The following is a 57,671-nucleotide window of genomic DNA, read 5'->3' as shown; positions in this document are numbered from 1 at the left end:
TTTTCAGCTCAAGCTCACCCTGAGCGCCTCCTCTGACAGGCACAAACTCATCTGTTCGGTCCGAAACATCAGCTAAACGTTGTGCTAAAACATGAGGAACTTGTTCATCTGTACCTAAATAAATTCCTTGTGTGAGGGTGATGTGTGCTGCCTCAAAACTACCTGCGCCAGCGCAAAGAATCATACGGGTAGGCGCATCTTCGCTAACCAAAGTCGCGATTGCAGGACTGACGGCACTTGGCGCAAGGGCTTTGAGTGCGTCTTCGGGTAATAAACCTTCAAGCATACGAGTTGCAGCTGTTGGTGCTAGACAGTTCACCCGCACATTAGATTTTTCACCTTCTAGGGCAAGCGTCTGCATTAACCCAACCAAGGCCATTTTTGCAGCGCTGTAGTTGGACTGCCCAAAATTGCCGTACAAACCTGAGGATGAAGTGGTCATGACAATACGACCATATTTTTGCTCACGCATGATATCCCATACAGCTTTAGTGCAATTTACCGCCCCCATGAGATGCACATCAATTACTGTACGGAAGTCATCTAGTGACATCTTACTAAAGGTTTTATCTCGAAGAATTCCAGCGTTATTAATTAAAATATCCACACGACCCCAGCGGGCAATTGTTTCATCTACCATCTGTTGAACTTGTTCAATATCAGTGACTGAAGCGCCATTTGCCATCGCCTCGCCACCCGCTGCAATAATTTCATCCACGACTTTTTGGGCCGCCATGGTTGAGCCGCCCTTTCCGTTTACATCACTACCCAGATCATTCACGACCACTTTTGCACCCAAACGAGCCAGTAACAGCGCATGTTCTCGCCCTAGACCAGCGCCTGCACCTGTAACAATAGCCACTCGATTGTTTAAATTAATTGTCATGATTTTTTCCTAAATAAATGAATAAGATGTATTTAATAAATGTTTTAATAAGCTGTCACGCCGCCATCAATTGCAATGGCTTGACCTGTGAGATATGAGTTTTCTTTGGCACACATCATCAACATCATTGCCACCACTTCGCTTGGATGGCCAAGACGCTTCATTGGCGAGGCCTGCGCTAAAAAGTCTTGTTTCTCTTTGAGTTCACTGTCGACCACCATCGGGGTGGTTGTATAAAATGGACAAATTGCATTAACTCGAATGCCTTTATTTGCATATTCAATCGCTGCTGTTTTGGTTAATCCCACCACAGCATGCTTTGCCGCAGCATAGGCAGCCAATTTGGGAGCCGCGCCTAAACCTGCAACAGAAGCAACATTCAGAATAATGCCACCACCTTGTTGCAACATCTGACGAATTTGATGCTTCATTCCAAAGAACACACCTTTGGCATTGACGGCAAAACTCAAATCCAGATCTGCTTCATCGGTATCAATAAAGCTTTTCATCGGCGGACTCATACCTGCATTATTGATCCCGACATCGATTCTACCAAACTGAGTAACTGCACTTTGCACCAAAGCCTGTACATCTGCTTCACAGCTGACATCACACACTTGCGCAACCACCTCCACTCCTGCTTGGCGTAGCGGTTCAACTACAGTATTTAACCCTTCAATATTCAAGTCACCCAACACTAATTTTGCACCATACTTTGCCAGTTGCTCTGCCAGCAATGCACCAAATCCACTCGCCGCACCTGTGATTAAGACCACTTGACCTGAATAATGTTCGTACATTGCTATTCCTCCCTAAATAGTTAAACCGCCATCCACCACAATACATTCACCATTGGTGTAACTTGCAGCATCGGACACAAGATACAGTACGGTACCCGCCATTTCACGTGGTTCTGCGTGACGGCGTAATGGAATTGAACTCATCCAGCTTGTATAAATATCTTCATTTTCAAATAGGGCCGATGCAAATTTGGTCTTGGTAAGACCCGGCAATAAAGCATTCACTCGAATACCCAATGGTCCGCATTCTTTTGCAAATGCTTTGGTCATATTCACCACCGCAGCTTTGGTAATAGAATAAATACCTTGTTGGTCTCCGGGTTGTAGGGCATTCACAGATGCGGTATTCACAATTGCACCGCCGCCCTGTTCTTTCATTAATTTGCCCGCCTCGACAGACATAAAGAAATATCCACGAATGTTGACTTCAACCGTTTTGTTATAGGCCGCAATATCGGTATCCAAAATATGCCCAAAATAAGGATTGGCAGCTGCATTGTTGACTAAAATATCTAAACGACCATGTTCTTTACGAATATATTCAAAAATTTCTGCAATATCTTCTAGTTTACCCACATGACAAGCAGCAGCTTCCGCTTTACCATTTGCTGCAATAATTTCATTAGCAACGCGTTGGCAATCTTCAACCTTGCGACTAGATACAATTACATGGGCACCTTGTTCAGCTAAAAGTTTGGCAATTTCCTCACCAATACCACGACTTGCACCTGTAACTAAGGCTATTTTCCCAGTCAAATCGAATAAATTTGTAGCCATATCATTTCCTTATGTTCATGGTTTTTGTAAAGTCAGTTGTAAACAACGCTCATATAAATTTTCGACAAAAATCCCAAAATTTTTAAATTCAGGATTTTGAGTTTCTTTATGGTAATAACGATAATAAATTTGCTGAAGAATAGCGGCTAAACGAAATAAGCCAAATACCCCGTAAAACGTCCAATTGTGGGTATGTAAACCTGTTTTTTGCAGATAATAGTCCACGACTTCCTGACGTAAAAACATACCTTGTAAATAGGTTGGCTGACGACGCATAGATTTCAATGTTGCGTTATCGTCATCTTGTACCCAATAAGCCAAAGCACATCCTAAATCCATAAGTGGATCGCCCAGAGTCGTCATTTCCCAATCTAAAACCCCAATAATAGAAGTGGGTTGTTGTCGATCTAAAATGAGGTTATCAAATCGCCAATCGTTATGAATGACACACGTTTTACTGTCTTGCGGGACATGCGCATGTAGCCATTGTCTTATCTCACTGAAATTTGGTACATCAGGCGTTAATGCTTTTTCATAACGCTTATCCCACCCTTCAACTTGGCGACGACAATAACCCTCGCCTTTACCTAGCATTTCTAAATCAGTGCCTTGATAAGGGAGTTGATGTAAGGCGATTAAAGAATCCAGCATATTTGTACAGAGAACTTTGAGCTGATCTCTACTTAAACTTAGGTCTTGGGGCAGATCAGCACGAAGAATTATGCCTTCGATACGTTCCATCACATAAAAATCACAACCAATGACGGTGTGATCTGTACACAGTGCCACCATTTCGGGAACCATAGGATAAAGTGGCTTAAGTGCTTTTTGCACCCGATATTCACGCACCATATCATGAGCAGATTTTGCTTTTGTGCCTGATGGTGGGCGCCGTAAAATCAAATCGTGATTATCGCATTCAATCCGATAAGTCCAATTAGAGGCCCCACCCGAATATTGAGTTATTTTTGGTGTACCTTTTAAAAAAATACCTTGTTGAAACAGCCAGTCTTGTATAGCAGTTATGTTGAGTTCTTCACCCTGACGTACCTGACCACCAACATCAATCACAGACATGGTTATTTCCCCTCTGCTCGATGGTGGCTATATCCCCGCTTTTTTAACTCGATTTTACTAATGACGCGTTTATGAACTTCATCTGGACCATCCGCTAAACGTAAAGTTCGCGCAAGAGCAAAAAAACGAACCAACGGCGTATCATTTGATATTCCCATTCCACCGTGAATTTGAATTGCCATGTCCATGACTTGTTGCATTACATTAGGGGCAACTACTTTAATGGCCGAAATTTCAGTCATAGCTGCAACATTTCCAACGGTATCCATTTTCCAAGCTGCATACAAAGTCAATAATCGAGCTTGATCAATCGCAATTCGGGCATCTGCAATACGCTCTTTATTGCCGCCTAATTCTAAAATTGGTTGACCAAATGCCGTACGGCTCATACCACGATCAATTGCCAACTCTAGGGCACGTTCCGATGCTCCCACACAGCGCATACAATGGTGTATTCGCCCTGGCCCTAAACGCCCTTGTGCAATTGCAAATCCTTGTCCAGCTTCGCTAATGAAATTACTCACAGGTACACGTACATTATTAAAACTAATTTCACCGTGACCATGCGGTGCCTCAGTTTCATTAAAAACTGGAAGCATTCTTTCAATCTTGATTCCAGCCGTATCGATAGGTACTAACACCATCGAATGCTGTTGGTGTTGACCTTTATTTTCATCGGGTGTGCGTGCCATCACAATCAATATTTTAGCGTTCGGATCACCTAAACCTGATGACCACCATTTTCGACCATTGAGAACGATTTCATCACCCTCAATAACTGCGGTAGTTTGGATATTGGTGGCATCACTCGATGCAACTTCAGGTTCGGTCATACAAAAAACTGAACGAATTTCGCCTTTTAATAATGGTTCTAACCATTGTTTTTTCTGCGCTTCATTCCCATAACGCCATAAAACTTCCATGTTGCCAGTATCAGGAGCATTACAGTTAAAAACGGTAGGGGCTAAAAAACTACGACCTGTTTGTTCTGCGATATGAGCATATTCTTGAATATTCAGACCCGCGCCTAATGTGTCATCAGGTAAGAACATATTCCACAAACCAGCTTCCTTTGCCTTATTTTTTAATGTTTCCAAAGCAGTCGGCCATTTCCATGTAGTCCAATCCTCATGGTCGCAAGTCCGTCGAACCTCAGCCCAAAACTCATCTTCAATAGGCTCAATTTCAGTTGCCATGAATTGCTTAACTTTTTCTAAATATTGTTTACCACGAGCGCTAAGTTCAAAATTCACGGTTTTAATCACTCTATTTGTTGTGCTATTTCCTGAACATACCTAACTTGCTACAATGAATAAAATGAATTGTTTGAATAACAAACCATGAATGAAATGAATAATAATGTCGCCTCTCTCGCTCGTATTGATCTCAATCTATTTCGGGTGTTTGTCACAATTTATAAAGAAAAAAATCTAACACGTGCGAGTGAACAACTTTTTTTAAGTCAACCTGCTGTTAGCCATGCTTTGGCTCGTTTACGCGATCATTTTAATGACCCACTTTTTATTCGAGATGGGCATGGTGTTGTTCCATCACCTTTAGCCAAACGTTTATGGCCTAAAATTGAACAGTCATTGCAACTGATGCATCAAGCAATTCAAAGCACTTATGACTTTGTGCCAGCACGAGATTTAAAGCATCTCACCATCGCTATGAATGATGAGTATGAAGGGATTTTTTTACCCTCTATTATTCAACACTTAACTCAGTTTAATCCTAATTTGCAGTTAAATAGTGTACGCATTGATCGTAAAAACTTAAGACATGAGCTTTCTACGGGTAAAATCGATTTTGCGATTGATGTTCAACATTCTGTTGAAGAGAGCATTGGTTATGAATGCTGTACTAAAGATCAGTTTGTGGTAATAAGCCGCAAGCAGCATCCTTTATTATCATCTACTGATCTAACCAAAGAAATTTATTTAGATGCTAAGCACATTACTGTGTCCTCTCGTCCCACAGGTCGTGTCTTCGAAGATTTTTTCTTATCTAAACAAGGGATCAAAAGAACAATTAGTTTCCGCTGCCAACAATATGAAACTGCAATTCGATTAATTACACAAACGGACCATTTACTCACGATTCCTCAATGCCAAATTGCTTATTTTAAAGATAATTATCCTAAAATTAAGGTGCATCCACTCCCCATTGATATAGCTGGATACCAAATGAATTTATATTGGGATCAGCAAAAGTCCCATGAACACCAAATAGTATGGTGCAAGGCGCAACTATTGCAGATTATGAATAATTTATAGAATAGTTTCACAACTGATTCAAAAGCATAATTCCCTTATTAAATTAAGCTATCTTGGATAATTTTTAATTCTTAGTAATATTGAAAATCATGTAAAATAAACTTATAGACAACTTTCAAATGAAAGTGGAATTATGGATATAAAATATTATGGAAGATTTAGATTCATTTTTCAGCTCCCGAATTAAGTTTAAAAACCTAAAGATTCTATCCTTATTAGGCCAGCATAAATCACTGACTAAAGTGGCTCAACTTATGCATATGACCACTTCAGCCGTATCTAAATCTTTAGCAGAAATTGAAACTAATTATGGTGCACAATTATTTAGAAGAGAGGTCGGACAACTAGTTCCATTGCCAGAATGCCTTATTCTCATTGATTCCTATCTAAAAATTGAAGCTCAGTTACGTGAAGGCCATGATAAAATTGCTCTACTAAGAGGAATTAAAGCCAGTAAAATTTCTATTGGTGTTCATGCTCCATCCTTAGAAAATGCTCTCGCTAATGCAATTATTCGATTTAAAAAAATTTCTCCTGAAACCGAAATATGTATTAAGGCAGGCGATAAAACTTCACTCCTAGCAAGTTTACGCGCGGGTGAACTAGATTTAGTCATTTGCCGTGCTGAAATAGATGATCTAAATAATGACTTACGGGCAATTTTACTACATGAGCATCAATTGCTATTTATCGCTAGTACAAGCATGGATATTCCAGATACACATAAAGATTTAAAAAGTCTTTTACAATATCCGTGGTGTCTCACATCTTCAACTTGCCCAGTACGTCAATGCTTTGATGCTAATTTAGTAGCCAATGGATTAAAACAACCAAATAATATAATTGAAGTTGATAACCCAATTAACTTAATAGGTATTATTATGCAAAACTATGACTGTATTTCAGTTGCATCTAGTAATTTGGCGAAAACATTACAAAAACAGAATAAAGTAAAAATAATTAACCGTGAATTAAGTTTTAATATAAAACCACAAACAATTATATGGAATAGTAAAATTCCTTTAAATATTAATGTTAGAAAATTACGTGATTTTATATGTTATGAAGCACATTAAAAACCTATATTAAAAAACACCCATACTATTTATGGGTGTTTAGTAGGTACTTAAATTAAATAAATCTTCATTTATACTGTACTGGCCTTGTTTTCATGGATAGAAATAGTCAGATTATCAATATCTACAGGACCATCCGTTAGCATAATTGAATCTGTTTCCCCAATTAAAACTGTATCGGAATGTCTAAATCCTCCTACTCCTTCAATATAAAGTCCAGGCTCAATGGTCAAACACATTCCTTTTTCAAGTGGACGATCATATCCTTCAGCAAAGAAAGGAGCTTCATGAGCAGTTACACCCATTCCATGTCCAGTTCTGTGAAGTAGATAATCTCCCATACCCATTTTACGGAAATAATCATTTACTTTTCGATCAACTTCACTCATGAGAATGCCAGGTTTAGCCATTTCAAAAGCAATACGGCGCCCTTCTAACATTATTTCAAAAGGTTTTTTCGCTTTCTCTGGAACCTTCCCTAGGAAAAAAGTTCTTTCTATCTCTGCCCCATAACCATTCATCACCGCATTAATGATAGATACATGTGGTCCGCCCTCCTCCATTACCATATCGATATTTGTAAAGTTATGCGGATCATGAGATACGCTCGGAGGTTGAAAAATAGCTGTAACACGGGTTGCAAGTGGGTTGATTTTCTTATTATCTTTTGCAAGTTGATTCATTATAAATCCTCTTACTTTAGTCGCCATTTCGGTTAAAGACATACCTGGATAGGCCGATTTTAAAAGTAAATCATGTGCTTTGGTGGCCAGTTCACAAGAATAAACTAAACGGCCTATTTCATATTCTGATTTAATCATGCGTATATCATCAATAATATCACTGCGAACACGCTCACCAGGCGTTTCTACATATATCTGCAACGGGCAAATTGACTCAACACCAACTCGTTCATTTTCAGAAAATAATTCTTTAAATCGGTCACTCCAAGCTTGTCCTTGAGGTGCGGGAAATTCGAAATATGATATAAGTTCAATATCTCCCACTACGCGAGTTTTTACATGTGGAATTTCTAATTGAGGAACAACAAATTGAGGGATGCCTTTACTCGGTATGACTAAAACAAAAGGACGTTCATGTACTGCATTCGCAAAATTTGTTAGATAAAAAATATTATCTGGACAGAAGGCCACATAGTGATCTAATCCTTCCTCTACCATACGAGCCTGTACGCGTTTTAAACGTTGCTCAATTTCAGTTTCTGTTGGTGGATAGAAAATTGGTTCTATACTCATCTTGGCTCTCCTGTTTAGATTTACTTAATAGACTGAAATTAATTTGTTCGTTTTATTTCTAGAACATGAATTTAAGTCCAATACCATATGTAGAAGGGTCATCTCCTGGTCCTTCAAGTAAGATGTTATTCATCGTATATTTAGCCTTGCTGTTATTATCAATATACTCAGCTCGAATATAGGCATCTAAGTGTTTGTTAATATGGTAATTAGCACCCACAGCATAAATCATGGCTGATACATCTTGTTTATCAACCTGTCTATGATATAAAGCGGCTTTCAGGTTATATTTTGGCTGTTCAAAATTTATCATCGTGCCGTAAATCTGAGCAGAAACGGCATCTGGACTATTAGGTTTAAGGTAGTTAGCAGTACCAATAACACTTAGGTTTTTATTTAATCGTTTTAGTGCAAATACACGATAATCTTTTGTTTTAATCTCATCGTAAATGACGCCGTTATATTCGACAGAATAATTACTAATTAATTCATTATAAGATGCACTTATACGATTGGTGCCATCATCATAAACAGCCATAGCTGCATAATTCTTAGCATCTAGGACTTTTGATGCATCACCTACCATTTGGTTTGGTGTGTAATGAAATGTCAGTGTCGTATTCTTGAAGTTTGGTGTGGTATAGGTAATGGCGCGGCTAGATCTAAAATCGAATGTGGGTGCGCCAGTTCCTAAATCATATGCTTGATAACTGAGCGCAGATGGTGCAAGCGCGGTCGCAAATAACTCTTCATACACACCAGAAGCATTTAGCGCCTGTCGTCCATATAACAATGTGCCATATTTTTTTGAACTAATACCAATAAACTCAGCGCGAGCAAATGTTGTATCTCGAACAAAGTCCATTTTGCGTAAATCAATCCAAGATTCAGCATTACCCACAATAGCAAGATCGTCATTCAGTTTAAGATTAAGCTTTAACCCGAGTCGACTCGCATAATCCATACCACTTTGAAAATCATGTGAATTAACAACACCAGAGTGTGAATAATTTACACCGTAGTCGAAAACCCCATAGACTTTAAAAGGTGAGTTTGAATCCCCCACTTGGATATCAGCAAAAGATTTCATTGGTAAAATAAATAGACCTGATATCAACACATATTTCAACATTAATCGGTACTCCATGACCTTGATTATTTAATTCCTTTATTTAAAGTACATAAAATTTAGATATTAGAATATTGATAATTTCTCCATTGCAGTTGAGTATTTTTCTATTGATTCTATTAAAAAATTCAATTTAAAACTTATAAGATATAATTTTGACTTTTTAAGGTTTAAATAAAAAAACCACTTTTTAAAGTGGGTTTTTTATTAAGTTAAAACTTATTCATTTCTACTTCATATAATCTATTTTTAGGTTTTAGATTAAGAGCAACTTCATTTTAACATTAGCTTACAGGTTGTGACTTCATAACTATTTTTTCTTTACTTTTATAAATTAAAAGAACACCTATAGAAATCGTTGCAGCAGATAATAAATAGACAGCTGGTGCTTGCAAAATTCCTTTACTAAGCGCATAAGTCGTCACAATAGGTGATACAGCTCCAAAAAGTGTTACGCCAATGTTATAGCCCAAACCAATTCCTAAAGCCCGTTGTCTGGTAGGGAATTGATCTGTAATAAAAGGGAAATATGCACCTACAGTTAAACCTAAGCCAAGAGAACATACGATTTGAAATAAGAATAAACGAGGAGCTGAAGGTGAAATCAATAAATATTCGTAAAGTGGAATACCGATACAAGTTGTGATTATTGTTCCCGTTAATAAGATTATAATAATTCGACCAGATTTATCTGCCCATAAGCCACCAATAAAAGCTCCCAAAATAATAATGAGTGCTGACATCATAGAGCTAGCCGAACCAATAAATGGATCAATATTCATTGCTTGCTTTGCAAATGAAGGCATAAAAATAATGACAAGATAAACTATGGCAGACCCAAAACCTGATAAAGATGCAACAAGTAAGATACGTTGAATAAACTGTCCACGACTTAACTTAGTTTGAACGGTTTGTTTTTTAGGAGCATGTATTAACTCATTACTTTCTTCCATATGTCGACGAAGATACAAACCAACTGGAATAATAATCAAACCTATGAAGAAACCGATTCTCCATCCCCAATCTAAAGTCGCTTGTTGACCTAAGACACCATAAATAAGTAATGCAATCCCTGAACCTGTTGCGAGTGCAAGATACGTTGAGGCGTTAAATAGTGCACTATAATATCCTCGGCGATTCTTTGGGCAACTTTCCATTACTAATGATACGGCTGCCCCAAACTCTCCAGATGCAGCAAGACCGGCGACTAATCTACCCAGAACGACCATTGCTGTTCCAAAATAACCAGCTTGTAGATATGAAGGTGCACAAGCAATCATTAAAGTACCTATGCCCATTAACATCACCGTCAAAACCATTGCTGACTTACGCCCCTTTCTGTCAGCATAATTTCCAATCAAATAAGCACCAATCGGTCTTACCAAGAAGCCGACAGCAAAAGTTGTTATGGCAGCGAGTGTCGAAAGTATTTCATTTTCTGCTGGGAAAAAGTTATGCGCAATAGCAAGTGCAAAATATCCATATAACGTAAAATCAAGCCATTCAAGAAAGTTACCCGCAGATAGTCCAAGAAATGAACGTTTACTAATAGATTTATTCTCATTCAGCATTTTGGTCTCTCCTGACCTAACATCTATTTGTTCAATCCAAACTACACAAAATGCTTTAACTGGAATATTGATATAATTTCCATCGCGATTGAGTTTTTTTCTCAACCAAGATTTAATTTATCAAAAACATGGATATTTCTATTAAATGCCTTTCACAACAACTCTAATGCTTGTAACACACGATCTGAATTATGCCGTGTTTTTAAATTATTTAAATTGCTCACCCAACCCCCACCAAAAAATATTCCAACAACCTCTCCCTTTCATCTGGCTTGTTTGGGTCTAAAAGCTGGACCATCGCACCATCAATCACAAACAAGAACATGTGGGCATCTTGCTTTAAAGCATTTGCATTAGTCGTTAGAAGCAAATTATAGATTTCATTAATGAACCAGTTTCGATAATCAACGACTACCTGATATGCCTTGGGATGTGTTTTTGAAATTTCAAAAATAGCTTTAAAAGGCAAATGATAAAGTCCGTCTAAATCGGCATGTAAAAAGTAAATTTTGCGGAGTTTTTCAATTAAGGTTAAGTCTTTTTGAATATAAATGATTGAAAGCACTTCTTGTTTAAGACCATCTTTTTGGAAAGTCAGGCTCATTTCAATTAGCCTTTCTTTTGAGTGAAAGTAATTATAAAAAGTGGCTTTGGGAACTTTTGCTGACTCAATAATTCGGTCGACCCCGACATTATGAAAGCCATAGTTGTTAAACAGATATCGGGAAGTGTGAAGCACACTTAAAGCACGAAATGGAAGATCTGAATGTGGCATAGTTTTACCGTTATAAAATAAATTATTGTTGTATATATATGAGATATAGAAACCTTTTCCCTTTTACAGGGTGAAAAAGGCACAGCAAAGCCGTAAAGACTGTGCTTGGCACATCTCAAGTTTTATTGTCGCTAAGTTTTTGGTCGTGACGAATTAAAGTCCGATAAGCCTAATGGCGATCAAACTGTTTTAAAAGTTTAAGTTGTGTCGATATAGCTTTTGGCAAAGACTGCCAAGAAAAAATGAATGTGCAAAGCCAACTCCTTCTATTGGGAGTTCTGCCAAAGCATTATAAATTATGGTGGCAGAACGGAAGCAGGTTGACAGACTGGGTAAGACTCCAGCACACCCGAAGGTGTCCCACTCCCGTCCTACCGCTACGGGAGGGAACGGGTGTGCACACATAAAACTATCCCTCAGAAAGGAATAAGTCTGATGCGGTCTTACTACATGGTCTGTCAAAACCAGCTGGCAATGTAGGCCAGCCCGCAAATGGTAATCTTCAAAAATTAAGGTGTCAATGTGAAATTGGCTAGAAATTATTTAATTAATTATTGTTTTTCATTTAATTACATAATTAAGAAAAACCTTAAATATTGGCTTAACAATTTGCTTTTATAAGAGCATTGCAAAGCCTCTCTATAACGTTTATCGAGTTAGATATATTTTAAATAAAAAATATAATGATATGTACTATATAAGATGACTTAGAGTTAAACGCACACTGTAGGTTTGTGTAGTACTCTTACCCCCTACTTTGTTATAATTACGAGTGCCCTAAAAAAAGAGACAAAGTATAGGGATCAATGGAAATGAACTTATCTTCTGAAGACCTACCAATTGACAGTGCTGTTTTAGTTAGCCTGATTAAACATATTCTAGACAATGCCACTATGTTCCAAACAAGTAGAGAAGATCTACTCTCTGCAAGTGGCATTGATGAAGAATCATTAGTTGATCCCAATGCATGTATTCCGCTGTACTATTTAGAACGTATAGTTACCTATTGCTATCATATTAATCATGACCCACTTATTGGATTAAAGCTTTTACAGCGGCTTGATCCGGCAGCATATGGAGTTTTAGGTCACCTAGTTCCTTTAAGTGGTACGCTAGGCGATGCCATAGAAATGATGCAACGATATCAACAGTTAATAGGAAGGATTGGTAAGATATCATTAAAAAAAGAGTCTGGTCTTATTTATTGGGGATGGGCGTGTAGATCCTTAAATCCAATATTTATACGGTGTGCAACCGAATACAATCTCGGTTATTGGTCTATGCTAGTACGCTTGGTAAGAGATAATGGATATCCCAATTTACTCGCCGTCCATTTCAACCATGAAATTGCAAATAATAATTTAGATTTACTACGTATTTACGAACAAACTTTTCAATGCCCTGTATATTTTGGTCAGCCAGAATCAGCTTTAATTCTTTCCGAAAAAGCCCTTAGCATGCCATTGCGGACAATGAATGCCGTCTTATATGACACAGTCGAACAATTAGCTAGAAAGCTCATAAAACAGATGACCATAAAAACAACTCTGGCTGAACAAGTACGCTCCAGAATTCGCCTTATGCTTCATCAAGGTAAAGTATCAAGAAAAATTATAGCCTCACAACTAGGTATGAATGAAAGAACTTTAAGTCGAAATTTACAGCTAGAGAGTAATAGCTATAGTCAAATCTTGGATGAGGTTCGCTTTGAACTCGCTAAAATTCATCTTCACAATAAAGAAAATACTGTCGAATCAATAGCTAAATCTTTAGGATTTAATACAAGCAACTCATTTATAAATTGGTTTAGAGCATTGACCTCTTCCACTCCGGGGCAATATCAAAAAAATCTATCTCCCCAAAATGAATAACTATATATTTCATCTTGCGAGGTAAATATCTTCCATTATCTATAACATTTTAATAATGCCCTAAAATCACAATCTCATGTCCCATATACATTATTCTTTCTTTTTTTATTTACATTTATCATGATGGTTCATGGTTCATTGAATAATATCAGTACTTTGGAAAAAGTATAAATCAGCAAATGGAGAAAGGAATGGACATCAGGATGAGTCAACGTTCATATAGAAAACTTGTTTCAGCTTGTTTAGTAGGGCTGCTTATTTCTGGTTGTGGAAATGATAATAGTTCTTCATCAAATATTTCCTCTCCCAACAATGATAATTGGCCAACGGCCCTACTTTCAACAAGTGCAGCAGTTAAAGTTGATGAAAATCAGTTCTTATCTACGAACATCATGCGTGACTGGCATAAAGAATTAGATGCATATGGCCTACGTACACCAGGCTCTACATCTCATGAAGCTTATATACAAGACTTATATAGTCGTTTGAAAAAAGCTGGTGTGCAAGATGTCCATTTTGAAGATACGGTGATTAAAACTTGGGAACCTACTTCCTGGAGTTTAGGAATCAGTTCAGGTATTAATGAATACCAGAAAGTTACCGCATCCTATATTCCATACTCAGGTAGTACACCTAATACGGGTATCGCTTCAGAACTTGAATATTTAACACCAAATCAATTACAGAGTTTGCTAACAGGCTCTACCAACTTTACAAGTCTCGCAGCAGACTACGCTGGTAAAATAGTCTTGGTTGATTTTCCTGTACCCGCTTTAACTGCTGGATTTTATGGTAATCGAGCTTTAAGCATTTACGACCCCGAGAATAACTTAAAACTTACTGACCCTTATAAACGTACAAACAATGGTACGGGTTCTGTTATTAATCTATTAAAAGGTTTTAAATCTATTGGGGCAAAAGGAATTGTTTTTATTGCAAATGATGCTGGTAGTAAAGAACTCGCTCAAATCTATGCTCCTTATTATGCTGATGTTTACGGTTTACCTGGTTTCTATGTTGATAAAGCAATAGGAGTCAAACTTCGAAATGAGGCAGCGTCTAATCATTCAATTCAATTAACACTTACGTCCACAGAAAAAAATGTGACAACGAAAAATATCGTAGGGACTATTGCAGGGAAAAGTGATGAACTTGTTGTCCTCAATAGCCATACCGATGGTACAAATGGTGTTGAGGATAATGGCCCTAATGCTGTTATTGATATTGCACAATATCTAACGAGGCTTCCAAAAAAATCATTAGACCGCAGTATCATGATTATGCTGTCAACAGGTCACTTTTATGCGGGTAGTGGTATCCGCACTTTTCTTGATCAACATAAAAATGATGGAGTAGTAGATCGTATCAATGCAGTAATCACTATTGAACATCTTGGAATTAATGAATGGATTCCAAATGAGAATGGTATTCTTGAGACTACGGGTAAAAAAGAAATAGGAGCTTTATTTACCTCTAATCAATCCGCATTGGTCGAGTTGGCTAAACAATGGCCCGTTAATGCAAAAGCAGGAGTTACTTTTGTTATGCCACCATTAAAACCTAATGGTACGTATGCTGAAGATGCTGTCTGGCCCGGTGAAGGACATTACTTTTGGGGCGCTGGTGGTATCCCAACAATTAACTATCTCACTGGTCCTGCATATTTGCTCAATTATGGGGTTAATACGGTTGATTTTGTAGATTTCGAGCTTTTAAAAAGAGAAACCGTAGCTTTTACTCAAATGGCTATAGATCTAACACATGTTCCACGTAGTGAATTACCTCGTAGAATGCCCCCTTCAACGCAATAATTAACTTTTGAAATCTCTACTTCTAAGTAGGGATTTCAGATTAGAAAGGAAAGTGTGAGATTTTTATACCTCTTTGCTATAAACAACAATCATTGTAAGGATACAAAAAATGTTTAAAAGAGCTTTCGTTGTAAGTATTTTAATGTCTACTTTATGTCTAACAGCATGTAATAATGATAAGACAGATAGTCCTATCGTAGAAACATCACCAACAATTCCTAATAAAGATAATTTTGAAGTCAATAAATATTTACAAGTTAACACTTTAGTTGAGCATGGAGATGCCACTAGTCATGTCCGAATTTATAGCTTAGTAAAAGGCCAAGGAGAATATGTCACTATTCTTCCCTCATTAGGTCGAGGTGTTGAAGATTTTACAGAAGAATACAAATCTACAATTACATCAAAATTAGTTAAAAGTGGTTATCAAGTGATTTTAATCCAGCCTAGAGGGATTGGACATAGTACAGGTGATTTGACACCAGCAAATGCTTCAATGAGTATGTTCGCACAAGATATTATCAAAACATTTCAAAAATTAGGGATCGAAAAAGCCAGTTTTATTGGACATGCTTTCGGAAACCGTTTAGCAAGAACAATCGCAACTTTATATCCTAAATCTGTTGATAAATTAGTTTTAATGGCATCAGGTGGGGAGGAAGATTTAAATCAAGCACAAAGAAAATGCCTGTTAAATTCTTTTAATTTAAATTTACCAAGACAAGAACGATTAGATGCTATTCAATGTGCCTTTTTTGCCCTAGGAAATGATCCAAGTGTTTGGTATACAGGTTGGTACCCTAATCTTGCATTAGCACAAATTAATGCAGGTCAAATGATGAATGGAGAATTCTTTAAGAAAGCGGGTGGAAAAGAATTCTTAATCATTCAAGCTGGTGAAGATTTCATAGCTCCTCCTGAATTAAATGGTCAAAAATTAAAACAGGAATTAGGTGATCAGGTCGTATATGTTGAAATACCACATACAGGTCATGCTCTTAGCTCAGAAGAACCTGATTTAATTTCAGATTATATTATTAATTATTTTAAAGGCACTTTGAAATAATTAATTAAGTTCTTTTATACTTGTTAAAAATGCCAATGCTTGCTCAGTCGATCCCTCATTTAAAGGATTATGATGAGGCTTAAAGTATCGCAAGCAGGCACGTATTATATCGTCAACCTTAGGCACACGATCTTGTCGAGCTGCTCGGAAATAATCTTTGAAACGAAAACAATGTGGTAATTGCGCATCTTGTTTTACTAGATTTTCGACAGCAACATAAGCCAAAACAATAAATAGGGGGAACGTGAAAACCGCTGCCCCCACTCGAAGTACATTGCTATTGCTAAAATATCTAAACATTGCATCGGCTACTTCACGGTGTTCTACCTCTTCGGCCCCGTGCCATTGCAACAGACGTAGCATTTCTACATCGACTGGTGCGTGTTGTAGTCCCTCTGCATTGAGAACCCAATGTCCTAACACTCCTGTCAGATGTTCGGCAGCAGCCACCATTGCTAATCGGGTCGTTAGCCACATCGACTTTAAGCGTGGATGCTTCAATTCATAGCCTAATGGTTTTGGGCCAATCATGTCATTAAATATCCAACTCGTCATCTGGGTATAACGACTTAAATCAATCCCTAAGGCCTCTATGTGCCGAGTTCCGAGAGTGTGTCCATAACTATGAGCGCCCTCTTGTTTAATGAAAGCAATTGCAGCCTCTTTAAGTTTTTCATCTTGAATGTAAGGCAATGCATCTCTAAACGTCTGACAAAACCAACGTTCTGGTGCAGGTGTAATCGGGTTAATTGAATTTAATATTTGTGAAACTATTGGATCGTCATAAATCCAATGCGTTGGCGTTTCAGTAAAATTAAATACAGGACGCCGCGGAACAATCACATGGTTTTGTCTGATTAAACTATTCATGATAACAACTCCTTATATCAAAAGCTTTTACCACTAATCTTGAGTCAGAATGTTAAAGCCCATACGTGGACCAAAGGCAATCAATGTACGGATTAATCCCTTAATTGCTTTCGGTTTTTGCCCACTGCTAATACGGCGAAATTGCGCTGCATGCCAACCGAGTTGCAAATAAGCATCTACTGGTTTATATCCAATCGCTGGAATTTTTGCTGGTTTTAATACCGATTTTCCGGCTAACAGTTGTTTGGCTAAATCTGGTTGTATTGCAAAAGGTCGAGCCATTCCTACAAGGTCAACCACCCCATCAGCCACAATGCGATTCATAAAATCTACATCACGCAGTCCACCTGTTAACATCAGTGGTAATTTGCTTTGTTTACGAAGTGCGGTGGCATAGTCAATAAAATATGCATCACGCTGAGCAGAACGATCTGGTGCATAGCCTAACTGTGCAGGAGATTCATAATTCCCGCCTGAAATCTCTAATAGGTCGATCCCTTCTGCTTCTAAAGCTAATGCAATTTGTAGAGACTCTTCCTGACTTAAGCCGCCCTTTTGAAAATCGGCAGAGTTGAGTTTTACACTTAATATTTTGTCTTTGCCTATTGCAGCTCGTACAGCTCGAACCGTTTCAATCAACATACGGCGTCGATTTTCAGGACTTCCTCCCCACCCATCGTTTCGAACATTTGAGAGTGGTGACAAAAATTGCGAGAGTAAATAACCATGTGCGGCATGAACCTGTACGCCATCAAACCCTGCTTTAACAGCAAGCTCTGCGGTTGTAGCAAAGCGTTTAATTTGCTCTAAAATATCTGCTTCAGTCATCGCTCGTGGAATACGAATAATATTCATAGCAGGTAAATCAAGCCCGACTGCTGAGGGCGCGATCGGCTTTTTCAAAAGTGGCAAAACCGCAACACGACCCGGATGGTTAATCTGCATAATAATTTTGCTGCCATTGGCTTTAGCAGCCTGAGCCCATAACTTATTGGCTTGTAAAAATTGCTCATCTTGCAAAACGACATTTCGTGGCTCAACAAAAGCACGATGGTCAATCATCACATTGCCCGTAACTAACAACCCAGTTCCACCCCTTGCCCATGCTGCATAGAGTTGTTGTAAGTCGGTGGTGGGTGAACCGTGTCGATCAGCCAATTGTTCACTCATGGCCGACTTTGCAATACGGTTGGGTATGGTTATGCCACACGCTAATTTTAATGGTTGCTGTAACGGAGAATTTGTAGATATAGACTTTGCCATGATAATTATTCCTAAAATTGTTTGTTCTGTGAGTACTGCACAAGCATCAACTTTTGATTATTTCAGCAGCTCTTCATTGAAATATTGTTTTTTTAATAAGTTCATCATGTCCCGATTGTCATGCTGCCAAGGATGAAAGTCTGCGGAGAAAAAGTCGAGATAATGTCTGCTAATCCGTCTAACTAAACCTTGTTTTCCAAACAAATAACGAAAACCTTGATAAAGTTCTTTTAAATCTCGTTGTTTGCCAGAAGCTCGTAACAGTTCGGTTGTTCCTCTGGTGGTAATGATAAGAAAAGAAAACGTGGTTTCTATCATGACCAATCGTAAGAAATAAGGTCTATTGACCAAAGACTGATACACATCAAAAGCTACAGCTTTATGTTCTGTTTCCTCAATCGCATGCCATGCCCAGATTTTTCTGACATGGGTATTAAACAACTTTAAATCTTGAGGCGCGGTACTAATGAAATAGTCAGCTAGAATTGCTGTGAGGTGTTCCATACATACCGTGCATGCAAGCTGATGAGCTGTAGAGAATTGTTCTTGCATCAAGCGATTCATCTTTTTAAAGCGCTTATAAATTCGGTCTACGGGATAACCCTTTTTCAGCATGACCGCATTGAGCACGTCATGTTCTTTACCGTGATGTGCTTCTTGACCAATAAAAGCACGGACTTGTTTAAGCAGAACAGGATCTTCAATTTTTGCCTGATAGTTACGCACACTATGAATAAATTGACGTTCACCATCTGGAAATGCGCTCGATAATGCAGTCAATAACATCGTAAGTAAGGCATTGTTATCAAACCAGAACTCAGGAATTTCATCTGGAAAAGTAAAATCCATTGTTCTTACAGGAATATCAATTGAAGCCGAGATTTTAGAAAAATCTTGTGTTTGTTTTGACTTAAAGAACGCATTCATCTTTATTCTCCAGTTATAAAACGCGAGGATTAAATTGGCGCAATAAAAATAACGGTGTACGTAGACGAGGTATTTGAATTGGAGGAATTAACCCACCCGATAAATCAACTCGATGTAATCTTGCCTCAATGACTTTACCTAGTCCCATATCGTGTAAAGGATCATTTACAGTACCCGTAAAACGTAAGTTCATTTCTACACGACGGACTTCAAGTGGATGTTCTTTCGGAGTAAATCGAACCTCACGTGGTAGACCAAGGCCCAACCCACCTGTGATATTACGATGTGGTAGTCCTAAAATTGGAGGTGCATCATTAATGACTTCACCAAGCTTAGCTTCCATTTCAATGAGTGTTGTACCGCGGCGTGAGGCATTGCTAACAATACGTTTGCCATCATTTTCCCAACTAATCTCACCCATCTTTTTAGGATAGCCAAGCAACTCACGTCCAATAATCATGGCGCGGTCATCGTCCAAAATCATCCAAGGACAAAAGATTCCTGTTTTATTGCCAACCTTAATATGAACGAATAAACCCGCTTCATGATAAGCACCCGTATAGACATTTTCAGGGAAATAAGCACAGAACAAATCAGCTCTTGCAGGCTGAACCAGTGTCATTCCAGACGGTAACCAACGAGCCATCGCTTTTTCATCGACTTCAACAACAGCCGTCAAATACTGCGCATTGTGATAAAGCTTATTGCCAAGATTGGCTAAGCCCACTGGAACACTTAAATCATTGATGAGTTGTCTCATGATTTTAATCTCGAAAATACTTGTTTCAGAATTGGGAGCAATATGATGCGCGGGGTATAACGTCCCCCAAAAGTTTGCGCCTGCGCAATAAAACCGGGAATCACAATACGGCGATTGCAATCCATGCCTTGAATCGCTTCTTTAGCTACTCTTTCAGCCGTTACCCAAACAAAATTTCCACCGACTCCATCAATTTTGGTAATTCCAGCAACTTCATTAAAACCTGTTTTAGTAGGACCCGGGGCAAGTAAAGTACAGGTCACTCCTGTACCACCTAGTTCGCTATGTAAAGACTCTGCAAATGAGTTTGCAAATGCTTTAGTTGCCGCATATGTGGCATTTGCCGGAGTGGGTTGATGACCAGAAGTAGAGCCTACTATCAATATTGCTCCGGATTTTCGTTTGAGCATTTGGGGTAACACAGCTAAAGTCAGGTCGTGAATTGCCACACTATTGACTTCGACTTCTTCACGCTCTCGATCTGCATCTAACTCTTGAAGTCGTCCAAAAGTTGCAAAACCTGCGTTATTACAAAGAATTGAAACCTCAATACCTTCTAAATACTGACGAAACTTAGCTCTAGCTTGTCTATCTCCCAAATCACATGGATATAAATCTACAGATATTTGATATTCAGCTTTTAGTTTTTCAGCCAGTGCTTCTAATTTTTCGACACGGCGAGCGACTAAAACTAAGGAATAGCCTCGTAAAGCGAACTGTTTTGCTAACTCCTCTCCAATACCAGATGAAGCACCTGTAATCACAACGCGAGATGAGGCTCTTGGAATAGGTAGGCTCATAATTCTTGCTCAAAATGGAATAGATTGATTATTCCGAAGTTTTGACTTGAGCGTGAGATGTAGATCAGACATACTGATAATCATTTTCGGCCACAACAAAAAAAGAATATGAAGGATCCTTATGGGCTATCCAAAGCCAGCATTCCTATTTCTTATGCTCATTTATTATTAGAAATTATGGTAGACAAAGGGTTTTCTGCGCTTGAGATTTTGAAAAAAAGTAAAATTCCCTTAACACTTTTAGACCAATTAGACGCCCGAATTACCCCAATGCAATGGTCTAAATTGGCTTGGGAAAGCTTGCTATTGTCCAAAGATTCTGGCTTGGGATATGAATATGGACTAAAACTGCGTTTAACTGCCCATGGGCCAATGGGATATGCCTTAATGAGCAGTCCCAATTTACGACAGGCTATTGAGGTTTCAACACAATTTTTTAATATGCGATTAAAAGATTATCGTATTGCTCTGCTAGATGAGCATGAATTTTCTATTATTGAAATTAAAGAAACTCACCCTGTTGTCAGTAATCAACCTGCTCAAGCGGAAACACTAAGACGTTTTTTTTATGAATGTTTGATGATTGGCGTGATTCAAGCTGGTCAGTTTTTAAGAGAACATGATTTAGCTGATATTGAGTTATCGGTTGAGTGGTCAGAACCTAGCTATCACAAAGCTTATCAACATCTATTGCCACCTATTCGATTTAACCAAGCAACTAATCAAATTCGGTATAAAAAACAGCTTCTAGATTTGCCCATTAAAATGGCAGATCCGATTGCCTTTAAACAAGCTCTTTCACAGTGTGAAGCTGAACAAATCCGTTTTTCCGAGCAAATTAAAGATATATGCCTGAGTGTAAAAATAGAATTAAACCTAAAACCACAGATTGGTTATCCTTCGTTTGATGAAATTTCGAATCGCTTAAATATGTCTAGCCGAACACTGAGACGCCACTTAAGCCAAGTCGGTTCTTCATACCTGCAATTATTAGAAGAAGCTCAACAAAAAGAAGCTGAAAACTTATTACTCAATAGTGATATGGAAATACAAGAGATTGCACTTTATCTGGGCTATATACAGCCTACGAATTTCACGCGGGCTTTTAAGAAATGGACTGGAATAACGCCAATCCAATTTCGAAAGAAAGAAATATAAAAAACTAAACTATCACAAACAAATGTGTGTATCTTGCTTTAAAGCATTTGCATTGGTTGTTATTGGCTGGCTGAATAATTCGGTCTACCCCGACTTTATGAAAGCTGTATTTATTAAAATATACAAAGGCCTAAATCCGAACAATTTAAACCTTTTTGTTTTTAGATAAGAACTATAGCGTTAACTTAAGATAAGAATTCTTTAATCGTCTCTTGCATATTTGTAGTAGCGCGACCAATTAACTGGTGCAGATCTTTGCTATCACTATACAAGCCGCCTTTAGATACGCCTTCATCTGAATCTGCCAAGATGCCAGCAAACCCTTCTGGTATACCCAATTGTACCAAGAGCGCTTTATATTCTTCTTCTGGTAAGTCTTGGTAAATGACTTCTTTTTTACTGATTTCACTTGTCCATTTTGCAACTTCATCAAGGGTATAGCTCGTATCACCTGCTAGTTCATAAACTTTATTTTCATGCCCTTCTTGAGTTAATACTACAGCGGCAGCAGTCGCATAATCTAAGCGTGAAGCAGAAGCAATTTTACCGTGATGCGTTGCCCCGAAAATTTTGCCATGCTCAACTGCTTGGGCAAGTCCCATCGCATAGTTTTCGCTGTACCAGTTATTACGTAATAATGTATGTGAAATATTCGATGTTTTTAAATATTGTTCAGTCTCTACATGTTCTTGTGCTAATAGAAGCGGTGATGTATCTGCGTTTAATAAACTCGTGTAAACAATAAATTTTACCTGTGCAAGTTTTGCCGCATTAATCACATTTTGGTGTTGTGCTGTACGTTGACCGATTTCATTTGACGAGATTAATAAAAGCTTATCAATACCAGCCAATTGAGCCGAAAGTTTATCTGCGTCTTGAACATAATCAAAAGCGCGAACTTCGATCCCTTTTGAGCTTAAATCTGATGCTTTTTCTGGATTGCGAACTAATGCCACAATATTTTTTGCCTCAGTACGTTCGAGTAATTGAGAAATAACCAATTGGCCGAGTTGACCTGATGCACCAGTAATTGCAATACGCATGATGATCTCCATCTGATGTAGTTGATATCTTTCAATCATCGTAGTACCTTAACTTACTAAAAGTAAGTACTTACCTAAAAGTAAGTTTAGAAACAAATGTAAAGTTTTGTAATTAAGGTGGTGCGCGATGAAAGGATACGTTTTTTCAGCAGATTGTCCCTCTCGGAAAATTTTGTTAACACTCACTAGCCGTTGGAGTGTCTTGATTTTAGTAGCACTTCGAGATCAACGTCTGCGCTTTAATGAGTTAAAAAAACTAATTGATGGCATTAGTGAAAAGATGTTGGCACAAACCTTAAAAACACTTGAGCAAGATGGTTTTATCGTACGTCAGGATTATGCAGAAATACCGCCTCGTGTAGATTATCAATTAACAGACTTTGGACGAGAGGCTTCCGAACGACTATTTGATTTAACGACTTGGCTTGAAAATAATTTATCCAAATTATTAGAAAATCAGCCGAGTGCAGACATCGCTCAAAATTGACTCGGGAAATAAAAGTATTATCGTATATTAAACATTCAAACTGGTTTCACTCACCACTTTATGTTAGTATTATTTTAGTAGTTACTATTAAGTTTATTAATTCGATATGAGTAAAAATAGCAATCTTGAAGTCTGCCCAATCGCTAGAAGTCTTTCTGTTCTAGGTGATGCGTGGAGTATGTTGATTTTACGTGATGCTCATGCGGGTTTTACACGTTTTGATCAGTTTCGTAAGAGCTTAGGCATTGCACCAACCATGCTAACTAAACGGTTATCTGTTTTAGTGGAGGAAGGCTTACTCGAAAAAAGACAATACTCCGAACATCCGCCGCGTGAGGAATACCTATTAACTCAAGCCGGTAAAGATTTTTTACCTGCTTTATTTGTGATTGGCGCATGGGGCCGAAAATATAAACCTTATGGCCAGCCCGAAAAAATGGTGACTTTTCTTGACGCAGAACAAGGCACTGAGATTAAACCGATTGTGATTGATCAAATAACGGGAGCTGAAATTGGCACCCGTCCTATTAGTCAAAAATAATAAATAATTTAAATATATAAAAGCACTCAATTGGAGTGCTTTTTATTGTGCCTATTTAAAGTAAATCAGCTATTTTGCTCGGCTACGTTGGGTTGCATAAGTTCCCCAACCATTACGTAAAACAGATTTAATAAATGCCCATAAACCACTTTCATAAGGTTTTGGCTCTCTACCTTGACCTATGCGTTTTAATTGTTGGGTGTACCAAAGTACTTCCATAACGCCTAGACTATCAACCTTCTTAATGCCTGTTTTGATGGGATGCACCGACCGAAGACCATTTTTGCCCGCCAGCAAATATTTAGGTACATCAGGTTCAATTGCCATAATTCTTGCAATCCCAATGACATCACACGCTTGAGACTGCAAAGCTTGATTCATACCTTCTACGGTCCGAAAACCACCTGTAACCATCAGCGGTGTTTTTACGAGTGTTCTTACTTTTTCTGCGAAATCAATAAAGAAAGCTTCACGGGCAATAGTCGAAGCTTTTTGTGGCGCTTTAGCTACTCCTGATTCATAGGTACCACCCGATATTTCTATAAGGTCGATCCCTGCGTCCGCTAAAGCCTTGATCGTTTCTAAAGAGTCTTGCTCTGTAAAACCACCTTTTTGAAAGTCTGCAGAGTTAAGCTTAATTGCAATTGGAAACTCTTTACCGACTTGTTTTCGAATTTCTGTATAAACTTCCATTAAAAAACGACGGCGTTTTTCAGGCGTACCGCCCCACTCATCGTTTCTTAAATTATGCAAAGGCGACAAAAACTGGTTAATGAGATAACCATGTGCAGCATGAATCTCGACTCCACTAAATCCAGCCTTTTTACAAATCGCTGCGCTACAACCAAAGCGTTGAATAATTTCTAAAATCTCTGCATGTGTGGCTTCCTCAGGCGTCGCAAATAAAGATTGCATTTCTGGCCCGAACGGCACTGCCGATGCAGAAATATTACGTACATTTAACCCTTTTGTTGATTGTTTTCCCGGATGATTTAACTGTGCCCACAATTGAGAACCTTGATCGGTCACGGATTTTGCCCATTTTTGTAAAATCGCAAAATCACGCTCATCCTCAACAACAACATTCCCAGCCTCGCCCAAGGCACGTCGATCAATCATAATGTTGCCACTGATGATCATCCCAATTCCTGAGGCAGCCCAACGCTGATATAACCGAACATGTTTTTCGGTTGGATTATTTGAATAGGTGGCTAAGGTTTCACTGGTTGAAGCCTTCGCTAGTCGGTTTGGAATGCTGAAGCTATTTGGCAACGTTAAAGGCTGATTCAAAAGATTGGTTTTTAATTGCAGTTGAGTCATGGTCTTATCTCACACAGTTAAAGATGGTTTTGAATGAGGTTGAATAAAGTCCACTAAACTTTGAAACCACATCACATCCACAAAATTTCCTCTAATCACAAGGTCTTGTGTTTTAAGTGCCGTTAAAAACGTATTCACGCTGTCTTTAGCAGACAATACGGCGAACCCCTTGCTACCCGTTTTAAATGTAAAAATAAAACTGGGTGACTTGGTTAGTCCTGAGTAAGAGTTAATCTTGCCGTTTTTCACTTCGAAATAGCGCCCTTCACCACTTGCAGTTTGAATCTGAAAGATGACATTTTTATCTTTCACATAGGCCGCACATTTCGGATTCTTTTTTACCGCACGCTGCATGAGCTTGGTGAGCATCCACAGCAATAATTTAAATTTCATCATTTTTATCTTCTTGACTCATCAAATTGACTAGATCAAACTCATGTATCTATTCATCTAAAAACTGTATTGCATGCTTTACAAAGCGTTCAGAGTACTGAAATTGGGCGCCATGTCCTGCATCTGGATAGATAAATAGCTGCGCGTTTGGGATGTTAAGTGCCATGTGATATGAATTGATGGTCGGAATCATCACATCATCTACACCATTTAAAATGAAAGTAGGTTGTTTAATCTCACGTAAATGCGCAAAAGGATCTTGTTCATCAAGTTTAGGTAAAAAATGCATATTGGCTTCTATTTGTGCCTGCATGACTTCAACTGAACTTGCTGCATCTTGATCTTTACGCTCATGGCGACGTTGCCAAAATTCATGACCCGCTTGAATCGCAGCTTCAGAGCGACCAAAAAATAAAAAGAGAAAGTCTTCTTCAGATGGCACAGCAGTTGTTGCATGTTTCAAAACCAATGCAGCCACTTCTGGGTCGTCACCGCGTGGTTTACCGCCTCTTGGTCCTGTACCTAAAAGCATCAGCTTTCTTACAAGTTCAGGATGACGGCATACTAAATCTTGTGCCTGAAACCCACCAAGTGAAAAGCCTAACAGGTCAACTTGTTTTAAGCCTAAAGCACGAACGACTGCTGCCGCGTCGTCTGCCATATCCTCAATGCGAGTACGGGGCTGGCCTGTAGATGAAGCAATACCTCGACCATTAAACAAAATGACTTCACGCCCTTCTGCCAAACCATTTGTAATAATTGGGTCCCAATTGTCTAAACCACCTCGGAAATGCTGGAGAAAAAATAACGGTGGTTGCTCTGTATTTGCATTCCCCCATCGACGGTAGGCAAAATTTGCTCCATCTACTTCAATGAATTGGGTCTCTGCTGTTTGGTGAGTAATAGTAGTCATTATCTTTATCCTAAATTTAAGTTTCTGATTAAGCTAATTTTTATTTAGCTAAAAACGTGAGGGATTGTTTTACGAAATCATCATGAAACTGAAATATTCCCCCATGACCTGCATCTGGATAGATAACAAGTGAACTATTCGGTAAGCGTTTTGCTAAATCATAAGTATTTACTGTTGGTACCATTCGGTCATGATCACCATTGGCAACAAGAACAGGTTGTTGAATCACAGAAAGGTCAGCAGGTTTTTTACTTCCCCATTTTTTTAATGCTTTGAGCTGGGCACGATAGGCAGAAATAGTAATTTCTTTATCTCGGTTTTCAGTACGTTCATTAATACGTTGAATAAAGGCTTTTGCAGAAGCTTTACCATTTTCTGTACGAGTGAAGAAAAGATAAACCTTAGGGTCTTGACCAGTCACCATTCCACGAACTAAATCCCAATTAGAAACTCGCCCGACTGTACTAATTCCAGTACCGCCCGCAGGGCCAGTTCCCGATAAAATCATTTTTCGAACCAAATTCGGCTGTTTTAGCACAATCTCTTGTGAAATCATGCCGCCCATCGAGAAGCCGAATAAATCAACCTGCTTAAAGCCTTTTGCTTGAATGAAAGCAATCGCATCATCTGCCATTTGTTCAATTGACTTTGCTGGTTCACCAGTCGAAGCACCAACGCCGCGATTATCAAACACAACAACATGATGTTTAGCCGCAATTCCATCAATAATTCGTGGATCCCAGTTATCTAGTACAGCAGCTAAATGGTTTAAGAAAATGACAGGCGTTCCACCGTTTTGTTGACCATATTCTCGGTAAGCGAAGTTAACGCCACCTGCACTAATAAATTGAGTTGGTACATTCTTCCAATTTGTATCTTGCTCGGCGTGTTGCCCTGCTTGCGGATTGCTAACAGCACTTGATGACACTTTATGTGCCTGAATTGATGGTTCATTAAAAGAAACCGATGGCACAACTTCTGCCTGAGTTAAGGGAGCACTAAAAATAGATATCGCCGTCAAACTCATAGCAACTGTATTTATTAAAAAATTCATTTCTCTGATCCTCAAATTTAATTCATTGATCTGATTCATCTGTTTTTATGAGTGATCTTTCAAAGGGAGAAAAGATAAAAACAGAGTAAGTATCGATTTAATACCAACTATACGCATGTAAAAAAATATTGTCACTATCTTTTTAGTAGTAACTATTTTATTTTTAGATTATGATTAAAAAATCAAGTCGAAATTCATTCGTTAATTGACTACAAAATTTAAGTAAGGAACATGATATGACCAGCAAAGTAGTTCTAATTACAGGTGCATCTTCTGGTATTGGTTTAGCAACAGCAAACCTTTTACATGAGGCTGGATTTATTGTTTATGGCACAAGCCGACAAGCAAAAGATTCATCAAAATACAAATTCCATCTTATTGAGTTAGACGTAAATCAAGACAATTCAGTTGCCCAAGCCGTTGAGAAAGTAATAGCAACCGAAGGAAAAATCGATGTCTTAATTAATAATGCTGGGTTTGCAATAGCGCCTGCTGGTGCCGAAGAAAGCTCAATGCAACAAGCACAGGCTATTTTTGATACCAATTTTTTTGGTGCGGTTCGAATGACTCGTGCAGTGATTCCACATATGCGCCAGAAAAAATCAGGATTGATCTTAAATATCAGTTCAATTCTTGGGCTTTTACCTTTGCCTTTTGGCGCACTTTACTCTGCATCAAAACATGCACTTGAAGGTTACTCTGAATCTTTAGATCACGAATTAAGATCTCAAGGCATTCGTGTGTCACTTATTGAACCTGCTTACACCAATACGTCTTTGGGAGTAAACTTACTCGAAGCAGACAATAAAATTTCTTTTTACGATCAAACGCGTGAAAAACTACATAAACAAATGATTAATTCAATTAATAAGTCAGATGACCCGAGTGTAGTTGCCAATACAATTTTAACCGTCATTCAAAGCCAACAGGTCGTACCACGCTACACAGCAGGAAAAACTGCAAAAAGCTTAAAAGCGTTAAGACGATTTGCACCTGCAAAGATCTTTGACAAATTAATTCACCGCAGCTTGAAAGTTTAGAACAAACCCAAGCCTATAAAACTTTAAAAATAATTTCGAGAAATAGAGGTTTCAAATGAAAGCAGCCTACATTAGCCGTTATGGCAACATTGATGACGTACAGCTCAATGAACAATCTCAACCACCACTGACAGCGGACGCTGTACTTGTTAAAGTTCATGCTGCAAGTATTAACCCTCTCGACTTAAAAGTTTTAGAGGGTGAACTTAAAGCAATTCTGCCACTGAAGTTTCCTTTCATATTAGGCAATGATTTTGCAGGTACAGTCGTAGAAGTTGGATCGAACGTTACTCAGTTTAAAGCCGGAGATGAAGTCTATGCCAAGACAGATTTAAACGGTGCTTTTGCTGAATATACTGTGGTTCAACAGTCTTCACTTGCACTTAAACCTCAAAATCTTTCTATGGAGCAGGCGGCCTCTTTACCTTTAGTTACATTAACAGCATGGCAAGCTCTGGTTGAAATGGCAAAAGTTCAGCCAGGACAAAAAGTACTGATTCATGCAGGTTCAGGTGGTGTTGGCTCAATCGCAATTCAACTTGCCAAATCCTTAGGGGCTATTGTTGCAACTACAACAAGTGGTAAAAACGCTCGTTGGGTTAGAGAGCTAGGCGCAGACATCATTGTTGACTATAAAACGACAGATTTTGAGCAAGAACTTAAAGACTATGACGTGGTTTTAGATACGCAAGGTGGAAAAGCCTTAGAGAAATCAGTCAATGTACTTAAACGTGGTGGGCGACTTATCAGTCTTGCAGGTCCACCTGATCAAGCTACTACAGAAGCATTTAATCTGAACCGTTTTCTAAAATGTGTTATCCCGCTTCTAAGCTGGTCAATCCGACATAAAGCAAAAAAACGTGGCGTTACCTATTCATTTCTATTTATGCAGCCAAATGGTCAGCAGCTCTCAAAAATTTCCGAATTGGTCGAAGCTGGAAAAATTAAACCCGTAGTTGACCAAATCTATGACTTTATTCAAATTAAAGAAGCGCTCCAATATGTAAATACGGGCCGAGCAAAAGGGAAAGTCGTTTTAAATAATATTGCTGAACTTTGAGCATTTATTTAAATAAAAAACACTACGAATGGTCAAATCATTAAAGATCTTAATTACCCGACCATTCGTAGTAGCTTTATAAAATCAAAAGTAAGTTCTAGTCTATTTCTTCATTGGTATTCTTAAATGACTATGCCAATGAGGACAAGAATATTCCTTAAATACCAAATCATGATATTTATAGGATGCTTTCTGCTACAAGAAATAGACTTAAATACATATAAAAAACCTCAACGAGATATTGAGGTTTTTTTATACATTTTCGATAGTTTTATCAGTTTTGCTGATCTTTTTGCCGCTGTATATCTTTCTGATCTTTCACGTTTTGTTGCCGCTGTTGATTTGGTATATGGTGTTGGTATTGGTGGTTTTGTTGCTGTTGTTGATCCTGTTGGTTTTGCTCGAATTGTTGATCTTGCTGTTTATTTTGGCGATCTTGATCACTCTCTTGTTGCCGGTGTAGATCACTTTTTTGATTAGCCATATTAATTGTCCATTCTTTAATATGATTCATTTTTAAATTTACATCCTTATCATTATAAAGCTACCTACTTCATGTGACATTTTCTTTCATTGTAAATTTTATGATTGAAGATAAAAATATATGACTAATAAAGATGCATTTATTTAAATTTTCTAAAAATATAAATTACATTGACTACTTGATAAAACAAATTTTATTTTAGATTCCACAGATTAAAATGCTTTTCTCTCACCCCAATCCCAACAAAAAATACTCAAGCAACCTCTCCCGTTCATCTGGTTTACTCGGGTCTAAAAGCTGAACCATTGCTCCATCAATCACAAACAAAAACATGTGCGCATCTTGTTTTGAAGCATTTGCGTTAGTTGTTAAAAGCAGATTATAAATTTCCTTGATCAACCAGTTTCGATAGTCAATTACGACCTGATACGCCTTTGGATGTGTTTTCGCAATTTCAAAAATAGCTTTAAAAGGCAAATGATATAGCCCTTCTAAATCGGCATGTAAAAAGTATATTTTTCTAAGTTTTTCAACTAGCGTTAAGTCTTTTTGGACATAAATAATTGAAAGTAATTCTTCTTTTAAACCATCTTTTTGAAAGGTCAGACTCATTTCGATAAGACGTTCTTTTGAGTGAAAATAATTATAAAACGTGGCTTTCGGAATTTTTGCTGCTTCAATAATTCGGTCTACCCCGACATTGTGAAAGCCATGTTTATTAAAAAGATATCTTGCAGAATGAAGCACACTTAAAGCACGAAATGGGAGATCTGAATGTGGCATAGTTTTACCGTTATAAAATAAATTTTTGTTGTATATAAATGAGATATAAAAAGCCTTGACCCTTTTAAGGGTGAAAAAAGGCGTAACAAAGCCATAAAGACTGTGCTTGGCACATCTCAAGTTTTATTGTTGCTAAGTTTTTAAACGAAATGATTTAAAGTTCGACAAGCCTAAAGGCCATCAAACCATTTAAAGATGGGTTAAGTGGTGTCGATATAGCTTTTGGCAAAGGCTGCCAAGAAATAATGAATGTGCAAAGCCAACTCCTTTTTATTGGGAGTTCTGCCAAAACATTATAAATTATGGTGGCAGAACGGAAGTGGGTTGACGGACTGGGTTCGACATCCAGCACACTCGAAAGTGTCCCACTCCCGTCCTACCGCTACGGGAGGGAACGAGGTGTGCACACATGAAACTATTCCTCAGAAGGAATAATCTGATGTGGTCGATCATCGGTCCGTCAAAACCGACTGGCAATGTAGGCCAGCCCGCAAATGGTAATCTGCAATATTTAAGGTGTCAATGTGAAATTGGCTAGAAAATATTTAATTAATTATTGTTTTTCATTTAATTACATATTTAAGAATATCCTTAAGTATGAGATTTATTTAAGTTAGGCTTAAAAGCTACTCTAACGGTATAAGTTGGAAAAAGTGGTTCTAATAGGATAGTTTCATTAAAAATAAAAACTTTAGGGCACAAAGCCATAACGTCGTATATATTTTCAATTATTGATTTCAGCTTAGAAGTAAAGACTGGAATATTCTGATCATCTGCAACAACATAGACATTTTCATTGTGAATTGTTTGCATGCTTTCTAACAACTCATCCATGTCAACAACTTTGAAATCTATATTTTTCCATAAAATATAGTTTTGTTTTATAGGATACATATTCAACTTCGTATAAACATCTTCTACGTCTATATCACTAATAATTTGAAAATCATTTTTGAGCGCATTTTTGCATTCTTCAAATAAGGACATATCTTTTACCTAATTTTCTTTTAAGATTAATAATCTATTCCAGATGTATTTTATAACTTTTCAGCTATTAATTTATCGGATTCTTAGTTCTGCCCTACAAAATATATCTTGCTGTCTTGCTATTTTTATGTATGATTGAGTAATCACTCAATTAATATATTTGTGTATGGCTCGTCCTCGTAGTGAAGATAAACGTAATGCTATTTTAAGTGCTGCTATTGAAACATTGGCAGAGCTTGGTGAACGTGCGTCTACCTCAAAAATTGCTAAAGTCGCTGGCGTGGCGGAAGGTACTTTATTTACCTATTTTAGTAGCAAAGAAGAGTTGCTTAATCAGCTCTATCTTTCACTCAAGGCTGAACTGCGTCAGGTCATGATTCTCAATTACCCTGCTCACTCCGATTTGCAAACACAAATGTCTCATATTTGGCAAAGCTATTTGGACTGGAGTTTAGAAGCTCCACTCAAACGCAAAGTAATGGCACAGCTTTCAACCTCTGAACAAATTACCGAGCAAAGCAAACAAATTGGTATGCAAACCTTTTGCGATCTGACCCAAAATATTCAAGAACATATTAATAGTGGAACACTACGTGACTACCCACCGTTATTTATTGCTTCAATTTTGGGGGCACTTGCGGAAGTCACACTGAATTTTATTGCCCAAGACCCTTCTCAAACCGAGCGTTATCGCAAATCGGGTTTTGAAGCATTTTGGCATGCAGTTTCAATATAAATAAAAGATAAGGACCTACGGCGTCCTTATTTTTGAACCAATTAATGAGTGAGTAAATACTCATTTATATAAATATTAATAAGTACTCTTAAAGTTCTTATTTGCACATATAGGTTTATTCCAACTAAAGGAAAAACAAAATGACTATTTCAAACACAACAGACTTGCCTTCTCCCTTAATGCCATCTCAACAGCACAATGGCAAATTTAGAAATACGCGTCCAAATCAACACAAGCCTTCTTTTGGCAAAACGCTCCAGCTCATGTGGAAATTTCTATTTAACAAACCAAAAGACACCGTTCCAAACAAAGAAATTCCTGTTTTAAGTTTGTCGAAAGAACAACTATTAAGTGCACCCGATCGCTCTCTATTTCGTTTGGGGCACTCAACCATCTTGTTAAAACTGCAAAATGAATTTTGGCTAACCGACCCTGTTTTTTCAGAGCGTGCATCACCTTTTCAATGGCTTGGACCAAAACGTTTCCACCAGCCACCGATTAGCATTGCAGACTTACCGCCGATTAAAGGCGTGATTTTGTCACATAACCACTACGACCACCTCGACTACCATGCGGTTATGCAACTTAACGATAAAGTTGAGCATTTCTTAACACCGCTTGGTGTGGGTGACACACTCATTAAGTGGGGAATTCCAGCAGAAAAAGTTCAACAACTCGACTGGTGGGATACTACCCATGTGGATGGACTAAAATTAGTGGCTACCCCTGCTCATCATTTTTCAGGCCGTGGTATGGGCGATAGCAATGCGACGCTTTGGGCTTCGTGGGTAATTATTGATAATGACTTGCGTGTATTTTTCAGCGGTGACACAGGCTATTTCGATGGGTTTAAAGAGATTGGACATCGTTATGGGCCATTTGATCTGACCATGTTAGAAACTGGTGCTTACGACCCTGAATGGCCCGATGTTCACATGCAACCAGAGCAAACTTTGCAAGCACATATCGATTTAAAAGGTCGTCATTTGTTGCCTGTGCACAATGGTACTTTTGATTTGGCACTTCATGCTTGGGATGACCCGTTTGAACGTATTGTCGGTTTAGCTAAAGAAAATGCCTTAGCGATTAGCACACCGCAAATGGGAGAAGTACTGAACCTAAATGAGCCAAATGTTGAAAATTATTGGTGGCGTTCGTAAGTTTTTTTGATAATTTTTAAATTATTTATTTCGGTCAATTTTACTTTAAAGGTTTTTAAATTCAGTTATATACCCTCCTAGGATGCCATCTAAGCTACTCTCAAATAAAACTAGGACTAACTCTGGCTTAGTTTTATTATTGACTCAAAACACAGACTGTATTAGTCTGTGTTTGTAATTGATCAATTATGAAATTAAATGGCTTATATCACTAGTAGCGTCGAGTATGCGATTCACTGTCTTCTTTTTCTTGTGAACAATGAAGACAAACCTTTGAGTAGTAAGGATCTTGCTGAACTACAAGGAGTCTCTCCAAGTTTTATGGCAAAGATTTTTCCTAAACTTGAAAAGGCAGGTCTCGTTATTGCTCAAGAAGGTGTTCGTGGTGGGTATTTACTCGCTCAATCCGCTCATGAAATCAGTTTTTTAGATATCGTGAATGCAATCGAAGGTGAAAAACCGCTCTTTGAATGCCAAGAAGTTCGTGGTAAATGCGCGGTCTTTAATCATGCTCCACCAGATTGGGCAACCAGTGGTGTGTGTGCAGTACATGCAGTTATGCTACAGGCCGAAAAAGCCATGCGAGATGCTTTAGGTGCTCATACACTTGGTGATATTGCTGACCGTTTTGGCCGTTATGCACCCGACGTATTTTTTAGTGATGTAAATGGCTGGATCAATGAACGCATCGAAGGAAGAACAGCAAAAATGCGGAAAAACAAAATCTCACCGGATACCCCCGACTAATGAGCTGAAAGGGTCTCAAACCCTAGAGTAATAACACCCCCTAATCGTTTTAAACGCCTTCTCAGATTTTTCGGACAATCAGAGAAAGGATTCGCTCACCCTAAATTTTGTGATGAGTTGGAATTTGTTGTCCGAAAATCTATCAAAAGGATAATCAAATGAGTAAACGTATTATTATTGCAGGTTCTGGCTTTGCTGGTTTATGGGCCGCACTTGCTGCACAAAGAGCAATTCACTTGGCTTCGCAAGAACAAAACATTGAAGTGGTGATGGTTTCCCCTAGCCCGAATGTTGATATTCGTCCTCGTCTTTATGAAGCTGTACTAGAAAACATGAACCCTGATATTTCAGAGTTATTAAGTGTAGTTGGGGTTAAATTTCTGGCAGGTTGGGTAAATAAAATTGATGTCGACCAACAGGCAATTGAAGTTTCAACCACCGATGGCAGCAAACAAACTTTAAGCTATGACCGTTTTATTCTGGCAACCGGAAGTACGACGTTTATGCCGCCTATATCAGGTCTTACCGAATATGGCTTTAGCGTAAGCACACTAGAAGATGCTGAGAAACTAGACCAACATCTTAAAAACTTAGCTAAGAAACCTGCAAATGCAGCGCGTAATACGGTGGTGGTTGCTGGTGGTGGCCTTACTGGGTTAGAAACCGTTACCGAAATGCCTGAACGTCTGCGTAGCATTTTAGGTGAAACTGATGTCCGTGTAGTTTTAGTTGATTCCTCAACAGAAATTGGCGCGGCGATGGGTGACCAAGCTGCTACCGTTATTCGAGAAGCTCTTAGCGAGCTTGGTGTGGAAGGTAAAACTGGACTACGGGTTACAGCACTAGATGCATCAGGTGTAACGCTTTCTAATGGCGAAAGAATTGAAACAGAAACCGTGATTTGGACTGCCGGCATGCGAGCCAACTCACTCACCTCTCAAGTTACTGGTGAAAAAGATAATTTAGGACGTATTTTAGGTGATGCTTATTTACATGCACCTGAAGCAAAAAATATTTTTGTGACTGGCGACACTGTAAAAGTTCCAACCGATGATTTAGGTAACTTTAACGTGATGTCTTGCCAACATGCCATGAGCCTAGGTCGTGTAGCGGGTTACAATGCTGCGGCAGAATTGGTTGATTTACCACTTCATGCCTATAGTCAACCGAAGTATGTGACTTGTGTTGATTTAGGTCCTTGGGGTGCACTCTATAGCGAAGGTTGGGATCGTCAGGTTCAATTTGTGCATGATGAAGCTAAAAAAATTAAACGCGAGATTAATACCGTCTGGATTTATCCACCAGTTGCAGACCGCGAAGCAGCTTTCGCAATAGCCAACCCTGATTTTGTGATTGTTCCTTAAAGTTAGCTTTGCAAGATCAAATCACTTTATTTAAACACTCGAAAAGCAAAGCCGTCATTGGTTTTACTTTTCGGGTTTATATTTGAATCATTAATAATTAAGACTTTTCTAGCTCTTCTATTATCGCTAAAGCAGTTTTTGTAGCTGAAAACGGATTTTGACCCGTAATTAGGTTTCCATCCTGAACGACATGAGAGGCAAATGGAATAAAAGCTTTTTCATAGTGAGCACCATATTCTTTCGCTAACTCTTCGGCATTGTACGGCACTTTTTTCGCAACACCCGCTAAAACTTCTTCACTCCAAGCAAAGCCGGTTAACTTTTTATCTTTTATCAGTCTCTCACCGTTTGAAAGACGTACATTGAGCAAGCCACAATAGCCATGACAAACACTTGAAACGATACCGCCCTTTTCATAAATGTTTTTGGTGATTTCTTGCAGCTCAGGATTGTCTAAGAAATCCCACATCACACCGTGACCACCTGTGTAGTAAATCACGTCATAATCTTGCCAATTAATATCTGACGGTTTATGGGTGTTAGCGAGCAAAGTCATAAATGCCTGATCATCTTCTCTCGCTTTTACTGATTTATCGGCTACTAAGACTCCCAATGATTTGGGTTCAATCGGTGTTTTACCACCATTTGGACTGACAATATCTTGTACGTAGTTTTGTTTCTCAAACTCATCATAGGCATGTGTCAGTTCACCTAACCAGAGGCCTGTCGGTTCATCTATATCTTTATAGCGTGAAATATTTGTCACGACATGTAATATGCGTTTAGACATTTTCTCACCTCATTTTTCATACTTATAATTGTATTCATCACCTCATCAAAGCATAGAAAACTGTTACTGAAAGTCTGTGCTTGGTAAAGTTATGAACCTTACTAGTGAAAAGGTCAGCTTATCTTTTGGTAGTGAAGAGCTATCGCACCAGAAGCAAAAGTTTTATTTTCAATGAGTTTAAGATTTGTCTTTTCTTGAATACCTTGAAATAGTGGTAATCCATTACCAATCAGCACAGGTGAAACTGTAATTTTATATTCATCAATTAAATCATGTTGCATCAAATAGTGCGCGAAACGAGGGCTCCCTAAAATAACCATATCCTTGCCTGCTTGCTGTTTCAGCTTATTAATTTCTTCTTTGACATGATCTTTTACAAGTCTGGAGTTATTCCATTCAACTTTGTCTAATGTAGTAGAAAAAACAATTTTTTCAGTCTTTTCAATCCATTCAGCATGATTCCGTTCGTGCTCCGAAGCTTCTGGGTTTGAAAGCATAGTTGGCCAGTAATTATGCATCATCTGGTAAGTCGCACGTCCCCAAATCACCGTATCAACAGTGCTTAAAATTTCTTTTGCATGATTTGCTAAATCGGCATCGTAAGCAATCCATCCAATGTCCATTGCCCCATTTGGACCTTCGACAAAACTATCAAGCGATGCATGCAGAAACAGTATTAGTTTTCTCATGATTTACATTCCTTTGTTCATAAAAAATATGTACTACTTTTTAGTATATTCAATTTGAATTATTTCTTATGGAGTGTTTTGTTTTCTGGTTTTCCTTATACCTATGTAGCACTATATTTATTTGAAATATTTATAAATTTTATAAACTCCCTGAACAAGAATGACTCCTTGTTCGGGGCTATTACAACTATGCTGTTTTAATAATAGCTTTATTAATTTATGACTAGTGGACTAGAACCTGACAGCTCGGTTACAAGCTTATAACCCATCAGCTTTGCAGGTGTATATGTGCCACCTTTAACTGTATTTTGAGTAAATAATTCACGATAGTCAGTGAACCATTGACCATAGGGCTATAAGCCTTTTCTGTTTGGACGCGAGCTGTTTTTATTTCTCCACTTTTTAAAATTTTATGCTTTTAATTACTCGCGAATAAACGCCAGTAAGTCAGCATTAATCACTTCATGGTTCACCGTTAACATGCCATGAGAAAAACCTGGATAGATTTTAAGTTGGCTATTTGGGAGCAACTCAGCAGATTTCACACCAGAAGTTGTATAAGGCACAATCTGGTCGTCATCACCATGCAATACCAAAACAGGAACTGTGATTTTCTTTAAATCTTCGGTGAAGTCAGTTTGTGAAAATGCCACAATACCATCGTAATGTGCTTTTGCACTACCGGTCATGCCCTGACGCCACCAATTAGAAATGATACCTTCTGATGGCTTCGCATCAGGTCGGTTAAAACCATAAAACGGGCCAGATGGAAGGTCACGATAAAATTGTGCACGGTTTGTGAGAACTTGATTTTGTAGGTCATCAAAAACTTCTTTTGGTAACCCTTCAGGATTATTTTCAGTTTTAACCATCAGTGGAGGAACTGCACTGACAAGCACGGCTTTTGCAACGTTCTCTTGACCATGACTGGCGATATAGTGAGCCACTTCACCGCCACCTGTTGAGTGGCCAATATGAATTGCGTTTTTAATGTTCAGATATTTAACCACCTCTGCAACGTCATCTGCATAATGGTCCATATCGTGACCATCCCACACTTGACTAGAACGACCATGTCCACGGCGGTCATGAGCAACTACACGAAAACCTTCTTTAAGGAAAAAAAGCAATTGTGTGTCCCAATCATCTGAACTTAAAGGCCAACCGTGATGAAAAAATAAAACTTGGGCATCGTGTGGTCCCCAATCTTTATAGAAAATTTCTACGCCATCTTTTGTGGTTACATAACCCATCTTTGTTCTCCTGTTGAAAATCTGCTTATAGATTCGTTATCAAGGTCTAAATATTTATACTAAAGTTAAAGTTGATTTTAGGGTCAATACTATCAATTAATATTGAAATAAAATTTATATCAAGACTCCGCTGTACTTTGTATCTTTTTAATCTTTAATTGTTTTTATTTCATTTAAATGTCAGAGATTTTACATATTATTGCCGATCTCAATGAAAAATTAGATTTAAGCTTAAATACTCTTGTTCTAACTTTAAAACATGTCAACTCTGAATCGTATATCAATAAATCAATTCTGCTATATATAATTAATGAAAAATGGCGCCAAACAGAAGTTCAATCTCATATCCTTTTTTTACACAAAAGCTGTTGTCAAAAAAGATAGGGTTTCAGAAACACGTTGACCTTTAACAAAACTGCTAAATGAATGAGGGACTACCATCATTCTACATTTTAACGTTATAGAAGATACTCAGGTTGTAATAGATTTACCGGTTAAACTTCTTTGATATTTGGCGGTATGATTACCGCCCTCGTTTTAGCTAGTATTTATCAAATTAAATAAACTTAAAGCTATCAATAGATCCTAGTCTAATTAGATATCTAAGTTAGGCTATTTTCGCCATTTCTATACTACGCTGCTGTAATAGCCTCACTGATTGCTTTGCTTGCCAAGCTAACTCTATCATATCAACATCAGGAATTTGGTCATTTTCTACCACCATTTTTCCGGCCACAAACATGGCTTTAATATGTGCTCGCCCACCACTCGCCACAGGTCCAATCGCCATATCATGTAAGCCTAAATAACGCGGATCATCCAATTGGTAAATTACTAAATCTGCCTGTTGTCCAACCTCAATTGAACCGACCTGATCCAAACCTAAAACCTTAGCACCACCTACTGTTCCCCAACGAATAATATCCTCAATACTTGCAGCATCTGCGCCCCCTTCAAATAACCCACCCTCATATTGTGGTGTAGCCAACATGCCCTTTCTGGCGCGTTGTAATAACCATGCAGCATGGGTTTCAGATAACATATCCGCGGCTTCATTCGAGCCCGCCCCATCCACCCCAATCGAAATAGTCATACCTGCTTGTTCTAGACTGACCAGATCGGCAATGCCACTACCCAAACGTGCATTACTCTGAGGGCAATGCGCAATTCCTGTTTGAGTTTGGCCTAACAACTGGATTTCTTCAGGTAATAGCTTAACCAAATGGGCAAACCAGACATCGCTTCCAACCCAATCTTGCTCTGCACAAAACTGTACAGGTGTCATACCAAATTTGGCTCTAGCCGCATCCAGATAATCCACCGTTTCAGATAAATGGCTATGCATCCGAATACCCAATTGTCTAGCAATCTTGGCACTTTCACGTAATTGCTGAGCTGTGGTCGAATGCAAAGTCGAAGTCGGTGCCATTACGATTTTCCGAAATGCATCTGAACTCGGTTGATGATATCGCTGTACTAGAAGCTCTATATCTTCCATATAGTCTTCAAATCTCTCTGGACGCAGTGCTTGTGGTAACTCACTTTCCAAGCCACGCGTTAAAGTTGCGCCACCTCGACATAAAACAAAACGCATGCCTAATTTTTCGGCTTCATCAAATAAAATTGCAGCACCATCGAATGGCATTTGTGGCCAGTAAAGATAATGATGGTCAGCTACTGTTGCACAACCTGACCGTAATAATTCGATTAACCCAATGCGTACTGCGACCCGAAATGTGGCTTCATCGAATGCACCACGAAATCGATATGGCGTACTAGCAAGCCATGAGGTTAAGTTTTGATTCAATCCGTGAGGTTCGCCCTTCAATAAGGATTGAAATAAATGATGATGAGTATTTACCCATGCCGGATAAATTACACAGTCTTTCGCATCGACAATCTGTTCATTTGGCTGTGGTGTCAGTTGTCCCAATTCAATAATTTTACCTTCTTGAATACGGATATCGGTAAATGAAGAACGTGCTGCATCCCCCGATAACCCTGTCAAAATGGCATAAGCATTTTTGATTAAATAGCGATGATTTAAAGAACCATTATTTGAAAGACCAGAACTCATATTTGTTCACTCTCATGCCATTTACTTAAAAAGAAATGACTTAATAAAGACATCAGCACAAATAAACCCAAGCCTGTGCACGTGATAAGAAATAGTGCTGCAAACATCAATGGTAAATCCAGTTGAAAACCTGCTTGCAAGATTTGATAAGCCAGTCCTGCACTAGTGCCACCAGCTCCAGCAACAAACTCAGATACCACAGCGCCAATAAGTGCCAAGCCAGAGGAAATACGCAATCCACCAAAGAAATAGGGCAAAGCATTCGGCACACGTAAGCGCATTAAAATTTGCCAACGACTGGCTTTATTGATCTGAAAAAGATTGAGCAAACCTTTGTTTACACTACGCAGACCTAAAGTGGTATTGGTCAATATCGGAAACACTGCGACCAACATGGCACAGACGACCAATGCTAATGTTGTATTTTGAATCCAGATAATTACCAATGGCGCAATAGCAACAATTGGAGTCACCTGAAATAAAATGGCATAAGGCATAAAACAGGCTTCTACTACACGGCTTTGCACAAAGACAAAAGCGATCAAGGTGCCAATGACTACAGCACAGACAAAAGCCAATAAGGTAATTTTTAGCGTGATTAAGAGGCTTCCAAATAACACACTGGACTCTTTAATCATTGCCATAACAATATCGCTGGGTTTTGGCACGACATATACAGGTACTTCAAGCTGTTGGAAACTCAACTGCCAAACCAGTAGGAATATCAGGCCCAATCCTAGTGGAGCTGCAATACGTTGTACCTTTGGATGTTCTAATAATGGTTTAATCATGACTATGCTCTCCGCTTGCCTCAGCTAATAATTGGGATAGACGTGAGCATTGTTGAATAAAGACTTCCGAACTACGGAAAGCTTCATCACGCACACAAGGCCCTTCAATTTTTAAATCAGCCACGACACGCCCTGGTCGTGCTCCCATCACAATGACCCGCGAAGATAAATAAACTGCCTCATAGATACTATGAGTAACAAAAACCACGGTTAAATCTCGTTCAGACCATAATTGACGAATATCACTGTCAAGTTTATGGCGAGTAAATTCATCCAAAGCCCCAAAAGGCTCATCCATTAACATTAAATCTGGTTCATTCACTAGAGCACGAGCCAAAGAGGCACGCATTTGCATGCCCCCCGAAAGTTCTCGTGGATAAGCACTACTAAAATTTTCTAAACCAACGGCTTTTAACGCAGCCATGACTTTGGGGTTACTCGCTGATTTCGAAATATGCTGTAAATCCAAAGGTAAACGTACATTTTCTGCAATATTAGCCCAAGGCATCAGCGTTGCCTCTTGAAATACCATTGCCATTTTGCATTGTGATTGAATCTCAGCCTTGCCATTCCAACGTACCAACCCTGCAGAAGGTTGCTCCAGATCGGCAAACATTTTCAGTAAAGTACTTTTTCCACAACCTGATGGTCCAAGTAATGACACAATCTCACCACGTGCAATATTTAAATCCAAACGTTGTAAAGCATTCGTACCATTTGGATAGGTCTTTTCTACCCCTCTGACCATAATCATGGGCGTAATAAAATTTGAAGATTCATCTATGGGTGTATCAATTGATAATACAGAATTCATATGGTTTCCCCTCCGCGCGAGTGCCTATTTTGTTAACCCTACAACCCTGACTACTTGGCAGTTTTAACAAACTGGGTGGTATAAGCAGCTTTCCAGTTGGTTTGAGCTTTTAACAAACCAGCGTTCACCATAAAATCTCGTGTTGCTTTCCAACGCGCTTCGGTCATGACCCCAATTCCTTGTGTCTTGGCATCACCTCCATCAATCAATTTTAGTTGGCGCATTTGACCTACTGCAAAAGTCAGCAGTTCATCTTTCATATTCAGGTTTTCTTTTTTAATCAGGCTATTACCCAATCGTGGGTCAGCTAAATAGTTTTTCCATCCCTCCATTGATGCCTGAACAAAGCGGCGTACAACATCTGGTTTATTTTGAATTACATCATTACGTGTAACTAAAATACCGCCATAAGCTGGATAGCCTGCATCAGCGAATAAAAAGAAATTACTTGAAGGTTGCACTTTTTTTGCCTGAAAGACTTCAGAGGTTGCATAGGCTTGTTGTGCCACATTTTTGCCAGCTAAAAATGGCTGCATATTGAAGGTGTACGGGCGGGCTTGCGCTGCGTCTAATTTATATTTGCCTTTTAACCATGGCCACCAGCTTGCTTGTCCACTGGTTGAAACAAGAATAGTTTTGCCTTTTAAGTCGGCCAAAGACTTTACATCACTATGAGTTAATACACCTTGTGGATCAAACTGAAATGGCGCTGCAATTGCTTTGATTGGAAAATTACTTTCAATACCCTTTAAAACTTGTAAATCATAATTAATTATAATGTCGGCACGTTTGGACAATAATAAGGTCATATTATTAACCTGTGGCCCACCAATTTTAATATCGACATCAAGTCCGTATTTTTTATAAATCCCTTGTGCAAGTGCCTGATAATATCCACCTTGCTCAGCTTGAGCATACCAGGTGGTTTGTAGAATAAGTTTATCGGCAGCATAACTGGTTGAACTGAATATTGTTCCTAGCCCCAATAATGCACTCACGATAACAGTACTTCGCCCTTTGCCTACATAGTGCTGAATATTCATAAATAAGCCCCTAAATCTGTATTGATTTATTTTGCTATTCTTTTTAGGGGGGCAATCAATGTATCAAATGCACATTTCTCTCAAAACCAAATGGTTTTGTCCCCAAAAGAGGAACAGCAAACGCTGTAGAGCAATGTCCCGCGTGGTTACAACACACTGACCGCTTATACTCAGGAATGATTTAGCAAGCTCTGTGCCAAAATTGATTTTATTTTGTTTTTCATAGTAATAATCTAGGTTATGCTTTTTTTAACCATGCCTAGATGAATAAACTGTACTAATTATTTTGTTTTATATGCGACTTAGTGGTGCACAAAGTCATCATTAATGCACTCCATAGGAGCTTTTCTGACATAAGAGATCTTTGGTCACTCATCGCTGTTTTCCCTATAAATATAATATCGCTAACGCCCCATCCCAACTTCGAAATCTATCTTTATAATTTGGCATAAAAAGTGCTACTTACTTTTTGTCAGAGTAGAAGCGTTCAGCATAGTAGTGGTATCAATTGCTATGTGGGTCATTGCTCAGAAAACAGCTCATGTTCTTTATATAAAGTTAACTTTTATTGGGAACGTGCAGCTCTTTTTTGAATGTGGCCCTTCTCTTTCAATCTATTTGATTGGGTCACGATTATCCAAAATATGAGGTTGAAATATGAATAGCGCTAACATGGCTCCATTAGCTGAAAATGACTACAGCTTAGAAGAACTGCAAAAAGAAGCTCGTATGGGAGCTTTTGGTCAAGAGACCTTTGAACGTGAAGTTCGAGTCATTGATCTAACTGATTTTGAACAACGTAAATATGAAATTGCCGATCAGCTTTGGGCTGCAGCGACTGATATTGGATTCTTTCAAGTCTCGAATCATGGAATTCCACTTGAGCAAATTCAAACTGCATTTGAAATGACACAACAGTTTTTTGATCTGCCCGAACCCGTCAAAGCTCGCTATCCCTTAAATCGAAATGCAGGCTGGGAAAGCAAGGCACAAGTTCGGCCATCAACCAGTACACCAGACCAGAAAGAATCCTATCAAATTACCCGTCCACGTATGGAAGGTCTTTATCCTAGTCAACAAGAGTTACCTAGTTTCAAAGAGACTATGCTGGAATTTGAACATGCGTGCTGGCAAGTTGGTATGAAAATACTCTCTTGCTTTGCTTATAAACTAGGTTTTGCCGATAACTTCTTTACTCTTGCACATGATCCTGACCAAGAAAACTACCAAAGTACCTTGAGAATGCTGCACTACTATGCAATTGATCCTGCGCTTAAAGATCAATTAGGACTATGGCGTGCAGGAGCGCATACAGATTTTGACTGTTTAACGCTATTGTTCCAACGTAAAGGACAAGGTGGTCTGCAAGTTTGCCCAGGCAAAGATATGGAACAGCAACAATGGACCAGTATTGAGCCACGTGATGACGTAATCACCTGTAATATTGGTGACATGCTCACACGTTGGAGCGATGATCAACTGCCTTCTAATTTCCATCGCGTTAAAAATCCAGAAGCAAATGAATATCAAGGGGCACGTTATAGTTTGGCATTTTTCTGCCAAGCCAATGAAGATATGATCATTGAAGGACCACAAAAGAAATATCCAGCCATTACCGCTAAAGAGTATTTAAAACAAAGAATTAGCGCGAATTTCAAAGGAAAGTATTAAAAATACTATGTACGGTCAGAGATGAATAATCTCTGACCGTTCTATAACTTCAACAATATGGATTATCATTAATCACTCCAGAACATTTTATTCTTATTTAGTGACGTCATATCCAGTTCAACTGGTCTGATCTGTTATTAAAAATACGGCTAATTTTAAGTAAGAGCACCAACAAACAGATAAATTTTGTGTAGAATCAAATTATTTATTTGTATATTTACGGTGTGTTGCTTATGAGCCCACAAGCTATGCTCAATGGAAAATCATCTCAGGTGACTGAGCAAGCAGTGGAAGTGATTTATCAACGCATTCAACAAAATACTTATGCAATCGGTTCTGCCTTACCCTCCCAACGTGAGCTTGCCATTCAATTAGGAATCAGCCGTGCTTCTTTACGTGAAGCATTAACTCGCCTTGCCGCTTTAGGATTATTAGAAATTAAAGCAGGTAAAGGAGTTTACGTTATTTCACAGCATAGCCAAGCCGCAAAACAATGGGATGGTGAACATCGTGTATCCCTTAAAGATTTCTATCAATTACGCTATGTTCTAGAAAGTTTTTGTGCATTACTCTCATGTGAGTATTTAACCGAAAACGATAAATCGATCTTACAGCAACATTACCAATCATTAGCGAGTGCAATCAAAGAACAAAACTGGCAAGCAGCCTCTGAATTTGATTACGCATTTCATCAACATATTATTGAACTTAGTCATAACCAATCAATTATTCAAACACTTAAAATACATACAGAATGGATCAAAAAGAGTCAGATCCTTCCCTTTGTCCAACCCAATTTGGCATTTAAAACCATTCATGAACATGAATTAATTATGCAAGCCTTATTTAATCAGGACGCAGCAGCAGCTGAAAAAGCCATGCAAGCACATATTATTGGCGCCGCACAACGTGCTGGTGTGTATTTTTCCAGACATGACAGCGCAATATAATCACAAACTTCAAATTTGTATTGCTATGCACCACTTTGCTCCATACTTTGAACCACATCAATACCACCTTGTTAGGATTGCTTTTTAATGAGGCAATATTACTGGTATGACCAGTAAAACCAGTGATTAAAATTGGCACACTTCTCGCTTAGAACAGTTTAGAAACTTACTTAAATATTTAGGATCTGAACAATGAATATCGCGATTATAGGTGCAGGTATGGGCGGTTTAACTGCTGGTATCGCTTTAAAAAAATTTGGTCATCAGGTCACAATCTATGAGCAAGCGGTCGAAATATTACCCGTTGGTGCGGCTATCTCACTTTGGTCAAATGGTGTTAAGTGTCTCAACTATCTTGGCTTAACACATGAACTCCAAGCACTTGGTGGGCAAATGGAATCTTTGGCCTACGTCGATGGACTCAGCCAACACACCATGACCCAATTTAGTTTGTTACCTTTATATAAAGAAGTAGGACAACGTGCTTATCCTGTCGCCCGAGCTGATCTACAACAATTATTAATGCAACAGTTTGGTCTGGAAGACATCAAACTCGGCATGAAAATGACCGCAATTGAAACACATCAAGATGATGTCACCATTCATTTTCAGGATGGTTCTCAGATTACAGCCGATTTACTGATTGGTGCAGATGGTACACATTCACTTACGCGGCAGTTTGTACTGGGCCATCAAGTTGAACGTCGCTATGCTGGTTATGTAAATTGGAATGGATTGGTTGATATTGATGAGCAGATTGCACCAGCCATGCAATGGACCACATATATTGGTGAAGGTAAACGTGTATCACTTATGCCCGTTGCACAAAATCGTTTCTATTTCTTCTTTGATGTGCCGCTAGAATCTGGACTTTTAAATCAGCGTGAGCACTATAAACAAGACCTTAAAATGCATTTTAGTGGTTGGTGTGAACCAGTACAAAAACTCATTGAGCGTTTAGATGAGAAAAAAACCAATCGTGTCGAAATCCATGATATCGAGCCTTTTATGAATTTCTATAAAGGACGTGTAGTGCTATTAGGTGATGCTGCACATAGCACTACTCCTGATATTGGACAAGGTGGCTGCCAAGCCATGGAAGATGCGATTTATCTTGCTCGTGCCTTACAAATCAATACTTTTGGTTTGGAAGATGCATTAAACCGCTATCAGAATAAACGCAATGATCGTACTAAGGAAATGGTATTAAGAGCCCGTAAACGTTGCGATGTGACCCATATGAAAGACCCGAAAATCACACAAGAATGGTATGAATCTTTATATGAGGAACAAGGTACTCATATCATGCAAGGTATCATCAGTAATATTGTCGGCAATCCACTGGATTAAGTCCTAAGAGGGGGTACACCAGCCCCCTCTTATGTATTTTAATTTCTTAAGCCGCCAACAAGGCTTTTGCTGCAACACGATGTTTAGCTTTCAGTTCTTCTAAATCTATTCCCTGAATTATGCCATGTTTGACTTGCCACTGGCCTGCAACCATCACATGTTCCGCTTTGTCTGCACCACACAATAGTAAGGCTGCAATTGGATCATGACTCCCTGAGAATTTCAATTCATCTAATTTATAACATGCCAAATCGGCCTGAGAATCAGGTGCAAATTGTCCTAAATGCTGTCCGCGCCCTAATAACTGCGCAGAACCTTGTGTTCCCCAGTGCAAGGCCAACTCAGGTGTAATCCGTTCAGCACCATATTTTAAACGCTGTAAATACATGGCTTGGCGAACTTCCAGAATTAAATTTGAAGCATCTCCAGAAGCAGAGCCATCAACACCCAGACCAACCTTTGCACCTGCTTGCATTAAATCTAGCGTTGGACAAATCCCTGAAGCCAGACGCATATTGGAATGTGGACAATGACAAATCCCCACTCCAGCTTGTCCCAAACGCTGAATTTCATCTGAATTAAAATGAATGCCATGCGCCAACCAAGTTCGTTCATTCAGCCACCCTACATGTTCTAAATAATCCACTGTACGCATGCCAAATTTTTCCAGACAGAAGCTTTCTTCATCTAGTGTTTCTGCAAGGTGGGTATGCAATCTAACATCCAGTGTTTGGGCAAGCTGCGCACTTTCTCGCATAATCTCTTGTGTCACTGAAAAGGGTGAACACGGAGCTAAAGCAATATTGACCATGCCATTATCACCCCTTTGATGATATTTCTGCACCAGTCGTTCACTGTCCTTTAAAATGACATCCATGCTTTGCACGGTGTGCTGTGGTGGTAAACCACCCTGTTCTTGTCCGAGACTCATCGAACCGCGGGTTAACATCACCCGCATTCCCAATTGCTGAGCAGCATTAACTTGAATATCAATCGCATCAGTCAATTGTTGAGGGAATAAATAATGATGATCCGCAGCAAAGGTACAGCCCGATAATAGCAATTCAGCCAAAGCCACTTGGGTCGCCACATGTAACTGCTCTGGGTTTAGACGTGCCCATACTGGATACAAATTAACCAACCATGGAAATAACGGTAGATTAACCACAGGTGCCCACGCCCGAGTCAGGGTTTGATAAAAATGATGGTGGCTATTGATCAACCCAGGAATCACAACCAAGTCTTTGGCATCGAATATTTCATCACATGGCAAAGTGGGTTGCTGATCCTTTGCCAAAACCTCAATGATTTTATTATTTTCAATTACCAAGCCATTACTCGCGTCGAGTTCATTTGCTGTATAAATTGCGAGTGGTTGTTTAATCCAAGTTCTTGAACTGCTATTTAAGCTAGCGATTATTGTCATTATCTCGTCCTTTAAAACTTATAAGACAGCGCAAAACGGTTTTGTAAGAATTTTTTGTCATAGCGCGGTGAAGTTTGAATACCTGCAAAATTACTCACACTAAAACCTTTTAAAGCTCCCGTAAAATTATAAATACCGAACAGCATGTATTCAGATTGATTTCGACTCGCGACATTTTCCGATTCTTTTAAGTCCATAAACGAATAACGTGCGCCTGCTATCAACTGATCTGTCAATTTTCCTTCTAAGGACAACATCAATGCGTTACCCGCACCTAAATCTTGAGTACTGGTAAAAAATGGCTGGGCAAAAAGTTCACCGGAAGAGGTTTTAGCTGCATAGGGTGTTAATAATGCCCCATTCAAATAACTCCCCTGATCAGGTTTTATATAGTTATATGCGACTTTTAGACTGGCGGTAGGCATTACTTTAAATGCAGCCTGTATACCGAAAATTTGGCTATTGACCTCTCCTGCAAGCGCTTTACCCTGATCTTTACCCGAAATATATTGGATTGAAAATTCAGGACTATAATTAAGTTTTGGAATTGCTAAATCAGCTTGGGTATAGATTAGACGAGTATAGTCATCATAATTTTGATACCAAAATTGCGTTTTTAAACTTTTATCATTGGCGAAGTTAAAGCGCTTTCCTGCACCAACAGACCAAACACCATTGGTTTCCAAATTTGAATTTTGACGAGAAGTTTTGTTGAACTCATCCTCACCATAACTTTTATATTTGTTTACTTTAGTCAGACGCAAGAAATCTTGATTGTTCCCGATCTGTACATCCGCGGCCTGATATAAAAACATCAGGACACGGCGGTCGGCATAATCACCCATAAAAGGTAAATTTAGACGTTGATTACCAATTGTCACTCTGGCCAAATCATTTTTCCAGCTTAAATAAGCTTCTGCTAGACCATCCCTATCCTCTTGTAATTCTGGCACTTCATCATTTTCATTTTTATTATCAAGTCGGCGTTGTATGTCGTATCCAACAGCTGCCTGTATGCCATAAAAAGGAGCCGTTTCATATTTAACATACCCACCAATGACGGTAGTATCCTGATTTAGATTATTCACAAAATAGGCATTATTAAGTGAGTAATATGCGGATTTCACTACCCCATGAACAGTACCGCAAGCAAATGCTGCTCCTAGACGGTCAATTGAATCATTACTCGCCTGACAATCCTGTTGTAGATTAAACAGACCATTCAGACTGGTATCACCAGCCCATACCTGCATGGTAGCAGTCATGCTCACCATGAGTAACGCTGATTTTAATTTAAAACTTCTCATAAAATAATGCCCCTGTAAGATTTGATTTAAAAATCGCTTATGGTCTTCCAAAAGACCTGTTTTGACTTTTTAGAAGTCAAAACTCCCCCTAACCTATTCATCATTGAATAGGCGACCTTTAAATTTTTTGTGAATGAAAAAGTGTGGCTAAGTTAGAACATCCAGTCCCCACCTAATGTCAATCAATGCCCTGAATTTATAGGCGTAGTTGCAACATCAACGGACTTCTTGCTAAACGGTAAATGATTAAAAATAATATTGAGCAAAATGGCAGTGATACAGGCAGAACTAATACCTGAATGTAATAGGGTTTTTACCCATATCGGGAATTGCGCATAGAATTCTTGGTTTACGATTGGAATCATGCCGATTGTTAGTGAAGTTGCCACAATGATCAGATTTTTATGATCGTTATAATCTACTTTGGCTAACGTTCGTATGCCACTCGCAGCAACAGTACCGAATAATACAATCCCTGCTCCACCTAAAACTGGCATCGGAATTGATGCAACAAAGCGGCCAATTACAGGTAATAAGCCCAAGATAATTAAAATTCCACCAGCCGTTGCCACCACAAAACGACTTTTAATACCCGTAATTGCAACCAGACCTACATTTTGAGCAAAGGCAGTTTGCATGAATGAACCAAAGATTGGAGAAATTGCACTCGATAGCATGTCTGCACGTAAACCATCACCAATTCGTTTTGAATCAACTTTGGTTCCAACGATTTCACCAATCGCAATAATATCGGCCGTGGTTTCAGTCATTACTACCAAAGTAACAATTACCATGGAAAGAATGGCAGAAAATTCAAATACAGGAGAACCAAAATGGAAGAAACTTGGAAAGGCAAAAATAGGACCCGTACTAACTTTTGAGAAATCAGTAAAGCCTGTAATATAGGCAATTACTGTACCCAAAACGATTGCTGCCAGAATCGCAAGCCGGCGCATAATCTGATTTCGCAACATACTAAAAACAATCACAATTGCCAGAGTAATTACAGCTAAACCTGTATTGGCTGGATCTCCCCAATTTTCAGCTTTCGGATTTCCACCCATAATCCAACGAATCGCGACAGGTGTTAACGAAATACCAATCATGGTAATAACACACCCTGTGACCACAGGTGGAAAGAAGCGGATAATTTTTGCAAAGAATGGTGTAATCAACAAACCAATGAGAGATGCGACGATCACAGCACCAAATGCAGATGCCAAACCACCACCGGTACTCACAATCGCTAAAATAGTGGCAACCCCTGCGAAAGATACCCCTTGCACAATAGGTAATTTTGCACCGAAATATTTAAAACCTATCGTTTGTAAGACCGTTGCGAGACCTCCCACAAATAAAGCTGCGGCCACCAACAATCCAATTTCTGAAGCATCTAGACCTGCAGCTGCACCAATAATTAATGGCGGTGCAATAATCCCCCCGTACATGGTCAATACATGCTGCAAACCATATAAGATGTTTTTATTCATCCCTAAATATTGATGTTCTGCCGAGATATGCGGATCTCGCTCTGGATTTATGCTATCTTGATGCATGGGTTAATTCCTCAAATTAAGTTCATGATGTCCATATTGCTTGTGTTGATTTAGCTGCCACGATATGTTGAATATGAGAAAGGACTGATCAATAAAGGCACGTGATAATGCTGGTGAATATCATTGACCTTAAAATCAACACAGACTCTCGGATAAAAGCTATTGGTATTTAAAGCTTGAAAATAATCCGCTACTTCAAAAATCAATTGATAATGACTGGTAATAAATGAATCAACATTGAATGCTTGAATACGACCATCTGCATCAGTGAATTGTTCATCGATTAAAATATATCCATCGCTCGTTTCCTGAAACAATTTCACCAATACTTGAGTTGCTGGCTGGCCTAGTGAAGCATTTAAAATATGTGTGCTAATACCCGCCATTATTGAATCTCTTGCTTTAAGCGAAGAAGTGCAATTTCACTCAGTTGCTGCCTCACTTCGGTTTGCTCTTGTTCTACTGTGTTGACTAATCGACGTTGTAATTCAAACAAAATCTGTGGGCCAGAACGTCCCGCGGCACGAATCAGAAAAATATGTCCAAATTTGTACTCATAATCTAAATTGCCCTGATATAGAGCCAGTTGTAATGCAGCATCCGTTTCTATTAGTGCTTGTTCACGTTGAGAGAATTGCTGTTCTTTTCCAGATAAAACTGCCGCTGCTTTTTTCTCACCAATACGTGGATGCTTAGACAACGCTTCAGAAATTTCGGACCATTCCCAAGTACCAGCTTGCTCATCTGCTACCTGATAAAGCTGTTCTTTAGAGGAATAAGGACGTTTCTGGATCAGTTTAGAAACCCAAGTCGGGATATGCACACAGGCTTGTAGGACCAGCTGAGCCTGACTAGAAGCTAGTTGATTAAAAGTTTCGAGTTGCATATCCGCTCCAATTTAATGCATTGTCTGACTGGTCTGACCAGATGCAATAAATTAAGCAACAAATATGCCAGTTTAAATAAGGTAGTCTTTCTATTGAAAATAAAGATCCGCTCTCTGCCCGCCATGCTTCACTTGTTCAGCTTGACGACACTAAAATGGCTTACGATTTAATTAAAAAATAATTTTTATATATTCATTATTTAAAGCCTGATCACTCAAAATAAAGTAATCAGGCTTTTTTATTTATAAATTAGAAAACCTTTTTTACAGAGACTGTAAAAGTGGAATCAATTGGATTTGAAATAGGGGCACCCGACTCACCATTGCTATACTTTTTATAATAAGCATTTTTATCCCATGCTTTTGTATACGCTAATCCTGTAGTCCAGCCATCCCCTAAATCTTTAATGAGTTCAGCTTTAACATCTTGAAAATTAGATTCTGAGAAATTTTTAATTCTTTCATAGCCATAGTGGGCACCAAAGGTCCAAGTGTCATTAATAGGCTGGGTAAAGTTCAGGTCTAGATAACTTGATCCTCTCGACCTTTTACCAGCAGGTCCGCCCATGGTTTTGGAGTTATAACCGGCATAATCTGGTGTATAGGTAACAAAGTATTTGAGGCTTAAAGGTCCATAGCCAATTTGAGGTACGATCTCACCATAGTTATAACTGCTACTCCCCGTTTCTGGTGTACTTTTCGCGCCTGGATAGTAGTAATAAAAAACCGACATCCCAATTGAAAACTTATCGATTGTTTTTAAATAACCTGTATAAAAATCCCATTCAACCGAAGCATCCCGAAGGTAATTTGAGCTCACACTTGATGCCCAAGTTCCGACAAAAAAACCATTCGGGTTAGCATAATCCAGTCCACCCTGCAAAGCAGGCTTGCCCCATGTTTGTTGGAAACCGCGTGAAATATATTGGCTAGCAAAAGTAACATTCGCGCTATATGGAGAGGTTTGTTCTTGTTCGTTTAATTGTTCAGCATGTACAAAACAGGTAGACATAATGAGAGAAGCTGCGCCTAAAATTTTTCTCATCTATTAATTCCTTTTAAATATTACCTATAATCTTAAAGTTTTAAAATAACATGATAATTCAATTTAAAACGTATTAAAAAGTTATAAATTTAGATTTCTAGATACTTCTTCTTGACTATAGATCTCTTCAATACAATCCAAGATTTTTGGAATATAAGAACTTTGGTCCATGTTGCGCATAGATAGAGAAATGGGACTATAAGCTTCTAAATCTAAGATATTTAAATAAGTTAGATTCTTCATTCCAATGTCGCAAGCACTTTCGGGAATAATACATATACCCTCGCCCGATGCCACTAAACCAAGCGCCATGTGAATTTCTCGTACTTCGGTCAGCTTGGCTGGGATTAAACCTAACTTTGTAAATAAAGCTTGAATAGTGGTCGAAAAATTAGGCTTAGGTGTCGTTGGATAAGAAAAAATCGTCTCATTGATAATTTGAGATAAGTAAATTCCTGAATCTTGAAACTCACTTAATGGATGCTTTTTATGAATCGCGAGTTTTAATTTTTCTTTGCGAAGTAAAAGTCGCTTAATGGCAGGATCGCTAATTGGTAATCGTCCAAAACCTAAATCGATTTTGCCTAACTTTAAAGCCTCAACCTGATCTCTCGTGCCACATTCAATAAGCTCGACATGAATGTCAGGATTCTTTTGTCTAAATAGATAAATAACTTGGGGTAATCGTCCGTAAAGAAGTGAGCTGACGTAACCAACTTTGACAATATTTTCGACCAGCTTCATTTTTTTAGCCATCGAAGCAGCTTGAGCGGTATGCGTTAAAATTTGGACAGCATGTTGGTAAAAAAACAACCCTGCTTCTGTGGCTTTTAATGGGCGCGATCCTTTCACAAACAGATCAATGCCTAATTCTTCTTCTAGTTTTTTGATTTGACGCGTGAGTGGTGGCTGGGCAATAAAAAGCTTCTCAGCCGCTTTTGTCAGACTTTGTTCTTCAACCACGGTAACAAAATAACGTAGATGTCTTAATTCCATTAATATACCTTTTTAGTATCTTAAAATACCGTTCTATATCTATTTTAGGCTATTACATTCTTCTATGGTATGTAAACAAGTTTGAAATAGTTGAAACTTCATGTATAGAACCATAGAAACCATACTTGTGGATATTCCAACTATCCGTCCTCACCAACTGTCTGTGACTACAATGCGTACTCAGACTTTGGTGCTCGTTAAAATTACGACCACGGATGGTATTGTAGGTTGGGGTGAAGCGACCACCATTGGTGGACTGAACTATGGTGAAGAAAGTCCTGAAAGTGTCAAAGCCAATATTGATACTTACTTTGCACCATTACTCGCATCAGTTAAAGATTTAAATGTGGCTCAAACACTAAAACTGATTCGTAAGAATATTAATGGTAACCGTTTTGCGAAATGTGCCATTCAGACCGCTCTACTTGATATTCAGGCAAAACGTTTAGGTGTGCCGTTAAGTGAAGTTTTAGGTGGCCGTCTGCGTAATAGTTTACCTGTACTTTGGACGCTCGCGTCTGGCGACACAGAAAAAGATATTGCTGAAGCTCGAAAAATGATTGAGTTGAAACGTCATAACACGTTCAAACTCAAAATCGGCGCACGCCCTTTGCAACACGATGTTGATCATGTGATTGCAATTAAAAAAGCACTGGGTGCAGATATTAGTGTACGTGTCGATGTAAATCGTGCATGGTCAGAACTGGAATGTATTCAAGGTATTCAACAGCTACAAGATGGTGGAATCGACTTAATCGAACAACCATGTGCTATTCAAAATACCGACGCACTTGCTCGTTTAACGCATCGTTTTGATGTCGCAATTATGGCAGATGAAGCTTTAACTGGTCCTGACAGTGCTTACCGTGTTGCAAAAAATCATGGTGCAGATGTATTTGCGGTGAAGATTGAACAATCAGGTGGCCTGATCGAGGCATGTGAAGTTGCAAAGATTGCAGGTTTGGCTGGAATCGATCTTTATGGCGGCACTATGCTTGAAGGCCCTGTAGGTAGCATCGCTTCTGCTCATGCATTTGCAACCTTTGAAACATTAGCTTTTGGTACTGAATTATTTGGTCCGTTATTACTTACCGAAGAAATTTTGAAAGAACCACTACGTTACGAAAACTTTGAATTGCACTTGCCCACAGCACCAGGCTTAGGCATTGAAATTGATGAAGATAAAGTTGAGAAGTTACGTCGTTAAGGCAACAGGATAAGGAGTTTCCCATGTTATTTCATGTACGTATGGATGTGCATATTCCACTTGATATGCCAGCCGACAAAGTAAATGAAATTAAGGCCGTTGAAAAAGCCTATTCGCAAGATCTGCAACGTCAAGGTAAATGGCGCCACATCTGGCGAGTTACAGGCCAGTATTCAAACATCAGTATTTTTGATGTCGAGAGCAATGAAGAGTTGCACAATATTTTACAGGGATTACCTCTCTATCCTTACATGAACATCGAAGTGATGGCACTTAATCGCCACCCTTCTTCTGTCCGTGATGATGATTCGTAATCTAAGAAAATAGTTTGAGTGTGTAGTCTGAAGCACATTCAAAAACTAAATATATTTATTCAGAAGGTAACAAGGAACGTGGCAGCAATATTCGCTAGCAAAACAAAATGCCCGCAACACTGCCACCCAAAACCGTATTGCATACTTAAGGAGTTTTAGTATGAACCGTCAACAAATTGATGCGCTTGTAAAACAAATGAATGTCGACACAGCTAAAGGCGAAGTCGATGCACGTGTTCAGCAAATTGTAGTGCGCCTTCTCGGGGATTTATTTCAAGCCATCGAAGACTTAGACATCCAACCTTCAGAAGTATGGAAAGGTCTGGAATATTTCACAGATGCAGGCCAAGCAAACGAACTTGGACTTTTAGCAGCTGGCTTAGGTTTAGAGCACTATCTTGACTTGCGTGCAGATGAAGCCGATGCAAAAGCTGGCGTTAGTGGTGGCACACCTCGTACCATTGAAGGCCCACTTTATGTAGCTGGTGCGCCTGAAACTGTTGGTTTTGCGCGTATGGATGATGGTACAGAATCTGGCAAAATCGATACCTTAATTATTGAAGGTACCGTGACTGATACTGATGGCAATATCATTGAAAATGCTAAAGTTGAAGTATGGCATGCCAACAGTTTGGGTAACTACTCATTCTTTGATAAGTCTCAATCTGATTTCAATTTACGCCGTAGTATTTTAACTGATGCTGATGGTAAATATGTTGCATTAACCACGATGCCTGTAGGTTATGGCTGCCCTCCAGAAGGTACAACTCAGGCCCTTCTTAACAAGTTAGGTCGTCATGGTAACCGCCCATCTCACGTTCATTATTTCGTTTCTGCACCAGGTTTCCGCAAGCTTACAACTCAATTTAACATTGAGGGTGATGATTACTTATGGGATGACTTTGCCTTCGCTACTCGTGACGGTTTAGTTGCAACAGCAGTTGATGTAACTGACCCTGCTGAAATTCAACGTCGTGGTTTAGATCACGCTTTCAAACACATCATATTTAACATCGAACTTGTTAAAGATGCCGCTGCCGCTCCGTCAACTGAAGTTGAACGTCGTCGCGCTAGTGCTTAATTGAAAGTGTATGTGAGTTAAAAGTTCGCTTTTGACTCACAAAATTTATTCCATTTATTACTACCATTAAGAATTTAAATAAATTTTTAGCGGTAGTAATAACATCACGTTACCTCATGCTCTAAGGTTTCTCACATGATTGACAAAAGTAAGTCCTCTCTAAG

Annotated in this window: 56 protein-coding genes and 2 pseudogenes (1 of these 58 running past the window's edge); 22 read left to right on the top strand and 36 right to left on the bottom strand. The window is 38.8% G+C overall.

Annotation, left to right across the window (positions count from 1 at the left end):
• The 5 genes in view from FY048_RS04795 to FY048_RS04775 are tightly spaced (at most 44 nt apart) and all read right to left on the bottom strand, a layout consistent with a single transcriptional unit that may run on beyond the window.
• A protein-coding gene (locus FY048_RS04795) for an SDR family NAD(P)-dependent oxidoreductase (protein ID WP_446090336.1) crosses the window boundary here: on the bottom strand, window positions 1-886 show its 5' portion. Its footprint begins 26 nt before the window's first position; 886 of the gene's 912 nt are visible here — the first part of the coding sequence; its start codon is at window positions 884-886; its stop codon lies beyond the left edge, outside the window.
• A gap of 44 nt (window positions 887-930) precedes the next feature.
• A complete protein-coding gene (locus FY048_RS04790; RefSeq protein WP_003651898.1) occupies window positions 931-1,686 on the bottom strand; it encodes an SDR family NAD(P)-dependent oxidoreductase in 756 nt (251 codons plus the stop codon).
• Window positions 1,687-1,698: 12 nt separating this feature from the next.
• Window positions 1,699-2,463: an SDR family oxidoreductase gene (locus FY048_RS04785; RefSeq protein ID WP_003651899.1), complete on the bottom strand. Its 765-nt coding sequence runs from the start codon at window positions 2,461-2,463 to the stop codon at window positions 1,699-1,701.
• Between the two features lie 15 nt (window positions 2,464-2,478).
• Window positions 2,479-3,540: a phosphotransferase family protein gene (locus tag FY048_RS04780; RefSeq protein ID WP_446090335.1), complete on the bottom strand. Its 1,062-nt coding sequence runs from the start codon at window positions 3,538-3,540 to the stop codon at window positions 2,479-2,481.
• Between the two features lie 2 nt (window positions 3,541-3,542).
• Window positions 3,543-4,793: an acyl-CoA dehydrogenase family protein gene (locus tag FY048_RS04775; RefSeq protein ID WP_446090334.1), complete on the bottom strand. Its 1,251-nt coding sequence runs from the start codon at window positions 4,791-4,793 to the stop codon at window positions 3,543-3,545.
• 87 nt (window positions 4,794-4,880) lie between these two features.
• On the opposite strand from FY048_RS04775, the gene FY048_RS04770 reads away from it, so the two are divergent.
• Window positions 4,881-5,816, top strand: a complete 936-nt coding sequence (locus FY048_RS04770; RefSeq protein WP_446090333.1) for a LysR substrate-binding domain-containing protein — start codon at window positions 4,881-4,883, stop codon at window positions 5,814-5,816.
• 149 nt (window positions 5,817-5,965) lie between these two features.
• Window positions 5,966-6,892, top strand: a complete 927-nt coding sequence (locus FY048_RS04765; protein WP_446090332.1) for a LysR family transcriptional regulator — start codon at window positions 5,966-5,968, stop codon at window positions 6,890-6,892.
• Window positions 6,893-6,963: 71 nt separating this feature from the next.
• Here FY048_RS04765 and FY048_RS04760 read toward each other — a convergent pair whose 3' ends face one another.
• The 4 genes from FY048_RS04760 to FY048_RS04745 all read right to left on the bottom strand — a co-directional run bounded on the left by FY048_RS04760 (window position 6,964) and on the right by FY048_RS04745 (window position 11,623).
• Window positions 6,964-8,148, bottom strand: coding sequence for a M24 family metallopeptidase (locus FY048_RS04760; protein ID WP_446090331.1), 1,185 nt, complete (start codon window positions 8,146-8,148; stop codon window positions 6,964-6,966).
• Between the two features lie 58 nt (window positions 8,149-8,206).
• The gene (locus tag FY048_RS04755; RefSeq protein ID WP_446090330.1) at window positions 8,207-9,280 is read right to left on the bottom strand and encodes a porin; all 1,074 of its coding nucleotides are present in this window, start codon (window positions 9,278-9,280) and stop codon (window positions 8,207-8,209) included.
• A gap of 281 nt (window positions 9,281-9,561) precedes the next feature.
• Window positions 9,562-10,848, bottom strand: a complete 1,287-nt coding sequence (locus FY048_RS04750) for an MFS transporter (RefSeq protein WP_446090329.1) — start codon at window positions 10,846-10,848, stop codon at window positions 9,562-9,564.
• A gap of 220 nt (window positions 10,849-11,068) precedes the next feature.
• Complete coding sequence (locus FY048_RS04745; protein ID WP_446090328.1) at window positions 11,069-11,623, bottom strand: TetR/AcrR family transcriptional regulator; 555 nt, start codon at window positions 11,621-11,623, stop codon at window positions 11,069-11,071.
• Between the two features lie 806 nt (window positions 11,624-12,429).
• Between FY048_RS04745 and FY048_RS04740 the strand changes: the two genes are divergently transcribed.
• The 3 genes from FY048_RS04740 (at window position 12,430) to FY048_RS04730 (ending at window position 16,371) form a co-directional block, all read left to right on the top strand.
• Entirely contained in the window at window positions 12,430-13,494 is a 1,065-nt protein-coding gene (locus FY048_RS04740; RefSeq protein ID WP_446090327.1) for an AraC family transcriptional regulator, read from the top strand.
• 203 nt (window positions 13,495-13,697) lie between these two features.
• Window positions 13,698-15,305, top strand: a complete 1,608-nt coding sequence (locus tag FY048_RS04735) for a M28 family peptidase (RefSeq protein ID WP_446090326.1) — start codon at window positions 13,698-13,700, stop codon at window positions 15,303-15,305.
• Window positions 15,306-15,414: 109 nt separating this feature from the next.
• Window positions 15,415-16,371: an alpha/beta fold hydrolase gene (locus FY048_RS04730; RefSeq protein ID WP_446090325.1), complete on the top strand. Its 957-nt coding sequence runs from the start codon at window positions 15,415-15,417 to the stop codon at window positions 16,369-16,371.
• Here the strand turns inward: FY048_RS04730 and FY048_RS04725 are convergent, their stop codons facing one another.
• Genes FY048_RS04725 through FY048_RS04705 form a run of 5 tightly spaced genes read right to left on the bottom strand, consistent with a single transcriptional unit; the run spans window position 16,372 to window position 20,991 of the window.
• Window positions 16,372-17,241, bottom strand: coding sequence for a metal-dependent hydrolase (locus tag FY048_RS04725; RefSeq protein ID WP_446090324.1), 870 nt, complete (start codon window positions 17,239-17,241; stop codon window positions 16,372-16,374). It abuts the gene before it with no gap.
• A 33-nt stretch (window positions 17,242-17,274) separates the two neighbouring features.
• On the bottom strand, window positions 17,275-18,504 hold the full coding sequence (locus FY048_RS04720) for an NADH:flavin oxidoreductase/NADH oxidase family protein (protein ID WP_446090323.1): 1,230 nt from the start codon (window positions 18,502-18,504) through the stop codon (window positions 17,275-17,277).
• 57 nt (window positions 18,505-18,561) lie between these two features.
• On the bottom strand, window positions 18,562-19,431 hold the full coding sequence (locus FY048_RS04715) for a metal-dependent hydrolase (RefSeq protein ID WP_446090322.1): 870 nt from the start codon (window positions 19,429-19,431) through the stop codon (window positions 18,562-18,564).
• Window positions 19,432-19,444: 13 nt separating this feature from the next.
• Complete coding sequence (locus tag FY048_RS04710) at window positions 19,445-20,191, bottom strand: acetoacetate decarboxylase family protein (protein WP_446090321.1); 747 nt, start codon at window positions 20,189-20,191, stop codon at window positions 19,445-19,447.
• Entirely contained in the window at window positions 20,188-20,991 is an 804-nt protein-coding gene (locus FY048_RS04705) for an SDR family NAD(P)-dependent oxidoreductase (protein WP_446090320.1), read from the bottom strand. Before FY048_RS04705 ends, FY048_RS04710 begins: the two co-directional genes overlap by 4 nt.
• A 108-nt stretch (window positions 20,992-21,099) precedes the next feature.
• Between FY048_RS04705 and FY048_RS04700 the strand changes: the two genes are divergently transcribed.
• A complete protein-coding gene (locus FY048_RS04700; protein WP_446090319.1) occupies window positions 21,100-22,149 on the top strand; it encodes an AraC family transcriptional regulator ligand-binding domain-containing protein in 1,050 nt (349 codons plus the stop codon).
• A gap of 185 nt (window positions 22,150-22,334) precedes the next feature.
• Here the strand turns inward: FY048_RS04700 and FY048_RS04695 are convergent, their stop codons facing one another.
• On the bottom strand, window positions 22,335-23,192 hold the full coding sequence (locus FY048_RS04695; protein WP_446090718.1) for an SDR family oxidoreductase: 858 nt from the start codon (window positions 23,190-23,192) through the stop codon (window positions 22,335-22,337).
• 127 nt (window positions 23,193-23,319) lie between these two features.
• Between FY048_RS04695 and FY048_RS04690 the strand changes: the two genes are divergently transcribed.
• Entirely contained in the window at window positions 23,320-23,679 is a 360-nt protein-coding gene (locus tag FY048_RS04690; protein ID WP_216985011.1) for a winged helix-turn-helix transcriptional regulator, read from the top strand.
• A gap of 106 nt (window positions 23,680-23,785) precedes the next feature.
• Window positions 23,786-24,220, top strand: coding sequence for a winged helix-turn-helix transcriptional regulator (locus FY048_RS04685; RefSeq protein ID WP_446090318.1), 435 nt, complete (start codon window positions 23,786-23,788; stop codon window positions 24,218-24,220).
• 69 nt (window positions 24,221-24,289) lie between these two features.
• Here the strand turns inward: FY048_RS04685 and FY048_RS04680 are convergent, their stop codons facing one another.
• Genes FY048_RS04680 through FY048_RS04665 form a run of 4 tightly spaced genes read right to left on the bottom strand, consistent with a single transcriptional unit; the run spans window position 24,290 to window position 27,900 of the window.
• A complete protein-coding gene (locus FY048_RS04680) occupies window positions 24,290-25,540 on the bottom strand; it encodes an NADH:flavin oxidoreductase/NADH oxidase family protein (protein WP_446090317.1) in 1,251 nt (416 codons plus the stop codon).
• A gap of 9 nt (window positions 25,541-25,549) precedes the next feature.
• A complete protein-coding gene (locus FY048_RS04675) occupies window positions 25,550-25,936 on the bottom strand; it encodes a helicase (RefSeq protein WP_446090316.1) in 387 nt (128 codons plus the stop codon).
• A 46-nt stretch (window positions 25,937-25,982) separates the two neighbouring features.
• Window positions 25,983-26,846 carry an alpha/beta fold hydrolase gene (locus FY048_RS04670; RefSeq protein ID WP_446090315.1) on the bottom strand — a complete coding sequence of 288 codons (864 nt, stop codon included), beginning with the start codon at window positions 26,844-26,846 and terminating at the stop codon, window positions 25,983-25,985.
• A 40-nt stretch (window positions 26,847-26,886) separates the two neighbouring features.
• Window positions 26,887-27,900 (bottom strand): alpha/beta fold hydrolase, encoded by a 1,014-nt coding sequence (locus FY048_RS04665; protein ID WP_446090314.1) that lies wholly within the window; start codon window positions 27,898-27,900, stop codon window positions 26,887-26,889.
• A 236-nt stretch (window positions 27,901-28,136) separates the two neighbouring features.
• Between FY048_RS04665 and FY048_RS04660 the strand changes: the two genes are divergently transcribed.
• The 3 genes from FY048_RS04660 (at window position 28,137) to FY048_RS04650 (ending at window position 30,480) form a co-directional block, all read left to right on the top strand.
• Window positions 28,137-28,940 (top strand): oxidoreductase, encoded by an 804-nt coding sequence (locus tag FY048_RS04660; protein ID WP_004642960.1) that lies wholly within the window; start codon window positions 28,137-28,139, stop codon window positions 28,938-28,940.
• Between the two features lie 55 nt (window positions 28,941-28,995).
• Window positions 28,996-30,000 (top strand): NADP-dependent oxidoreductase, encoded by a 1,005-nt coding sequence (locus tag FY048_RS04655; RefSeq protein WP_311085095.1) that lies wholly within the window; start codon window positions 28,996-28,998, stop codon window positions 29,998-30,000.
• Between the two features lie 126 nt (window positions 30,001-30,126).
• On the top strand, window positions 30,127-30,480 hold the full coding sequence (locus tag FY048_RS04650; protein WP_446090313.1) for a hypothetical protein: 354 nt from the start codon (window positions 30,127-30,129) through the stop codon (window positions 30,478-30,480).
• Window positions 30,481-30,712: 232 nt separating this feature from the next.
• On the opposite strand, the gene FY048_RS04645 is transcribed toward FY048_RS04650, so the two are convergent.
• Both FY048_RS04645 and FY048_RS04640 read right to left on the bottom strand, forming a co-directional pair.
• Window positions 30,713-31,267 (bottom strand): TetR/AcrR family transcriptional regulator, encoded by a 555-nt coding sequence (locus FY048_RS04645; RefSeq protein ID WP_005046854.1) that lies wholly within the window; start codon window positions 31,265-31,267, stop codon window positions 30,713-30,715.
• A 591-nt stretch (window positions 31,268-31,858) separates the two neighbouring features.
• Complete coding sequence (locus FY048_RS04640) at window positions 31,859-32,254, bottom strand: CDI toxin immunity protein (protein WP_446090312.1); 396 nt, start codon at window positions 32,252-32,254, stop codon at window positions 31,859-31,861.
• Between the two features lie 166 nt (window positions 32,255-32,420).
• Here FY048_RS04640 and FY048_RS04635 point away from each other — a divergent pair, with 166 nt between their 5' ends.
• The 4 genes from FY048_RS04635 to FY048_RS04620 all read left to right on the top strand — a co-directional run bounded on the left by FY048_RS04635 (window position 32,421) and on the right by FY048_RS04620 (window position 36,261).
• Window positions 32,421-32,990: a TetR/AcrR family transcriptional regulator gene (locus tag FY048_RS04635; RefSeq protein WP_198495696.1), complete on the top strand. Its 570-nt coding sequence runs from the start codon at window positions 32,421-32,423 to the stop codon at window positions 32,988-32,990.
• 140 nt (window positions 32,991-33,130) lie between these two features.
• On the top strand, window positions 33,131-34,150 hold the full coding sequence (locus FY048_RS04630) for an MBL fold metallo-hydrolase (RefSeq protein WP_446090311.1): 1,020 nt from the start codon (window positions 33,131-33,133) through the stop codon (window positions 34,148-34,150).
• Window positions 34,151-34,348: 198 nt separating this feature from the next.
• On the top strand, window positions 34,349-34,897 hold the full coding sequence (locus FY048_RS04625) for an RrF2 family transcriptional regulator (RefSeq protein ID WP_446090310.1): 549 nt from the start codon (window positions 34,349-34,351) through the stop codon (window positions 34,895-34,897).
• Between the two features lie 158 nt (window positions 34,898-35,055).
• Window positions 35,056-36,261 (top strand): NAD(P)/FAD-dependent oxidoreductase, encoded by a 1,206-nt coding sequence (locus FY048_RS04620; RefSeq protein WP_446090309.1) that lies wholly within the window; start codon window positions 35,056-35,058, stop codon window positions 36,259-36,261.
• Window positions 36,262-36,358: 97 nt separating this feature from the next.
• Here FY048_RS04620 and FY048_RS04615 read toward each other — a convergent pair whose 3' ends face one another.
• The 8 genes and pseudogenes from FY048_RS04615 to FY048_RS04580 form a co-directional block, all read right to left on the bottom strand.
• Complete coding sequence (locus tag FY048_RS04615; RefSeq protein WP_016138017.1) at window positions 36,359-37,051, bottom strand: type 1 glutamine amidotransferase domain-containing protein; 693 nt, start codon at window positions 37,049-37,051, stop codon at window positions 36,359-36,361.
• A 113-nt stretch (window positions 37,052-37,164) separates the two neighbouring features.
• A complete protein-coding gene (locus FY048_RS04610) occupies window positions 37,165-37,740 on the bottom strand; it encodes a dihydrofolate reductase family protein (RefSeq protein ID WP_446090308.1) in 576 nt (191 codons plus the stop codon).
• 212 nt (window positions 37,741-37,952) lie between these two features.
• Window positions 37,953-38,137 (bottom strand): annotated as a pseudogene (locus tag FY048_RS04605) (hypothetical protein); the annotation flags it as partial.
• Window positions 38,138-38,162: 25 nt separating this feature from the next.
• Complete coding sequence (locus tag FY048_RS04600; RefSeq protein ID WP_446090307.1) at window positions 38,163-38,993, bottom strand: alpha/beta fold hydrolase; 831 nt, start codon at window positions 38,991-38,993, stop codon at window positions 38,163-38,165.
• A 607-nt stretch (window positions 38,994-39,600) separates the two neighbouring features.
• Window positions 39,601-41,070 (bottom strand): amidohydrolase family protein, encoded by a 1,470-nt coding sequence (locus FY048_RS04595; RefSeq protein WP_446090306.1) that lies wholly within the window; start codon window positions 41,068-41,070, stop codon window positions 39,601-39,603.
• The gene (locus FY048_RS04590; protein ID WP_446090305.1) at window positions 41,067-41,861 is read right to left on the bottom strand and encodes an ABC transporter permease; all 795 of its coding nucleotides are present in this window, start codon (window positions 41,859-41,861) and stop codon (window positions 41,067-41,069) included. The genes FY048_RS04595 and FY048_RS04590 overlap by 4 nt, the downstream gene beginning before the upstream one ends.
• Window positions 41,854-42,675, bottom strand: a complete 822-nt coding sequence (locus FY048_RS04585; RefSeq protein WP_446090304.1) for an ABC transporter ATP-binding protein — start codon at window positions 42,673-42,675, stop codon at window positions 41,854-41,856. Before FY048_RS04585 ends, FY048_RS04590 begins: the two co-directional genes overlap by 8 nt.
• A 50-nt stretch (window positions 42,676-42,725) precedes the next feature.
• Window positions 42,726-43,718, bottom strand: coding sequence for an ABC transporter substrate-binding protein (locus FY048_RS04580; protein WP_446090303.1), 993 nt, complete (start codon window positions 43,716-43,718; stop codon window positions 42,726-42,728).
• Between the two features lie 657 nt (window positions 43,719-44,375).
• On the opposite strand from FY048_RS04580, the gene FY048_RS04575 reads away from it, so the two are divergent.
• From FY048_RS04575 to hpxO, 3 genes are all read left to right on the top strand, one after another.
• Window positions 44,376-45,389 carry an isopenicillin N synthase family dioxygenase gene (locus tag FY048_RS04575; RefSeq protein WP_446090302.1) on the top strand — a complete coding sequence of 338 codons (1,014 nt, stop codon included), beginning with the start codon at window positions 44,376-44,378 and terminating at the stop codon, window positions 45,387-45,389.
• A 233-nt stretch (window positions 45,390-45,622) separates the two neighbouring features.
• Window positions 45,623-46,339 (top strand): FadR/GntR family transcriptional regulator, encoded by a 717-nt coding sequence (locus FY048_RS04570; RefSeq protein WP_446090301.1) that lies wholly within the window; start codon window positions 45,623-45,625, stop codon window positions 46,337-46,339.
• Window positions 46,340-46,531: 192 nt separating this feature from the next.
• Window positions 46,532-47,689 carry an FAD-dependent urate hydroxylase HpxO gene (hpxO, locus tag FY048_RS04565; protein WP_446090300.1) on the top strand — a complete coding sequence of 386 codons (1,158 nt, stop codon included), beginning with the start codon at window positions 46,532-46,534 and terminating at the stop codon, window positions 47,687-47,689.
• 46 nt (window positions 47,690-47,735) lie between these two features.
• Here the strand turns inward: hpxO and FY048_RS04560 are convergent, their stop codons facing one another.
• The 5 genes from FY048_RS04560 to uraD form a co-directional block, all read right to left on the bottom strand.
• Window positions 47,736-49,115 (bottom strand): 8-oxoguanine deaminase, encoded by a 1,380-nt coding sequence (locus tag FY048_RS04560; protein ID WP_446090299.1) that lies wholly within the window; start codon window positions 49,113-49,115, stop codon window positions 47,736-47,738.
• Between the two features lie 11 nt (window positions 49,116-49,126).
• Entirely contained in the window at window positions 49,127-50,422 is a 1,296-nt protein-coding gene (locus FY048_RS04555; protein ID WP_446090298.1) for a hypothetical protein, read from the bottom strand.
• A 182-nt stretch (window positions 50,423-50,604) separates the two neighbouring features.
• Window positions 50,605-51,978 carry a nucleobase:cation symporter-2 family protein gene (locus FY048_RS04550; RefSeq protein WP_446090297.1) on the bottom strand — a complete coding sequence of 458 codons (1,374 nt, stop codon included), beginning with the start codon at window positions 51,976-51,978 and terminating at the stop codon, window positions 50,605-50,607.
• Between the two features lie 50 nt (window positions 51,979-52,028).
• Window positions 52,029-52,364, bottom strand: a complete 336-nt coding sequence (gene uraH, locus FY048_RS04545; protein ID WP_446090296.1) for a hydroxyisourate hydrolase — start codon at window positions 52,362-52,364, stop codon at window positions 52,029-52,031.
• Window positions 52,364-52,864: a 2-oxo-4-hydroxy-4-carboxy-5-ureidoimidazoline decarboxylase gene (gene uraD / locus FY048_RS04540; RefSeq protein WP_446090295.1), complete on the bottom strand. Its 501-nt coding sequence runs from the start codon at window positions 52,862-52,864 to the stop codon at window positions 52,364-52,366. The genes uraH and uraD overlap by 1 nt, the downstream gene beginning before the upstream one ends.
• Window positions 52,865-52,953: 89 nt before the next feature.
• Between uraD and FY048_RS04535 the strand changes: the two are divergent.
• A pseudogene (locus tag FY048_RS04535) lies at window positions 52,954-53,046 on the top strand (GntR family transcriptional regulator); the annotation flags it as partial.
• Window positions 53,047-53,114: 68 nt separating this feature from the next.
• Here FY048_RS04535 and FY048_RS04530 read toward each other — a convergent pair.
• Window positions 53,115-53,909, bottom strand: a complete 795-nt coding sequence (locus FY048_RS04530; protein WP_446090294.1) for a TorF family putative porin — start codon at window positions 53,907-53,909, stop codon at window positions 53,115-53,117.
• 81 nt (window positions 53,910-53,990) lie between these two features.
• Window positions 53,991-54,905: a LysR family transcriptional regulator gene (locus FY048_RS04525; RefSeq protein ID WP_263032696.1), complete on the bottom strand. Its 915-nt coding sequence runs from the start codon at window positions 54,903-54,905 to the stop codon at window positions 53,991-53,993.
• Between the two features lie 100 nt (window positions 54,906-55,005).
• Between FY048_RS04525 and FY048_RS04520 the strand changes: the two genes are divergently transcribed.
• From FY048_RS04520 to catA, 3 genes are all read left to right on the top strand, one after another.
• The gene (locus FY048_RS04520) at window positions 55,006-56,112 is read left to right on the top strand and encodes a muconate/chloromuconate family cycloisomerase (protein WP_446090293.1); all 1,107 of its coding nucleotides are present in this window, start codon (window positions 55,006-55,008) and stop codon (window positions 56,110-56,112) included.
• A 23-nt stretch (window positions 56,113-56,135) separates the two neighbouring features.
• Window positions 56,136-56,426, top strand: coding sequence for a muconolactone Delta-isomerase (catC, locus tag FY048_RS04515; RefSeq protein WP_446090292.1), 291 nt, complete (start codon window positions 56,136-56,138; stop codon window positions 56,424-56,426).
• A 160-nt stretch (window positions 56,427-56,586) separates the two neighbouring features.
• Window positions 56,587-57,507, top strand: a complete 921-nt coding sequence (gene catA / locus FY048_RS04510; RefSeq protein WP_446090291.1) for a catechol 1,2-dioxygenase — start codon at window positions 56,587-56,589, stop codon at window positions 57,505-57,507.
• Window positions 57,508-57,671: the final 164 nt, after the last annotated feature.

This window comes from Acinetobacter sp. 1124_18A, from assembly GCF_052824995.1.
The sequence above is the reverse complement of the archived record's forward strand: the minus strand, read 5'-3'. Positions and strand labels throughout refer to the sequence as shown.

What these genes read in the sequence shown, in the direction of transcription:
- FY048_RS04790 (WP_003651898.1), bottom strand. Translation starts at nt 1,686, where the DNA reads ATGTACGAACATTATTCAGGTCAAGTGGTCTTAATCACAGGTGCGGCG.
- FY048_RS04785 (WP_003651899.1), bottom strand. Translation starts at nt 2,463, where the DNA reads ATGGCTACAAATTTATTCGATTTGACTGGGAAAATAGCCTTAGTTACA.
- FY048_RS04780 (WP_446090335.1), bottom strand. Translation starts at nt 3,540, where the DNA reads ATGTCTGTGATTGATGTTGGTGGTCAGGTACGTCAGGGTGAAGAACTC.
- FY048_RS04770 (WP_446090333.1), top strand. Translation starts at nt 4,881, where the DNA reads ATGAATGAAATGAATAATAATGTCGCCTCTCTCGCTCGTATTGATCTC.
- FY048_RS04765 (WP_446090332.1), top strand. Translation starts at nt 5,966, where the DNA reads ATGGAAGATTTAGATTCATTTTTCAGCTCCCGAATTAAGTTTAAAAAC.
- FY048_RS04760 (WP_446090331.1), bottom strand. Translation starts at nt 8,148, where the DNA reads ATGAGTATAGAACCAATTTTCTATCCACCAACAGAAACTGAAATTGAG.
- FY048_RS04755 (WP_446090330.1), bottom strand. Translation starts at nt 9,280, where the DNA reads ATGTTGAAATATGTGTTGATATCAGGTCTATTTATTTTACCAATGAAA.
- FY048_RS04750 (WP_446090329.1), bottom strand. Translation starts at nt 10,848, where the DNA reads ATGCTGAATGAGAATAAATCTATTAGTAAACGTTCATTTCTTGGACTA.
- FY048_RS04745 (WP_446090328.1), bottom strand. Translation starts at nt 11,623, where the DNA reads ATGCCACATTCAGATCTTCCATTTCGTGCTTTAAGTGTGCTTCACACT.
- FY048_RS04740 (WP_446090327.1), top strand. Translation starts at nt 12,430, where the DNA reads ATGGAAATGAACTTATCTTCTGAAGACCTACCAATTGACAGTGCTGTT.
- FY048_RS04735 (WP_446090326.1), top strand. Translation starts at nt 13,698, where the DNA reads ATGAGTCAACGTTCATATAGAAAACTTGTTTCAGCTTGTTTAGTAGGG.
- FY048_RS04730 (WP_446090325.1), top strand. Translation starts at nt 15,415, where the DNA reads ATGTTTAAAAGAGCTTTCGTTGTAAGTATTTTAATGTCTACTTTATGT.
- FY048_RS04725 (WP_446090324.1), bottom strand. Translation starts at nt 17,241, where the DNA reads ATGAATAGTTTAATCAGACAAAACCATGTGATTGTTCCGCGGCGTCCT.
- FY048_RS04720 (WP_446090323.1), bottom strand. Translation starts at nt 18,504, where the DNA reads ATGGCAAAGTCTATATCTACAAATTCTCCGTTACAGCAACCATTAAAA.
- FY048_RS04715 (WP_446090322.1), bottom strand. Translation starts at nt 19,431, where the DNA reads ATGAATGCGTTCTTTAAGTCAAAACAAACACAAGATTTTTCTAAAATC.
- FY048_RS04710 (WP_446090321.1), bottom strand. Translation starts at nt 20,191, where the DNA reads ATGAGACAACTCATCAATGATTTAAGTGTTCCAGTGGGCTTAGCCAAT.
- FY048_RS04705 (WP_446090320.1), bottom strand. Translation starts at nt 20,991, where the DNA reads ATGAGCCTACCTATTCCAAGAGCCTCATCTCGCGTTGTGATTACAGGT.
- FY048_RS04700 (WP_446090319.1), top strand. Translation starts at nt 21,100, where the DNA reads ATGAAGGATCCTTATGGGCTATCCAAAGCCAGCATTCCTATTTCTTAT.
- FY048_RS04695 (WP_446090718.1), bottom strand. Translation starts at nt 23,192, where the DNA reads ATGCGTATTGCAATTACTGGTGCATCAGGTCAACTCGGCCAATTGGTT.
- FY048_RS04690 (WP_216985011.1), top strand. Translation starts at nt 23,320, where the DNA reads ATGAAAGGATACGTTTTTTCAGCAGATTGTCCCTCTCGGAAAATTTTG.
- FY048_RS04685 (WP_446090318.1), top strand. Translation starts at nt 23,786, where the DNA reads ATGAGTAAAAATAGCAATCTTGAAGTCTGCCCAATCGCTAGAAGTCTT.
- FY048_RS04680 (WP_446090317.1), bottom strand. Translation starts at nt 25,540, where the DNA reads ATGACTCAACTGCAATTAAAAACCAATCTTTTGAATCAGCCTTTAACG.
- FY048_RS04675 (WP_446090316.1), bottom strand. Translation starts at nt 25,936, where the DNA reads ATGATGAAATTTAAATTATTGCTGTGGATGCTCACCAAGCTCATGCAG.
- FY048_RS04670 (WP_446090315.1), bottom strand. Translation starts at nt 26,846, where the DNA reads ATGACTACTATTACTCACCAAACAGCAGAGACCCAATTCATTGAAGTA.
- FY048_RS04665 (WP_446090314.1), bottom strand. Translation starts at nt 27,900, where the DNA reads ATGAATTTTTTAATAAATACAGTTGCTATGAGTTTGACGGCGATATCT.
- FY048_RS04660 (WP_004642960.1), top strand. Translation starts at nt 28,137, where the DNA reads ATGACCAGCAAAGTAGTTCTAATTACAGGTGCATCTTCTGGTATTGGT.
- FY048_RS04655 (WP_311085095.1), top strand. Translation starts at nt 28,996, where the DNA reads ATGAAAGCAGCCTACATTAGCCGTTATGGCAACATTGATGACGTACAG.
- FY048_RS04650 (WP_446090313.1), top strand. Translation starts at nt 30,127, where the DNA reads ATGACTATGCCAATGAGGACAAGAATATTCCTTAAATACCAAATCATG.
- FY048_RS04645 (WP_005046854.1), bottom strand. Translation starts at nt 31,267, where the DNA reads ATGCCACATTCAGATCTCCCATTTCGTGCTTTAAGTGTGCTTCATTCT.
- FY048_RS04640 (WP_446090312.1), bottom strand. Translation starts at nt 32,254, where the DNA reads ATGTCCTTATTTGAAGAATGCAAAAATGCGCTCAAAAATGATTTTCAA.
- FY048_RS04635 (WP_198495696.1), top strand. Translation starts at nt 32,421, where the DNA reads ATGGCTCGTCCTCGTAGTGAAGATAAACGTAATGCTATTTTAAGTGCT.
- FY048_RS04630 (WP_446090311.1), top strand. Translation starts at nt 33,131, where the DNA reads ATGACTATTTCAAACACAACAGACTTGCCTTCTCCCTTAATGCCATCT.
- FY048_RS04625 (WP_446090310.1), top strand. Translation starts at nt 34,349, where the DNA reads ATGGCTTATATCACTAGTAGCGTCGAGTATGCGATTCACTGTCTTCTT.
- FY048_RS04620 (WP_446090309.1), top strand. Translation starts at nt 35,056, where the DNA reads ATGAGTAAACGTATTATTATTGCAGGTTCTGGCTTTGCTGGTTTATGG.
- FY048_RS04615 (WP_016138017.1), bottom strand. Translation starts at nt 37,051, where the DNA reads ATGTCTAAACGCATATTACATGTCGTGACAAATATTTCACGCTATAAA.
- FY048_RS04610 (WP_446090308.1), bottom strand. Translation starts at nt 37,740, where the DNA reads ATGAGAAAACTAATACTGTTTCTGCATGCATCGCTTGATAGTTTTGTC.
- FY048_RS04600 (WP_446090307.1), bottom strand. Translation starts at nt 38,993, where the DNA reads ATGGGTTATGTAACCACAAAAGATGGCGTAGAAATTTTCTATAAAGAT.
- FY048_RS04595 (WP_446090306.1), bottom strand. Translation starts at nt 41,070, where the DNA reads ATGAGTTCTGGTCTTTCAAATAATGGTTCTTTAAATCATCGCTATTTA.
- FY048_RS04590 (WP_446090305.1), bottom strand. Translation starts at nt 41,861, where the DNA reads ATGATTAAACCATTATTAGAACATCCAAAGGTACAACGTATTGCAGCT.
- FY048_RS04585 (WP_446090304.1), bottom strand. Translation starts at nt 42,675, where the DNA reads ATGAATTCTGTATTATCAATTGATACACCCATAGATGAATCTTCAAAT.
- FY048_RS04580 (WP_446090303.1), bottom strand. Translation starts at nt 43,718, where the DNA reads ATGAATATTCAGCACTATGTAGGCAAAGGGCGAAGTACTGTTATCGTG.
- FY048_RS04575 (WP_446090302.1), top strand. Translation starts at nt 44,376, where the DNA reads ATGAATAGCGCTAACATGGCTCCATTAGCTGAAAATGACTACAGCTTA.
- FY048_RS04570 (WP_446090301.1), top strand. Translation starts at nt 45,623, where the DNA reads ATGAGCCCACAAGCTATGCTCAATGGAAAATCATCTCAGGTGACTGAG.
- hpxO (WP_446090300.1), top strand. Translation starts at nt 46,532, where the DNA reads ATGAATATCGCGATTATAGGTGCAGGTATGGGCGGTTTAACTGCTGGT.
- FY048_RS04560 (WP_446090299.1), bottom strand. Translation starts at nt 49,115, where the DNA reads ATGACAATAATCGCTAGCTTAAATAGCAGTTCAAGAACTTGGATTAAA.
- FY048_RS04555 (WP_446090298.1), bottom strand. Translation starts at nt 50,422, where the DNA reads ATGAGAAGTTTTAAATTAAAATCAGCGTTACTCATGGTGAGCATGACT.
- FY048_RS04550 (WP_446090297.1), bottom strand. Translation starts at nt 51,978, where the DNA reads ATGCATCAAGATAGCATAAATCCAGAGCGAGATCCGCATATCTCGGCA.
- uraH (WP_446090296.1), bottom strand. Translation starts at nt 52,364, where the DNA reads ATGGCGGGTATTAGCACACATATTTTAAATGCTTCACTAGGCCAGCCA.
- uraD (WP_446090295.1), bottom strand. Translation starts at nt 52,864, where the DNA reads ATGCAACTCGAAACTTTTAATCAACTAGCTTCTAGTCAGGCTCAGCTG.
- FY048_RS04530 (WP_446090294.1), bottom strand. Translation starts at nt 53,909, where the DNA reads ATGAGAAAAATTTTAGGCGCAGCTTCTCTCATTATGTCTACCTGTTTT.
- FY048_RS04525 (WP_263032696.1), bottom strand. Translation starts at nt 54,905, where the DNA reads ATGGAATTAAGACATCTACGTTATTTTGTTACCGTGGTTGAAGAACAA.
- FY048_RS04520 (WP_446090293.1), top strand. Translation starts at nt 55,006, where the DNA reads ATGTATAGAACCATAGAAACCATACTTGTGGATATTCCAACTATCCGT.
- catC (WP_446090292.1), top strand. Translation starts at nt 56,136, where the DNA reads ATGTTATTTCATGTACGTATGGATGTGCATATTCCACTTGATATGCCA.
- catA (WP_446090291.1), top strand. Translation starts at nt 56,587, where the DNA reads ATGAACCGTCAACAAATTGATGCGCTTGTAAAACAAATGAATGTCGAC.